36 protein-coding genes and 1 pseudogene are annotated in these 50931 nt (G+C 71.4%); 13 read left to right on the top strand and 24 right to left on the bottom strand.

What is annotated here, in order from left to right; all coding sequences use genetic code 11:
• Positions 1-86: 86 nt before the first annotated feature.
• From ACFYXE_RS09860 to ACFYXE_RS09850, 3 genes are read right to left on the bottom strand one after another with little or no spacing between them, the layout of a single operon-like run.
• The gene (locus ACFYXE_RS09860; protein ID WP_389310778.1) at positions 87-1223 is read right to left on the bottom strand and encodes a bifunctional 2-methylcitrate synthase/citrate synthase; all 1137 of its coding nucleotides are present in this window, start codon (positions 1221-1223) and stop codon (positions 87-89) included.
• A gap of 16 nt (positions 1224-1239) precedes the next feature.
• Positions 1240-2145 carry a methylisocitrate lyase gene (gene prpB, locus ACFYXE_RS09855; protein ID WP_389310776.1) on the bottom strand — a complete coding sequence of 302 codons (906 nt, stop codon included), beginning with the start codon at positions 2143-2145 and terminating at the stop codon, positions 1240-1242.
• A complete protein-coding gene (locus ACFYXE_RS09850; protein WP_389310774.1) occupies positions 2145-3653 on the bottom strand; it encodes an MmgE/PrpD family protein in 1509 nt (502 codons plus the stop codon). The genes prpB and ACFYXE_RS09850 overlap by 1 nt, the downstream gene beginning before the upstream one ends.
• 236 nt (positions 3654-3889) lie before the next feature.
• Here ACFYXE_RS09850 and ACFYXE_RS09845 point away from each other — a divergent pair, with 236 nt between their 5' ends.
• Positions 3890-5335, top strand: a complete 1446-nt coding sequence (locus ACFYXE_RS09845; protein WP_389310772.1) for a short-chain fatty acyl-CoA regulator family protein — start codon at positions 3890-3892, stop codon at positions 5333-5335.
• A 162-nt stretch (positions 5336-5497) separates the two neighbouring features.
• Positions 5498-5908 carry a hypothetical protein gene (locus ACFYXE_RS09840; RefSeq protein WP_389310770.1) on the top strand — a complete coding sequence of 137 codons (411 nt, stop codon included), beginning with the start codon at positions 5498-5500 and terminating at the stop codon, positions 5906-5908.
• A 51-nt stretch (positions 5909-5959) separates the two neighbouring features.
• Here ACFYXE_RS09840 and ACFYXE_RS09835 read toward each other — a convergent pair whose 3' ends face one another.
• The 3 genes and pseudogenes from ACFYXE_RS09835 to ACFYXE_RS09825 form a co-directional block, all read right to left on the bottom strand.
• Positions 5960-6364 (bottom strand): VOC family protein, encoded by a 405-nt coding sequence (locus tag ACFYXE_RS09835; protein WP_389310768.1) that lies wholly within the window; start codon positions 6362-6364, stop codon positions 5960-5962.
• A gap of 30 nt (positions 6365-6394) precedes the next feature.
• Positions 6395-6640: a DUF6332 family protein gene (locus tag ACFYXE_RS09830; RefSeq protein WP_361180165.1), complete on the bottom strand. Its 246-nt coding sequence runs from the start codon at positions 6638-6640 to the stop codon at positions 6395-6397.
• A 107-nt stretch (positions 6641-6747) separates the two neighbouring features.
• Positions 6748-7146: pseudogene (locus tag ACFYXE_RS09825) on the bottom strand (winged helix-turn-helix transcriptional regulator); the annotation flags it as partial.
• A 103-nt stretch (positions 7147-7249) separates the two neighbouring features.
• On the opposite strand from ACFYXE_RS09825, the gene ACFYXE_RS09820 reads away from it, so the two are divergent.
• Positions 7250-8101 carry an alpha/beta fold hydrolase gene (locus ACFYXE_RS09820; RefSeq protein WP_389310766.1) on the top strand — a complete coding sequence of 284 codons (852 nt, stop codon included), beginning with the start codon at positions 7250-7252 and terminating at the stop codon, positions 8099-8101.
• A gap of 30 nt (positions 8102-8131) precedes the next feature.
• On the opposite strand, the gene ACFYXE_RS09815 is transcribed toward ACFYXE_RS09820, so the two are convergent.
• The 7 genes from ACFYXE_RS09815 to ACFYXE_RS09785 form a co-directional block, all read right to left on the bottom strand.
• Positions 8132-10861 carry a discoidin domain-containing protein gene (locus ACFYXE_RS09815; protein ID WP_389310764.1) on the bottom strand — a complete coding sequence of 910 codons (2730 nt, stop codon included), beginning with the start codon at positions 10859-10861 and terminating at the stop codon, positions 8132-8134.
• Positions 10862-11102: 241 nt separating this feature from the next.
• Positions 11103-11423: a FeoC-like transcriptional regulator gene (locus ACFYXE_RS09810; RefSeq protein WP_389310762.1), complete on the bottom strand. Its 321-nt coding sequence runs from the start codon at positions 11421-11423 to the stop codon at positions 11103-11105.
• Positions 11420-13399, bottom strand: a complete 1980-nt coding sequence (gene feoB / locus ACFYXE_RS09805; protein WP_389310760.1) for a ferrous iron transport protein B — start codon at positions 13397-13399, stop codon at positions 11420-11422. The genes ACFYXE_RS09810 and feoB overlap by 4 nt, the downstream gene beginning before the upstream one ends.
• Complete coding sequence (locus tag ACFYXE_RS09800; protein ID WP_389310758.1) at positions 13392-13619, bottom strand: ferrous iron transport protein A; 228 nt, start codon at positions 13617-13619, stop codon at positions 13392-13394. The genes feoB and ACFYXE_RS09800 overlap by 8 nt, the downstream gene beginning before the upstream one ends.
• A gap of 209 nt (positions 13620-13828) precedes the next feature.
• Positions 13829-14314: a hypothetical protein gene (locus ACFYXE_RS09795; RefSeq protein ID WP_389310756.1), complete on the bottom strand. Its 486-nt coding sequence runs from the start codon at positions 14312-14314 to the stop codon at positions 13829-13831.
• Positions 14315-14484: 170 nt separating this feature from the next.
• Positions 14485-16326: an RICIN domain-containing protein gene (locus ACFYXE_RS09790; protein WP_389310754.1), complete on the bottom strand. Its 1842-nt coding sequence runs from the start codon at positions 16324-16326 to the stop codon at positions 14485-14487.
• Between the two features lie 56 nt (positions 16327-16382).
• Complete coding sequence (locus tag ACFYXE_RS09785) at positions 16383-18437, bottom strand: hypothetical protein (protein ID WP_389310752.1); 2055 nt, start codon at positions 18435-18437, stop codon at positions 16383-16385.
• A gap of 318 nt (positions 18438-18755) precedes the next feature.
• Here ACFYXE_RS09785 and ACFYXE_RS09780 point away from each other — a divergent pair, with 318 nt between their 5' ends.
• Positions 18756-20057, top strand: a complete 1302-nt coding sequence (locus ACFYXE_RS09780) for an ROK family protein (RefSeq protein WP_389310750.1) — start codon at positions 18756-18758, stop codon at positions 20055-20057.
• A gap of 299 nt (positions 20058-20356) precedes the next feature.
• On the opposite strand, the gene ACFYXE_RS09775 is transcribed toward ACFYXE_RS09780, so the two are convergent.
• The 7 genes from ACFYXE_RS09775 to ACFYXE_RS09745 form a co-directional block, all read right to left on the bottom strand.
• Positions 20357-20608: a hypothetical protein gene (locus ACFYXE_RS09775; RefSeq protein WP_389310748.1), complete on the bottom strand. Its 252-nt coding sequence runs from the start codon at positions 20606-20608 to the stop codon at positions 20357-20359.
• Between the two features lie 331 nt (positions 20609-20939).
• Complete coding sequence (locus tag ACFYXE_RS09770) at positions 20940-21470, bottom strand: VOC family protein (protein ID WP_389310746.1); 531 nt, start codon at positions 21468-21470, stop codon at positions 20940-20942.
• A 1759-nt stretch (positions 21471-23229) separates the two neighbouring features.
• Entirely contained in the window at positions 23230-30201 is a 6972-nt protein-coding gene (locus ACFYXE_RS09765) for a polymorphic toxin-type HINT domain-containing protein (RefSeq protein ID WP_389310744.1), read from the bottom strand.
• A gap of 268 nt (positions 30202-30469) precedes the next feature.
• Positions 30470-30823, bottom strand: coding sequence for a hypothetical protein (locus ACFYXE_RS09760; RefSeq protein WP_389310742.1), 354 nt, complete (start codon positions 30821-30823; stop codon positions 30470-30472).
• A 634-nt stretch (positions 30824-31457) separates the two neighbouring features.
• Positions 31458-32213, bottom strand: a complete 756-nt coding sequence (locus ACFYXE_RS09755; RefSeq protein WP_389310740.1) for a thioesterase II family protein — start codon at positions 32211-32213, stop codon at positions 31458-31460.
• Positions 32210-35611, bottom strand: a complete 3402-nt coding sequence (locus tag ACFYXE_RS09750) for an amino acid adenylation domain-containing protein (RefSeq protein WP_389310738.1) — start codon at positions 35609-35611, stop codon at positions 32210-32212. Before ACFYXE_RS09750 ends, ACFYXE_RS09755 begins: the two co-directional genes overlap by 4 nt.
• A 219-nt stretch (positions 35612-35830) precedes the next feature.
• On the bottom strand, positions 35831-37138 hold the full coding sequence (locus ACFYXE_RS09745; protein ID WP_389311407.1) for an aspartate aminotransferase family protein: 1308 nt from the start codon (positions 37136-37138) through the stop codon (positions 35831-35833).
• Positions 37139-37453: 315 nt separating this feature from the next.
• On the opposite strand from ACFYXE_RS09745, the gene ACFYXE_RS09740 reads away from it, so the two are divergent.
• The 3 genes from ACFYXE_RS09740 (at position 37454) to ACFYXE_RS09730 (ending at position 39296) form a co-directional block, all read left to right on the top strand.
• Positions 37454-37933, top strand: coding sequence for a nuclear transport factor 2 family protein (locus ACFYXE_RS09740; RefSeq protein WP_389310736.1), 480 nt, complete (start codon positions 37454-37456; stop codon positions 37931-37933).
• Between the two features lie 149 nt (positions 37934-38082).
• Positions 38083-38613: a hypothetical protein gene (locus ACFYXE_RS09735; RefSeq protein WP_389310734.1), complete on the top strand. Its 531-nt coding sequence runs from the start codon at positions 38083-38085 to the stop codon at positions 38611-38613.
• Positions 38610-39296 carry an AMP-binding protein gene (locus tag ACFYXE_RS09730; protein ID WP_389310732.1) on the top strand — a complete coding sequence of 229 codons (687 nt, stop codon included), beginning with the start codon at positions 38610-38612 and terminating at the stop codon, positions 39294-39296. The genes ACFYXE_RS09735 and ACFYXE_RS09730 overlap by 4 nt, the downstream gene beginning before the upstream one ends.
• A 78-nt stretch (positions 39297-39374) precedes the next feature.
• Here the strand turns inward: ACFYXE_RS09730 and ACFYXE_RS09725 are convergent, their stop codons facing one another.
• The gene (locus ACFYXE_RS09725) at positions 39375-40094 is read right to left on the bottom strand and encodes a helix-turn-helix domain-containing protein (RefSeq protein WP_389310730.1); all 720 of its coding nucleotides are present in this window, start codon (positions 40092-40094) and stop codon (positions 39375-39377) included.
• 127 nt (positions 40095-40221) lie between these two features.
• Here ACFYXE_RS09725 and ACFYXE_RS09720 point away from each other — a divergent pair, with 127 nt between their 5' ends.
• Positions 40222-41298 carry a 4,5-dihydroxyphthalate decarboxylase gene (locus tag ACFYXE_RS09720; protein ID WP_389310728.1) on the top strand — a complete coding sequence of 359 codons (1077 nt, stop codon included), beginning with the start codon at positions 40222-40224 and terminating at the stop codon, positions 41296-41298.
• Between the two features lie 69 nt (positions 41299-41367).
• On the opposite strand, the gene ACFYXE_RS09715 is transcribed toward ACFYXE_RS09720, so the two are convergent.
• On the bottom strand, positions 41368-41931 hold the full coding sequence (locus ACFYXE_RS09715) for a dihydrofolate reductase family protein (RefSeq protein ID WP_389310726.1): 564 nt from the start codon (positions 41929-41931) through the stop codon (positions 41368-41370).
• 212 nt (positions 41932-42143) lie between these two features.
• Between ACFYXE_RS09715 and ACFYXE_RS09710 the strand changes: the two genes are divergently transcribed.
• From ACFYXE_RS09710 to ACFYXE_RS09700, 3 genes are all read left to right on the top strand, one after another.
• On the top strand, positions 42144-42896 hold the full coding sequence (locus tag ACFYXE_RS09710; protein WP_361164676.1) for a GntR family transcriptional regulator: 753 nt from the start codon (positions 42144-42146) through the stop codon (positions 42894-42896).
• 63 nt (positions 42897-42959) lie between these two features.
• Positions 42960-44072, top strand: a complete 1113-nt coding sequence (gene trpS, locus ACFYXE_RS09705; RefSeq protein WP_389310724.1) for a tryptophan--tRNA ligase — start codon at positions 42960-42962, stop codon at positions 44070-44072.
• Positions 44069-45907: an FUSC family protein gene (locus ACFYXE_RS09700; protein WP_389310722.1), complete on the top strand. Its 1839-nt coding sequence runs from the start codon at positions 44069-44071 to the stop codon at positions 45905-45907. The genes trpS and ACFYXE_RS09700 overlap by 4 nt, the downstream gene beginning before the upstream one ends.
• Before the next feature lie 155 nt (positions 45908-46062).
• Here the strand turns inward: ACFYXE_RS09700 and ACFYXE_RS09695 are convergent, their stop codons facing one another.
• A complete protein-coding gene (locus ACFYXE_RS09695; protein ID WP_389310720.1) occupies positions 46063-47655 on the bottom strand; it encodes a hypothetical protein in 1593 nt (530 codons plus the stop codon).
• 222 nt (positions 47656-47877) lie between these two features.
• On the opposite strand from ACFYXE_RS09695, the gene ACFYXE_RS09690 reads away from it, so the two are divergent.
• Both ACFYXE_RS09690 and ACFYXE_RS09685 read left to right on the top strand, forming a co-directional pair.
• Complete coding sequence (locus ACFYXE_RS09690) at positions 47878-48387, top strand: nucleoside deaminase (RefSeq protein ID WP_389310718.1); 510 nt, start codon at positions 47878-47880, stop codon at positions 48385-48387.
• 171 nt (positions 48388-48558) lie between these two features.
• Positions 48559-49131 carry an EF-hand domain-containing protein gene (locus ACFYXE_RS09685; RefSeq protein ID WP_389310716.1) on the top strand — a complete coding sequence of 191 codons (573 nt, stop codon included), beginning with the start codon at positions 48559-48561 and terminating at the stop codon, positions 49129-49131.
• Here ACFYXE_RS09685 and ACFYXE_RS09680 read toward each other — a convergent pair.
• The gene (locus ACFYXE_RS09680; RefSeq protein ID WP_389310714.1) at positions 49121-50860 is read right to left on the bottom strand and encodes an ankyrin repeat domain-containing protein; all 1740 of its coding nucleotides are present in this window, start codon (positions 50858-50860) and stop codon (positions 49121-49123) included. The two genes, ACFYXE_RS09685 and ACFYXE_RS09680, sit on opposite strands and share 11 nt — an antisense overlap.
• Positions 50861-50931: the final 71 nt, after the last annotated feature.

The following is a 50931-nucleotide window of genomic DNA, read 5'->3' as shown; positions in this document are numbered from 1 at the left end:
CCCCGCGCGCCGCTCACCCCCCCCCCGCCCCCCCCCCCCCGGCGGGGGGCGGGGGCCCCCCCCGGGGGGCCCCCCCCCGGCCGCCGTCACGCCGGGGAGGGCACGGCCCGCTGGTCCGGTCCCGCGTACGAGGCGAGGGGCCGGATCAGCGCGTTGTGCGCGAGCTGCTCGGTGATGTGGGCCGTCCAGCCGGTGATGCGGCTCATCACGAAGATCGGTGTGAACACCGGGATGTCGAAGCCCATCAGGTGGTAGGCGAGCCCGGCCGGATAGTCCAGGTTGGGGTGGATGCCGGTGCGGTCGGCCATGGCGTGCCGCAGCGCCTCGTGCAGCGTGGCGAGACGGGTCACGTCGGGCGCGCCGGCCCGGGCGACCAGCCGGTCCAGGGCGTCCTGCATGACGGGCACCCGCGAGTCGCCGTTCCGGTAGACGCGGTGGCCGAAGCCCATGATCCTGCGCCGGGCGGCCAGTGCCTCGTCCAGCCACCGCCCGGCCGCCGCCGGGTCGCCGATCTCGTCCAGCATGTGCATCACGGCCTCGTTGGCCCCGCCGTGCAGGGGACCCTTCAGGGCGCCGATCGCCGCGGTGACCGCGCTGTAGAGGTCGGAGAGCGTGGAGGTGACCACGCGGGCGGTGAACGTCGAGGCGTTGAAGCTGTGTTCGGCGTACAGCACGAGGGAGGTCTCGAAGCAGCGCACGACGGCCGGGTCCGGCACCTCCCCGAAGCACATGGCGAAGAAGTTCTCCGCGTACCCGAGGCCGGGGTCGGGCGGGACGGGCGCGAGGCCGCGCCGGCGGCGCTGGTCGGCGGCCACGACGGTGGGCAGTCTGGCCAGCAGCGTCAGGGACTTGGTGCGGTTCGCGGCCGGGCTTGCGTCGTGCTCGACGGGGTCCTCGGCGCCGAAGAAGCTGACGGCGGTGCGCAGCACGTCCATCGGGTGGCAGGTCCGCGGGAGCCGGGCCAGGAGCTCGGACGTGGTGCGGTCCAGCGGGCGCAGCGCGCGCTCGCGGGCCCGGAACTCGCGCAGTTGTCCGGGGTCGGGCAGTTCCCCGTACCAGAGGAGGTACGCGACCTCCTCGAAGGAGCGGCGGGCGGCGAGGTCCTGCACGGGGTAGCCGCGGTAGGTCAGGGAGTTGGACTCCTCGATGACGGTGGAGATCTCGGTGGTGTCGACGACGACACCGGCGAGACCGCGGTGGATCTGGGGCTCTCTGCGGGACATGGGGGTCTCCGGTGGGTCAGGTGCCGGGCGGCAGGGTGAAGTCGAGGACGGCCGAGTCGAAGGCCGCGTACCCCTCGTAGCGGAGGAGTTCGTACAGGCGGGAGCGGGTCTGCATGCGGGGCAGCAGGGAGTGCTGGGTGCCCTCGGCGGCCAGCGTGCGCAGCCCGTCCTCGACGGCGCCCAGCGCGAGGCGCTGCAGCGTGACGGGGTACAGGACGATGTTGTAGCCGAGGTCCCGCAGGGTGTGGGTGGTCAGCAGCGGCCCCTTGCCGAACTCGGTCATGTTGGCGAGCAGGGGGACGTCGACGGCCTCGCGGAACGCCGCGAACTCCCGCTCGTCCGCGAGGGCTTCGGGGAAGATCGCGTCGGCGCCCGCGTCGACGTAGGCCCTGGCCCGGTCGACGGCGGCGGCGAGTCCCTCGACGGCACGGGCGTCGGTGCGGGCCATGAGCAGGAAGTGGGGGTCCCTGCGGGCGTCGACGGCGGCCCGCAGGCGCCGGGTCATCTCGTCGCGGGGCACGACCGTCTTGCCGTCCAGGTGGCCGCAGCGTTTGGGGTTGACCTGGTCCTCCAGGTGGAGACCGGCCAGGCCCGCGTCCTCCAGGAGCTGGACGGTGCGGGCGGCGTTCATGGGCTCGCCGAAGCCGGTGTCGGCGTCGATGAGGACCGGCAGGTCGGTGACCCGGGTGGTCTGCTGGGCGCGGGCGGCGATCTCGGTGGACGTGGTCAGGCCGATGTCGGGGAGGCCGAGGTCGGCGGCGAGCACCGCCCCGGAGAGGTAGGCGGCCTCGAATCCCGCCTCCTGGACGAGTCGCGCGGAGAGCGGGTTGAGCACGCCGGGCATGCGCAACAGGCTTCCCGCGGCCAGCTGTTCACGGAAGAGCCGACGGCGCTCGGCGGGCGTGGTGCGGGTGTGCAGCATCAGAAGAGGCCCTTCGGCAGCCGCGCGTCGTGCGCGGCGACGGCCGCCGTGTCGACCGCGGGGAACAGGCCGTCGAGGTCGGTGGCGGAGAGCTCTGCCAGGTGCTCGGCGGCGGCCAGGAAGCGGTCCTGGGCGGCCGGGGTGACGACGCCCTCGGCCAGCGTGCGGAACTTGCGGGTGTAGGCCGGCCGGTCGAAGGGGCGGGCGCCGGCCGGGTGCGCGTCGGCGAGGGCCAGTTCGTCCTCGACGACCGAGCCGTCCGCCAGCGTGAGCACCGCGCGGCCGCCGAAGGCCCGGCGGGCCGGGTCCGGGTCGTGGTAGCGGCGGGTCCACGCCGGGTCCTCGACGGTCGTGATCTTCCGCCACAGTTCGACGGTCGCAGTCCGGCGGGCGCGCTCGGGGGCGTAGGAGCGTTCGTGGTGCCAGGTGCCGTCCTCCAGGGCGACCGCGAAGATGTACGGCACCGAGTGGTCCAGGGTCTCGCGGCTGGCGGTGGGGTCGTACTTCTGCGGGTCGTTGGCGCCGGAGCCGATGACGTGGTGGGTGTGGTGGCTGGTGTGCAGGACGATGGAGCGCACCCGCTCCAGCGGTCCCGCCCTGTCGCGCAGCCGCCGTGCCAGGTCGATGACCGCCTGGGCCTGGTACTCGGCCGAGTGCTCCTTGGTGTACGTGTCGAGGATCGCGCGGCGCGGCTCGCCGGGCTCGGGGAGCGTGACCGTGTAGGCGCTGTCCAGGCCGTCGAGCAGCCGGGCCAGGAAGCCGTCCTCGCCCTCGTAGATCGGGGACGGCGAGGTCTCGCCGCGCAGCGCGCGGTCGACCGCCTCGATCGCGGCCTTCCCGGCGAACGCGGGTGCGTACGCCTTCCAGCTGGAGATCTCGCCCTTGCGGGACTGCCGGGTCGCGGTGGTGGTGTGCACGGCCTGCTGGACCGCCTGGTACACCGTCGGGGTCGGCAGCCGCAGCAGCGCGCCGAGTCCGCAGGCGGTGGCGGCGCTCAGGTGCGCCACGTGGTCGATGCGGTGCTCGTGCAGGCAGATGCCCTTGACCAGGGCGACGTGCGTCTCGTAGGCGGCGATGATGCCGCGCAGCAGGTCGGCGCCGGTGCGGCCGGTGTGCTGGGCGACGGCGAGCAGGGGCGGGATGTTGTCGCCGGGGTGGGAGTAGTCGGCGGCCAGGTAGGTGTCGTGGAAGTCGAGTTCGCGCACGGCGGTGCCGTTGGCCCAGGCCGCCCACTCCGGCGAGATCCGGGTCGTGGTGCCGAAGACGGCGGCGCCGCGCGTGGCCGCCGGGTGGGCGCGCGCCTGGGCCCGGGCGACCGCGACCGGGCGGCGCAGCAGGGACGCCGTGGCGACGGAGGCGTTGTCGATGACGCGATTGACGGCCATGGCAGAGCTGTCGACGTCCAGTTCGTCGGTGCCGGTGGCCACCGACGCGAGTTTCCAGGCGAGTTGCTCCTCGCGGGGCAGGCGGTCGGCGCTGGGGTGCACGCGGACGTGGTGTTCTTTCACGGGGCTCCTCACCGGGTCGGCGCGGCGGGGGTAGCGCTGCCGCGCCTGCGGCGTGATCGGGGTCGGTGGGGTCGAGCCTCTCGCCGCGCGGCCCGGTCGGCCACCCGTCCCGGGAGCGGATTCCGTACACGTACCGGCTGCGGATCTGCGGATTCTGCGGACCGTGCGGATGCTAGATTCGCAGGCCAGGACCCACTGTGCGGGGCAGTGGGAGCGGGAGGAACGGAGGTGCGGACATGCCGCGCCGGCCTGCCGACCGGAAGATCTACGCCCACGCCAAGCTGCGCAGGCTCCGCCGCGACCGGGGCATGAACCAGGTGGAGATGGCTCGGGCCCTCGGGATCTCCACCAGCTACGCCCATCAGCTCGAACAGGGCCAGCGCCCGCTGACGGCGCCCGTGCTGCTGCGGATCGCCGAAGTGTTCGGCGTGGACGCCGAGTTCTTCTCCGAGGCGGCGGAGGACCGGCTCGCCGCCGATCTGCGGACGGCACTCGCCGACGAGGCGTGCGGGGCGCCGCCGCCCGGCGCCGAGGACATCGCCGAGGCGGCCCGCGACCACCCGGAGGTGGCGCGCGCCCTGGTCGCCCTGCACCGGCGCTACCGCTCCGTCGCCGAACAGGCGGCCGCCCTCGCCTCCCCCGGCTCAGCCGCCGCCGCGCTGCTGCCCGCCGAACCGCACGACGAGGTACGGGACTTCTTCTACGCCCACCACAACCACTTCGACGTGCTGGACGCCGAGGCCGAGAAGCTGGCGGCGGACATCGGGCTGCGTCCGGGCCGGGCCGCCGAGCCGCTCGCCGCCCACCTCGCCGAACGGTACGGCGTGAAGGTGGTGCGCGCGGCGGGTGCGCCGGGCCGCACGGCCGACGCCCGGCACTACGACCCGGACGCGGGCCTGCTCTTCCTCTCCCCCACGCTCACCGACGGCCGGCGGGCCTTCCAGGTGGGCACCCAACTCGCCCTGCTGGCACACGGTTCACTGCTCGACACGCTCGCCCACGGCTCCGCCGAGCTGACCTCGCCGCAGGCGCGTGCCCTGGCCCGGATCGGTCTCGCGAACTACTTCGCGGGCGCGCTGCTCCTGCCGTACGCCGCCTTCCACGCGGCGGCGGAGGAGGTGCGCTACGACGTCGAGCTGCTCTCGGCCCGCTTCGGCGTCGGCTTCGAGACGGTCTGCCACCGCCTGAGCACCCTGCAGCGCGCCGGGCGGCGGGGCGTGCCGTTCTCCTTCCTGCGGGTCGACCGGGCGGGCAACATCTCCAAACGGCAGTCGGCCACCGACTTCCACTTCTCCCGGCTGGGCGGCACCTGCCCGCTGTGGACGGTGTACGAGGCGTTCTCCGCGCCCGGCAGGACCCTGACCCAGGTGGCCGAGATGCCGGACGGCAAGCGGTACTTCTGGGTGGCCCGGACCGTGACGCGCGGCGCCCTCGGGCACCACGCGCCGCGCGCCGAGTTCGCCGTGGCGCTCGGCTGCGAGCTGCGGCACGCCCACCGTCTGGTGTACGCCGAAGGGGTGCTTCTCGACCGGCCCGGGGCGGCCACGCCCATCGGTCTGGGCTGCCGCATCTGCGAGCGCAGGGACTGCGCGCAGCGGGCCCGGCCACCGGCCGGCGGGCGGCTGGCCGTCGACCCCGACCGCCGCACCCACGTGCCCTATCCGGTGCTCGACGAGGCCTGACCCGGGCGTTCTGCCTGCTTCGCGACCACTCCATGACCGGTCCGTGCCCAAGCGTGCCCACCCGTGTCCCTTCGGACCTCGCACCCCGTTGCACTGTGCAAGGATGCGTGCGACCGACCGCCGCTCACCGCCTTCCGCGTCTCCTCTCGAAGGCCCACCGCCATGAGACAAGTGCCCTCACTCCTCTTCGTCCTGTACGTGGCCTGCACCCTGTGCAAGACCCGCATCGCCCACCTCGAATTCACCCCGCCCGGCTCGGACCCCGTGAGCATGGCGCGCCGGGACGCGCACAGCCGCTCCGCCTATGCCGCGTCGAGGGATCCCCTGCTCTGGTGGTTCATCGTCGAGAGCGAGGCCTATACGAATCGCGCGGGCGAGAACGTCTCGGCCGACGACGCGGAGCGCTACCGGCGGGCCTTCCGCTATCCGCGCACCTTCGCGCGTGTCCACACGGCGGGGCTCAAGGGCGACGCGGGGTTCTGCGCGGAGTGCGACGTCCCGTACTGCACCCAGCACTGGCGGCGCGACGAGGACGGCGAGGGCGAGCTCTGCCCGCTGGGCCATTGCCGCTGAGCGCTGCGCCGACACCGTCCGGCAGCCGGGGAGTGTCTCGGCGATCTCCCCCTAGGTGAGGGGGCCGGGCCCCAGGGCCAGTCGCGGTACCCGGGCGCGCAGGAGGCAGAACACGTTGCCCTCCGGGTCCGCGAGGACCTCCCAGTCCTCCTCGCCGGTCTGCCCGACGTCGGCCCGGACGGCACCGAGCGCCAACAGCCGCTCCAGCTCGGCCCCTTGGTCGCGGTCGCTGGCGTTGACGTCGAAGTGCAGCCGGTGCGGGCCGGTGCGCGGCGCGCTGTTCGGGCTCAGGACGAGGGTGGGGTGCGCGCCGCCGAAGCCGGTTGCGGGGCCGATCTGGATGCTGCCGTCGTCCTCGCGGTCGAGCTCCACATAGTCGAGGACCTCGCACCAGAAGGCGGCGAGCCGCCCGGGATCGGCGGCTTCCACGACCAGTTCGGTGATGCGGCATGCCATGTCCGGAAGTGTACTGAGGCCGGTGGGCCGTCAGTCGCGCCGTGCCGCGTACCGCCACAGGACGTGGACGACCCGGAGGACGCCGAGGAGTCCGCCGAGCCATGCGCCCGCCATCAGCATCAGCGTGTCGGCGGCGGAGGGCAGGTCCCAGACCCAGGTGGGCCCGGCGATCGCCCCGAACACCAAGGCGCCGAGCACACAGGCACTGACCAGTGCGTAGCCGATCTCCACCGTGATCGCGTCGCGCTCCGGCTGACTTCGTCTCCCCGTTGTCATGGCCCAAGTATGAGCCCGGACGGGCCTCGTGAACACGGCGGTTTCCTGCCGGGCCGGGCAGCCCGGTCGCCCCCGCCGAGGTTCAAGGGGTCGAGCCGGGGGGGCGCCTCGTCGGCGAGCTGGTTGTTGCGGTCGATCTCCGGCATGTGGGTCTCGGCCCAGGTCCGCAGGGCGGAGAGGGGTGCTTCGAGGGACAGGCCGAGCCCGGTGAGCCGGTAGTGGACGGCGGGCGGCACGGTGGCTTCGACCCTGCGCGCGACCAGGCCGTCGCGGACCAGGCTCCGCAGGGTGACGGACAGCATCTTCTGGGAGATGCCAGGGATACGGCGCCGCAGTTCCGCGAAGCGGAGCTCGGCCGGAGCCTCCTCGGCCAGCACCTTGACCACCATCGACGTCCACTTGGTGCCGACGCGGTCGAGCAACTGGCGGGCCGGGCAGCGCGGATCCAGCACGTCACCCCGCTCACCGGGCCGTGGGCCGGGGGCGCCGGTCCTCGATGTGGTCACTCGGAGCTCACCACCTGAAGGGAAAGTGCCGTCTTGGACGGACCAGGTTAGTTCCCTAGCGTGACCTGGTCACCTTTCCTCACCACACTCCTGGAGCTTCGCCATGCCCGAACTGCGGCGCGTCCCCGTCAACGGTGTCGAACTGAACGTCGCTCTCGACGGATCGGGCCCGGCCGTACTGCTGCTGCACGGGTTCCCGCACACCTGGGAGCTGTGGACGGACGTGATGGCCGACCTGTCCGGCCACTATCGCGTCATCGCCCCGGACCTGCGCGGGATGGGCGCGAGCAGCCACGCCGCCGCCGGGTACGACGCGGGCACCCTGGCCGAGGACGCCGCGGCGCTGCTCACCGCCCTCGACGTGTCGTCGGCCGCGGTGGTGGGCATCGACGCGGGTGCCGCGCCGGCCTTCCTCCTCGCCCTGCGGCGCCCCGGTCTTGTCCGGCGCCTGGTGGTCATGGAGTCCCTTCTGGGCACGCTGCCCGGTGCGGAGGACTTCCTCGCCGCCGGGCCGCCGTGGTGGTTCGGCTTCCACTCCGCCGCGCCCGGCCTCGCCGAGACCGTCCTGGAGGGCCACGAGGCCGCCTACGTCGACTGGTTCCTGCGGGCCGGAACGCTCGGCGACGGGGTGCGCCCCGCCCTGCGGGACGCCTTCGTCCGCGCCTACACCGGCCGCCAGGCGCTGAGCCGCGCGTTCTCCTACTACCGGGCGCTGCCCGAGAGCGCGGCGCAGATCGAACGGGCCGTCGCCACCGCCCGCCTGACGGTGCCGACGATGGCGCTGGGCGCCCGGCCCGTCGGTGCCGCGCTGGAGCGCCAGCTCCGCCCGGTCACCGACGATCTCACCGGCCACGTCATCGAGGACTGCGGGCACATCATTCCGCTGCACCGCCCGCGCGCCCTGCTCGGGCTGCTGCGTCCGTTCCTGGCCGGTGCGGGCGCGGGAGCGGCCTGACCGGGGCGGGCCGGGCTTCCGGCACCCGCCCTAGTCCACCCGCAACTCCCTGATGCCCGGGTGCTTCTCGGCGTCCGCCTCGCCGCGCACGGTGACGCGCACATAGCGTGCGGGCCGCTCCTCGTCGGGCCGGGCGCGGTGCCAGGTGCGGCCGTCGCGGGAGAGCTCGACGCGGTGGGCGACGGGCTCGGTGGCGGTCCAGACGGGGGTGACCTCGTGGACGCGCACGGACCTGCCGAGGTCCGCCGTCAGGTGCCCGCGCGGCCCTTCGGGGACCCAGGCCGTCGCCGTATTGCCGTCGAGGGCGGCACCCGCGTACTGGCCGGGCTGTTCGGACGAGGCGGTGGCGGCGGTGCAGCGGGCCGCGTTGGTGGTCGGGGTGAGGTCGGGGCGCCGGGTCTTGAGGACGGCCGGGGAGTCCTTGCCGACGGTCCGTTCGCCCCGGGGCGTGTCGAGCGTCATCGGGGCGCCGTGGGTGAGGCGCACGGTGGTCCGGTGGGCGCCGATCCCGATGTCGAACGTGCGCCCCTGCCAGGCCAGTCCGCGCAAGGTGACGCCGCGGTCGAACTGCGGGGGCAGCATCGGGTCGAGGCGGACCCGGTCCTCGCGCATCCGCAGGCCGGTCAGGCCGTGCGTGAAGGTCTGCAGGAAGCCGCCCTTGCCGGTGAGGAAGTCGTGCGCGGGCGAACCCGACAGGGGGTCCTCGGCCCCCGCCTTGTCGCCGCGCGCCTCCGAGAACTGCGCGAAGGGGCCACGGACGAACGGCCTGATGGAACGCTCCAGATAGGTGTACGTGGAGCAGCCCGCCTCGCCGATGCCCGCGGCGTCGACGGCGTGCACGGAGTCCGTCATGGCGGGACCGTCCGGGTCGGTGCGCTCGGCGTAGTGGTCGAGGGTCGCCGCCGCGGCGCCCCGGGGCATCGGCCACTCCAGCGGGTACATGAGCAGCACCGTGTCGGCCTGCTTGATGGTGCCGCCCTTGTACCCGTCGTACTGCTGGAAGACCTTGCGCTTCGCGTCGTACGGGATGCGGATGCGGTCGGCGATCGACGTCCACGCGGCGGGTGCGCGCTCGCCGAGGAGGGCGGCGGCACGGGTGGCGTGGCGCAGGGCGGTGGCGGCGCCGGCGTTGGTGAAGACGGCGTCGTCGACGCCGTTGCTGTACTCGTCGGGGCCTGCCGTGTCGTTGATCGAGTAGCTGCCGTCCTTGTTCCGGTCGACCCGGCTCGCCCAGTATGCGGCGATGCCCTTCAGCACGGGCCAGCCGCGCTCGCGCAGCCATGTGGTGTCCTTGGTGGCCTGGTAGTACTGCCAGGTGGCCAGGGAGATGTCCGACTGGAGGTGGACCTGGGTGCGGCAGTGCGGCGGGTCGACGCTGTGGCACTCCTTGGCGAGGTCGCCCGAACTTCCGCTGTTCCAGGGGTAGAAGAGGCCCTTGCGGCCGAGCTTGCGGGCGTTCTCGCGGGCGCCCTCACGGGTGCGGTAGCGGTAGTCGACGACGGACCTGGCGAGCTCGGGGCGGGTGGCGAGCAGGCCCGGGTACATCCAGGTCTCGGCGTCCCAGAAGATCAGGCCCGCGTAGTCGTCGCTGGTCAGACCGGCGGGGGCGATGCTGTCGGACGCGCCGGAGCGGGTGTTGGCGAGCAGGCCGTACTGGGCGGATCGCAGCCACGTCTGCATGTCACGCTGTCCGGGCACCTCGATGTCGCTGCGCCACAGCCGCGCCCAGGCGGCGGTGTGGGAGCGCAGCAGGGTCCGCCAGCCGCGGTCGGCGGCGCGCCGGGAGGTGGCGGTGGCGTCGCGGCGGGGCGCGCGCGAGGTCAGGGCCGTGTCGACGCCGACGTACTTGGTCACGTCGTAGGACCGCCCGCTTCGGACGCGCAGGCCGAGGGACTGCCGTGCCGTCAGTTTTTTTGCGGGTGCCGCCTGTTGGAATGCCGCTCCGGCCGGTCCGGACTCGGTGCGCAAGGTGGAGGCGACGGCCCCGTCGACCTTCGTGCCGTCCGTGCGGAAGGCGACGTCCATGGTCGGCGCGGTGCCCGCACGGCCGACGCCGGTCCTGTCGCCCCCGCCGGTCTGCCGGATGCGGCGCGCGCCCCGCCCGTCCAGCAGGTCGGTGACCTTCGCCCGGCCGTTCCAGTGCGGCGTCATGCGCAGGCGGACGGCGCCCGCGTGCGGGTCGGTGCGGTCGGCGAGCACCTCGTACACGAGGTCGGTGCGGCGCCCGTCGGCGGCGGTCCACGTCAGCGCCGTACGGACGATCCCGCAGTGCAGGAGGAGCGACTGCCGGTAGTGGGAGATGCGGCCCGTCGGCGTCGAAGAGTTGAAGGTGTCGCCGTGCGCCCCTCCGGTGCTGACGGTGAGCGCGGTCCAGGTGGGCAGGGCGGCGACCGCCTGGCGGTTCCCGGCGGTCCGCTCGTTGTGGGCGTACAGGCCGGCGACGAAGGAGCCGTCGTAGCGCGGGGTGAACAGCGGCCAGCCCGTCTTGGCCCCGCCGCCGGTGTATCCGGCGCCGTTGGGCGGCACGCGCTGGCCCAGGTAGCCGTTGCCGACGTAGGCGTGGTGGGTGTCCCCCGCGTCGGGGCGGGTGGTGCCGGGCGCCCAGCCCTCACCTGTGCGGCAGTTCGCGTCCGTACGTCCGGCGGTGGCGTCCGGGGCCGAGTGCGAGGACGCGGGCGGCACCCAGGCGACGAGTGCTCCGGCCACCAGGACCGCGGTCAGCCGGACGGCACGCGGCCGCGCACCGAGGGAGTACGTCATTGTTCTCCGTCACTCTGGTTCACTCAGGCTTCGCCTGCGAGGTCCAGGGACCATAAATTTCCTGAACGATCCACGTCAAGAGATGCGCGTTTACGGTCAAGTGTCGAACTCATATGGGCTCTGGTCGGCCGCCCGGGGCACGGCCATCCGGGCACGCGGCGCCGACCCGGCGGGAGCGGATGCCCGGCCCCTCCCCCGGAGAGCTCCGGCGTGCCGCCGTCGGCGGGGCATCGGCGGGCGTTCAGGCGTTCCGTGCCGCCGGGTCGGGCGGCGGCTGCGGCGGTCGCACCGCTCGGATCGTGAACAGCAGGGGTTCGGGGCGCGAGGCCGGGCCGCCTGCCCGCGCGACGCCGCAGGCGCGCGCCAGTGCGCAGCCCCCGCAGCCGGCCGGCGGGCAGCCCCCCGCTACCTCCTCGCGGGCCAGTTCGCCGCGCGCCACCCAGTAGTCGACCAGGGCGACCGCCTCGTCGCGGGCGACGCCCACGCGCCGGGCGATGTCGTCGAGGCGTACGCCGCCCCGCGCGTCGCGGACCTCCGCGAGGAGCTGTCGCAGGGGGCTCACCACAGCAGGCTCCCGACCTGGAAGACCGCGACCGCCAGCAGCCAGGCGACGGCCAGTTGGAGCGCGGTCGACAGCAGGGTCATCCGGGGTCCCATCTCCCGCCACTGCGTGGCGACGGTGGCCATGCAGGGGGTGTAGGCCAGCAGGAACACCATGAAGGCGAGGACGGCGGGCAGCGGATGGCCCCCGGAGGTCTCGTCGAAGGTGGCGCGCAGGCGTGTGCCGAGCGAACCCGCGTGGTGCGGGTCGTCGGGTGCGTCGGCGCTGTAGGTCTGCGCGATGGTCGCCACCACCGCCTCCTTGGCCACGAACCCGGTGCCGAGCGCGGCCGCCGCGTGCCAGTCGTCGAAGCCCGCGGGCGCGAATGCCGGTGCGACGGACCTGGACGCCGCCCCGAAGACGCTGTGCTCGATGGGCGCCTTGCCGAACTCCGTGCCGGCGGCCGCGCCGAAGGGGATGGCCGACAGGAGCCACACGGCCGTGACGGTCGCGACGATGATGCCGCTCGCGGTCCTGAGGAACCCGGCGAGTTTGCCCCAGGTCTGCGCCCCCACCACGCGGAACGTCGGCAGGCGGTAGGGCGGCAGCTCCAGGACGAGCGCCTCGGCCGCCAGGTCGCGGAAGAGGGTGCGGCGCAGCAGCAGGCCTACGCTGACGACCAGCAGCACGGACAGGACGTACAGGGCGAAGACCACGGTTCCGGCGGAGCTGCCGAAGAAGACGCTCGCGAGCAGGACGTACACCGTCAGACGCGCGCTGCACGAGACGTAGGGGACGATCATGCCGACGAGCAGCCGCTGGCGGGCGTTGCCGAGGATGCGCAGGCCCGCGAGGGCGGGGACGTTGCAGCCGAAGCCTACGATGATCGGCAGGAACGCGCGTCCCGGCAGGCCGAGGCGGCGCATCAGGCTGTCGACGACGAACGCGGCGCGCGCCATGTAGCCGGAGTCCTCCAGGACGGCGAGCAGCACGAACATGATGACCATCAGGGGGACGAAGGACAGCAACTGCCCCACTCCGGCGATCAGTCCGTCCACGACGAGGCCGGACAGCCAGTCCGGTGCGTGCGCCGCGTCGAGCCCGTGCCCCGCCGCCGTGGCGACCGGGCCGTCGAAGAATCCGCCGAGGCCGTCCTGGAGCGGCTTGGCCAGGGTGGTGGTGGCGGTGAACACCAGCCACATCACGGCGAGGAAGCAGGGGATGCCGAACAGGCGCGAGGTCAGGACCCGGTCCGCCCGGTCGGAGAACGTCGGGCGGTCGGCGGGCGGGTCGGTGCGCACCGCGGCCAGGATGTCGTGCGCCCAGGCGTAGCGGGCCTCGGCGAGGAGCAGGTCCGGGTCGTCGTCCGGTCCGCCGCGCGCCGGGGTGAGGAGCAGGGCCGGGCGGGACCGGTGCGCGGAGAGTTCGTCGCGTACGGCGTCGGCGAGCGCGGCCAGGCCCTGGCGTCTGCGCGGCACGACGGGGACCACGGGGACGCCCAGGCGGGCGGCGAGGGCCGGGACGTCGATGCCGATGCCGCGCGCGGCGGCGATGTCGGTCATGGTGAGGGCGACGACGCAGGGCAGGCCGGTGGCGAGGATCTCGGCGAGGAGGTAGAGGTTGCGGGCGAGGTTGGCCGCGTCGGCGATGACGACCACGAGGTCGGGGCGGCCCGGCTCGTCGGGGTCGGTGAGCAGGTCGCGGGTGAGCTCCTCGTCCGGGGAGCGGGGCACCAGACTGTAGGTGCCGGGCAGGTCGGTGAGCTCCCAGCGGTCCGCCGTGCCGCCGGGGTGCCAGCTGCCGCGGGCGACGTGGACGGTCTTGCCGGGCCAGTTGCCGACGTGCTGGCGGGCGCCGGTCAGGGCGTTGAAGAGTGTCGACTTGCCGACGTTGGGGTTGCCGGCGAGCACCACCCGGGGTGTGCCCGCAGCCGCCCCGTGCCGCCGTTCCGCGGGATGCGCGTCGGCGCAGCACGACTTCACGGAGAGCTCAGGCATGGCACGCGGCCACTTCGATCCGCAGCGCGGTGGCGTCGTCCAGCGCGATCCGTGCGTCCCCGAGGGCGACCAGGATCCCCCCGGTGGCGCCGCGGCCCACCACGCGCATCCGTGCCCCGCGGACGAATCCGAGCTCGGCGAGGCGCAGTCGGTCCCCGGGCGGAACGGCCAGCCGGTCCACCCGCACGGGACGACCCGATCGACAACCGTGCAAGGTCATGGGAAGAGCCTCCTCGGGAAGGGTCGGTGGACCGCTTCGAGCCACCACGAGGAGCCTAAGTTAGGCAAACCTTCCTTTGCTTCGATTCACCCTCGTGAATCGTCAAATGCCGGTAATGCCTGGGTCGCCCACCCCGAAAAGGGGACCTAGGTCCCTCCTTCGCGAGGGCCTACGCCTCTTCGTGTGCCGGTGCGAACGGCCGTCCGCGGTCAGTCCGGCGGGTCCACGCGCCGACGCCCGTACGATGCCCAGTCCTCCGGCGGGTACGTGGCCCGGGGCGCGGCGAACGCCACTTCGACGGCGAGGGCGACGTCCCCGGCGAAGAAGTCGCCGAGGTCACGGACCAGCTCCATCGCCCGCACGGTGTCCGCGCCGAGCGGGCGCGCCATGCGGTCGAGGCCGGAGGGGACGCCGACGGGCCTCATGCGCGCCATCCTCACCGCGTGGTCGGCCCGCTCGTCCAGGCCGAGCGACACGTAACCGACGCCCAGGGCCACGTACCGCAGCGCGTCGCCGACGCCCCGGGACAGGTCCCTGATCCCGAGCAGGGTCTGGCGGGCGCCGCCCGCCTCGCAGTCCCCGTACGGCGTCTCCCCGTAGTGCCGCTCCAGGCGTGCGCGCTCGCTCTCCAGGAGGGCCAGCGCCGCGCTCAGCGCACGGCCGACGCGGCCGAGTTCACCCAGGTCATGCAGCATCCGCCCGTTTCCCTCCCGCCGGCCCTACCGGCCCACCGGCCCAGAGGCTTCCCGCTCCGCCCCGCGCGAACCGGTGCGGCGCGCACGGGGCGGAAAAGGACCGCAAAGGGGCGAGTCCGCTCACCTCACCGGCTTGTCACCGGCTTGTCAGGGGAGCTTTCACCGGCTTGTCAACGGCTCGTCACCGGCTTGAGGGTGAGCGTCTGCTCGGCCGCGGTCCGCGCGCCGCCGACGCCGCCGCCCGTGGTGTCGGTCCAGGCGCGGGTCGGCGTGGTCTCGGCCGCCCGCCCGGTCACGCCGGACAGGGCGACGACCAGTCCGCTGTAGCGGTTGACCAGGCGCACGGTGCCCGTGGCCCGGCCCCGGGTGTCCTTGCCGGGCACGACGAACCACTGCTGGCCGACGGTGGGACCGGCCCGGCGGGCCGTCGTCACGGTCGGCTTGGCGGCCCAGGCCCGGCCCGCGTCTGCGGTGGAGTCGACGCCGAGAAGTCCGCCGGTGGCGGCGTTCGCGATGCGGTACGAGCCGTCGGCGTTGGAGGTGAACACCCAGCGCCCGCGCGGGGAGTTCTCGCCCGCGGGCCGCGAGGTCGTGCCGCTGCCGCCGTCCGCTTGGACGAGGACGCGCCGCGCGCCGCTGCTGATTGTGTAGGCGGTGCCGGACGCGACGGGGGCGGCGGGGCTGCCGGTCTCGATGGTGGTGTCGTAGTACTCGCCGTCGGCGCCGCCCGAGCAGGAGAACGAGCAGTAGCTGCGGAACTTCTTGCCGACGATGGTGGAGCCGGTCTTGTTCACCGAGTCCAGCATCCAGCGGTACCAGGATCCGGAGCGGTAGTTCCCGGTGTCGCCGATCAGCTCCCACTTCTGGGTGGAGAGGTCGTCGGCGGCGTAGAAGCGCTGCGGCTGGGTGCTGTCCTGGACCAGGGCCTCGGGCTGGCCGATGTACTTGCCCAGGTAGGCGTCGTAGGAGATGTTCATGGTCAACAGGTCCGACTTGGCGGGCAGTTCACCGGCGGCCTGCTGTTCCTGCACGGAGCCGTCGTTGGCCGGGTCGTAGTCGTGCTCCACGGGGGTGTAGCCGGTGGAGTTGTCGGCGTCGACCGGTTCCATGTTGCTCTCCAGGCCGCCGATGCCGGGCTGCGACCAGGCGCCGTCGTACCACTTCTTCCAGGAGCCGGGCGCCAGCTTGCCGGACATGGGGGCGCGGGCCACATGGGCCCTGCTGCCGTCCGTCCATGCGCCGGGGACACCGCCCTTGGGGATGACGCGGGAGTTGTAGTAGACGTAGAAGTACCCGGACGCGGTGTCCACGAACAGGCGGGCGTCGCCGTTGCCGTAGTGGTAGGTGTCGTGCGGGAACGCCTTGTCGTCGCCCCGCTCCGTGCTGTACGGCGAGGTGAGGACGTGGTCCTTGATGTCCCAGGTCCTGCCCTGGTCCTTGGAGACGGCGTAGTCGATCGCGTCGTAGTGCAGCCCGTCACCGAAGGGCTGCGGGGTGAACTCGTTGTGGACCAGGCCGTACCAGTGCCCGGTGTCGGGGTCGACCCATACGCCCATCAGGTCGCAGTAGTTCTTCTGCGCGTAGTGCGAGGTGTCCGCGGCCGGGGTGGCCTCACGGCCGGTGGGGCTGTTGTTGCACCGCCACGTGGTGTCGTTGTTGCGGTCCTTGGAGTTGGCCGGGTTCACCGCATCGCTCAGCTTGGCGTCACGGGTGGCGCCGTCGAAGTCCTTGCCCGTGTAGAACGTCCACTTCCGCGGGTCCGCGGCCCCGTACAGCGCGTGCGCCGACTGGTAGTGGAACGAGCCGTCCTTGTCGATGTAGGTCGCGGCGGGCGTGTCGTCGGGGTGGGTCCACGCGCCCTTCTGGCCCACGACGACCTGGTACGCGGAGGCGTCGGGGGCCGCGGGTGCGGGGGCCGCCGCGCCGAACAGGACGGCGGCGCCCGCCGTGAGTGCGGCGAGCGTGCGCGCTCGGGGACGGCGTGCGGTACGTGCTCTGGAACGGAGTGGCACAGGTACTCCTCTCGGGTCCGGACACCCCGCGGGCGGCGCGCCCGCGCGGCGGTGGTTCACCATGCGAAGACCGCCCAGCCGCGGTGCGGCAACGGCGTCTCGAGCTCCAGGACGGTTCCGTCCCTGCCGGGAACCGGCGCGGCGGGCGCGACGGTGGCGCGCGTCGGCTCCGCGAGCGGCGCGAGCAGCGTGGCCCGTACGTCGTGACCGGTTCCCGGCAGGTGGATACGGGGGTGCGCGGGGTCGGCGCTGCCGTTGGCCACCGCGAGCCGGTGGCCGTGCGCGGTGCGTGTGGCGTACGGGATCAGGTGCGGGTCGCCGTCGACCAGCGGGAGCCGGGGACGCTCGCCCTCCAGGAAGCGGACCGTGCGGTGGACCAGGTCGCGGCCGTCGTCGCTGCGGGCCAGGTCGGCCGGTGCCGTCGCGGGCAGCACCGCGACACGCCCGCCCAGGGCGTTGGCGAAGTGGGTGCGGCCCGCGCCCCAGGGGCGGCCGTCGGGCGTCCGGATCCGGCTGAGGACGTGCGCGCCGGCCAGCGGTACGACCCGGGCCAGGGCCGGTTGCACGTCGACGCTCAGGAGGGCGCCGTCCTCCGCCCCGTCCGCGCCCGTGACCTCCTCGACCGCGTACGGGCCGGGGAGCGCGGGGTCCTCGCGGCCGACCACCTCGTCCACCCGGGCGCCGACGAGGGCGGCGAACCCGCGTCGGGTCAGCGCGTGCGCGGCCACACCGTCCAGGAGCAGACCGCCCCGCAGCAGGGCGCGGACCGCCGCGTCGTCGAAGGCGTGCACCAGATCGCCGAACAGGGCCTGGACGGGGGCCTGTCGCGCGGTCACCGGAACACCGTGGCCGAGCAGGAAGTCCGCGGTCCGCGCGGGGTCGGCCACCAGGTCCCGCAGGCTTCCGTCGGCCGGCAGGCGCGCGGCGGTGTCCTGCCGCCAGGGCAGTCCGACGCCCAGCGGCACCTCGTCGTCATCGCGGTGCGCGGCGACCCAGTCGAGCGCGGGCCGGGAGCGCCGGAGCAGCCGGTCGACGCGCGGGAAGCGTCCGGCGTGCTCGGCGTGGGTGGGGTGGAGGTTCAGGAGGAGCGCGTCGGCACCCGAGAGCTGGGCGGTGACCATCTCCGACCAGGTCTGGGTGTCCGACTTGGACCAGGTGGTGTGCGGCCAGTTCTCGATCTCCGGCTCGCAGGCCACGTGGTCCGGGCGGAGCGGACGCTGCGCCTCCAGGGACCAGAGCGCCGAGGCGAGACCGCGGGCCGGGGTGTCGGAGTACGGCGCGAAGTGCGGCCGGTGCGTCACCCGGCGCCCCACGGTCAGCGCGCCGAACAGGTCGCCCCAGGCGCGCCCCTCCACGGAGTGCATCGCGGGCAGTGAACTCATCAGTCCCAGCTGGGAACGGCCGCCGGAACGCCGGCCCACGACCTCGGCCAGGCCTTCCGCGACCTCGAACTGGGCCGTGCGCCACACCTGTTGCAGCAGCGCCCGCCAGGGGTGCGGCGGCCCGGGGGCGGTGACGGCCCTGACCACCTCCTCCCGGCCGACCGGCTCACCGGCGAGCGCGGCAAGCCGGTCCAGCATGAGCGGTTCGAAGCCGCCGCCCCAGTCGAGCGGGACGTGGTTGTGGAAGCGGAAGTCGTCCTCCACCCACAGCACCCGGAAGCCGAGTTCGGCGAAGAGTCCGTAGTGCGCGTACAGCCAGCGCCGCCACACCGGGCAGGCGAACGACGCCTGGGCGGCGGCGTGCTGCCCGGTGGGCGAGACCATGGGCGCGAAGCCGAGCGTGCCGATACGCCCCCGGTCCGCGTGGCCGACGGTGACCCAGGGGTTGAGGCTGACGCCCACCCCGGCGGCGTCCAGCACCTCCTTGGCCTGGCTCACGGCCTCCCACCAGCGTGCCTCGTCCGCGCCCGCGAGGTGACCGGTGTACAGCTGCTCCGCCCCGACGAGCAGCACCACTTCCTCGACGCCGTTCTCACCGCACGCCTTGGCCAGCGCACGCGCACGGTCGGCGAGGTCGGGGCCGGGGCGGAGCTGGAACCGCAGGTGGTAGCGCGCCCGTCGGGCGGGCGGCCTTGCCGCCGTCGGGGCGTGTCCCGTACTGCTGTCCATCGGTCTGCGGCCCCCTCGCCGAACGTATGACGTTCCCTCATCCGGAATTAGTTCGGCTAGGATCCAAAATAAAGAGGGACCCGTCAACAGGTGCACGACAAGTGATTCCGGAACGGGGGTCCGCCCGCCCCTCCCCCGGCCCCCCGTCACCGCGTACTTTGGCGGGCACGCCGACGACAGATGATCGGTCGGCGCGCGAGGCATAGACGGATGACCAGTCGGCGCGCGACGCACAGACGGACGATCGGTCGGCGCACAACGCAAAGACAGACGATCAGTCGGCGCACAACGCACGGCACGGACCAAGGAGTGGCCCCGGTGAAGGCAGACCTACGCGGCGCAGGCGTACGCGACTTGGGCCGGGCCGGGCCGCCGCGGGCCGGCGACCGCGCCTCGCTGCGCCGCTCCAACCTCAGCCTGGTGCTGCGGCTGCTGCGCGACGCCGGACCGCGGCCCCGCACACAGATCGCCGCCGAGACCGGCCTGCCCAAGGCCACCATCACCAACCTGGTCGCGGAGCTGATGGAGAGCGGCCTGGTGCGCGAGGGCGAGACCGAACGGCACGGCTCCGTCGGCCGGCCCGGCCGTACCGTGGAGATCGACGGCCGTTCCGTGTGCGGCATCGGCGTCGAGATCAACGTCGCCTACCTGAGCCTGGTCGCCCTCGACCTGCGCGGCGAGGTCGTCACCCGGCACCGCACCCCGCTGGACACCCGCGGCAGCGACCCGGCCGCCGTCCTCGACCGGATGGCGCGGGCCATCGGTGAGACGCGGACCGCCCTGCGGGACCGGGGCGTGATCCCGGTGGCGGTGACCGTCGCCGCCCCCGGCGTGATCAAGGCCGGTACCGGCGTGGTGTCGTACGCGCCCAACATCGGCTGGCAGGACGTCGCCGTCACCGAGGGCCTGCGCACCCGGCTCGGTCCCGGGGCACCGCCGATCGACCTGGAGAACGACGCGAAGCTCGGCGCCATCGCCGAGTATCTCGTCGCCGCGTCGGCCGACATCCACGATCTGGTCTACGTGACCGGCGAGACCGGAGTCGGCGGCGGCATCATCTCCGACGGGCGGCTGCTGCAGGGCTCGGCCGGATTCGCCGGGGAGATCGGCCACATGCCCCTGGACCCGCAAGGGTCGCCGTGCGTCTGCGGCCGGGTGGGCTGCTGGGAGACCATGGTCGGCCTCACCGCCCTGCTCCGCGGGGCCGCAGGGCCGGACGACCCCGTCCGCGACCCCACCGTCGACCTGGAGCAGCGGCTGACGGAGCTGCGCCGCCGTGCCGACGCGGGCGACGCCCCGACCCTCGCCGCGCTGGCCCGGATCGCCGACGGCCTGGCCCTGGGGGTGGCCCTGCTGGCCGACGTGCTCAACCCTCGGGCGGTGGTCCTCGGCGGCTACTTCACGCACTTCGGCGACCATCTGATCGACCGGGTCCGTGCCGGGTTCGCCGCCCGGGTCATGGCGCCCGAGGCCGGCGGCTGCGAGGTCGTGCTGTCGTCCCTCGGCTTCAGCGCGGCGGCCCGCGGCGGCGCGTGCCTGGCCCTCGACCGGGTCTACCAGGACCCGATCGGGACGGCCGCCCGCACGGCGGCTGCCGTGGAGGGGGGCTGGGGGGCGTAGCGGAGAGCGGGCGTGCGTCACGGAGGGCGGGCGTGCGTCGCGGAGGGCGGGCGTGCGTCGCGGAGGGCGGAAAGAACTGACGATCCGTCCGGGAAGGAGGGCGACTCCCGCACAACACGGCGGGGCGCTCGCCGGGGCATACCCCCCTGTGAGCCGAGCTTCCGCCCCGACTCCCGGCCGCCACGGCCCTGGGCTCCGGACGGCGACCAAGCGGGCGGGCGAGGGAGCCTTACCCGGACCACGAAACCCGGACCGCGACGTCTTGCGCCGTGCGCGGGCACCTTGGGCACGCCGATCTGTCACTGACCTCGGCGCGGCACGGTGTGCGCATCCGCCCAGGGATGAACATCATCCGGTTCCACCAGCCCTGGTGCCGCCCTTCGAGTGGACCAGCACTGGTGCCGCCCTTCGAGCGGATCGGTCAGCAGGCGCGGCGCATCGGTGAAGTGCCGCTTGCCAGCGTTGTCCTCCCCCACTATGACCGTGACGCCCGGGCCAAGCGGAACAGCCATGTTCCCATCCGCCTGCTGCTCCGCGGTCTCTTCGTCCATGACATGCACTCGTTGACCCAGTTGGGGCACTTGCTCGCGCCCTATCAGTGGGCCTGACTTGCCGTTGATGGCGCCGTCTACCACCTTGCACTTCTTGATATTGCGCTTGCCCAAAAAGTGCCGCCAGCCCAGTTCACTGACGTGCCGCCGCGCGCGGGCACTTGCTGTATCTCCTCGCTACTTCGGCTTCCTGCGCAACGTGGGCGATCGAGGAGTGCGTGAAGCTCCGGCGAGAGGGCCACGGCGGGCCATCGATTGTTCGGAGCCGTGGAGCAGCGGGTCCGCGACGTTTCCGTGGCGACTGCGGGGCGGGCCTGTCCGGCGGCGAGGGTCAGCGCCAGTGGTTGTTGCTGGTGTGGTCGCCGGCGAGCCAGCGCGCGAGGTCGGTGTGTGCCGTGGCGCGCCGTTCGGCGTCGATCTTTTCCACCTCGGGGTGGTCGACGGCGAATTCCAGGATGAGCCCGTTGGGGTCCGTGACGTACAGCGAGACACAGAAGCCGTGGTCGAGTACGTGAGCGTTCGCATCGGCGTAGCCGGCCGAGTCGACGCGCTTGATTATGGCTTCCTGGGTCTCTGCCTCGACCTTGAAGGCGATGTGCCGCAGAGGTGTGACATTGAGGTCCGTCTTGAATTCCTCCTGGTCCTTGGGATCGGCGAACTGGAAGAAGGCGAGTGCGCTGCCGTCGGCCATGCCGTAGAGGGCGTGGCTGTAGGCGCGTTCGACCCCGGAGAGCACCTCGCGTTCGGTCCAGGTGGCCACCAGGGGCAGGCCGATGACGTCCTCGTAGAAGTGCCGGTTGGCCTCCTGGTCGTCGGTGATCCATGCGTGGTGGTGCAGGCGGAGCGGCAGGGTCTGGCTCATGTGGGGTCATCTCCGTTGATCGGCTGGGGTGTTGAACCGGAGACCGGGGCGGTCTCCTTCGCTCCAATCAGCATGCCCCTTGCATCAATTGAGCGTTAAATCACAATGAGTCATTGTTCGCACGCTGACGTGTCGGCCTCCTGGCGACTGGACCGGGCTGGAGGGTGGGCGGCGCTAGCGCCGGTCAGGGCGGCACGCCGGGGGCACGGTGGCGCCGGGGCGGGTCCTCCATGCGGTGCGGTCAGGGATCCAGGGCACGAGGGCTTCGGTCGGGGGTGATACGGCCCTGCCCTACGCCGATTGCACGGCTCGGACTCGAGCGTGGCCGGCGCCGGCCCGTTGCGCGGGTGGCGGCTGAAAATAGTTGAACGTTAATCAATATGAGGCGTCATTCTGCCGGAAGGCCTGGGGTCGCCCTCCTGCCGGGCGGTCAGACCTCCAGAGCGGAGGCAGGGGCTCCAGACTGCGACGGGCGGTCGCTGCTGTAGCCATGCCTCTCATCGACGTGGTGCTGGCGGAGGATCCTGCAGCCGGCCATATCGCGGTGCCCTGCCTCCGGGCGCGGCCGTCCAGCAGCCAGTTGACCGCCTCCGCGCGCGGGTGACCCGGACCGCGCCTTGTTGGGTGACCTCCAGCTGCCGGTCGGCACCCAGCATTTCTGTCACGGTCGTCGCCGCCACAGAGGTTGCCGGACAGCGTTGCCTGCTTTTCGCACCCTCGTGTCACATTTCCAGCTGGTGCAGGCGGCCCGCCCTGCTGACCGTGCGCTCTCCGCACGAGCGGAGGCGGACCGTAGCGCCAATGGTCCACCGGGTCGACGATCCGCGGGGCCGACATGCGCGGAGAGCACAGAACACCGACCGTCGCCCGCGGGCACCGGCTCCACGCCCTGTTCGAAGTGACGCTCCACCCCGACTCCGCAAAGGCGAACTCCTCAGCCTCCGCGGAAGACCCCGAGGTCGACTGGGATACGACCTCCGTCCGCCGCACCTTGCAGCGCACGAGGTTAGGCGAACTCACCCCGCTGGCCGCGAAAACGCACGCCCCCGAGCGCCGCATCGCCCTCCCCGCCCGCTGCCTCCAGTCGCGGAAGCCCCACAGCGAGCAGCAGCGAACGTGAGACCGCAGGCACGGCGCGGTAGGACGGCGAGCACGTGTTCACCACTACGCAGGGCGGTGCGATCAACCCGACCCACCTCACCCGCACCACCCACCGCAGCCGTCGTCCGCTGACGTTGCCGTCACCGTTGCCGTCAAACGACTCAAGTGCCCCACTGATGTGAATCAGCGGGGCACTTGTTGTCGAATTCAGCGAACTACCGAAACGCCTCTTGCTCGTGCTGGCGAATACGAATCATATTCGCCACGAATCACCCATCGAGAGACTTTGACGAGTCATCAAATTCCTGACTCCAAGACCTCTCTAGACTCGCCTTCGCCACTCTCGCTGCAGCCCGAAGCTCTCGCCATTCGACCGCTTCTTCGAGCGCAACCTCAGTCCAAATCGACTCGGACCCCGCACTTACAGAATCTGCGCGTCCATCGACCGACTGAAGCAGGAGATATTCCTCACGACTCAGCGAACGATCGCCCACTCTGGCGCGAGCCACATGCAGCACGTCGTCGAACTGAAGCAAGATCTCATCTGCTCCCACCCCTGACGCCTGCAAATATGCAACTTGACGATCGGGTTCTGCACTGAGCAGGTCCAACACAGCGAGACTCCACCGCCGAAAGTCGGTCAACTTTCGCTGCTCGGTCATCGGATGATCCCTCCTAGGTCTCCTTCAGGACCCACGACTCTCCAGTAGGCACCATCACCATGATGGCCACCGCCGGGATTCCATCTGAGCATCCGCCCTGTCGGATCTCCTCGACCCGTGTATTCGCGAATCACCCATCCACCTCCAGCATTCTTGCCGCGCCCCAACCCTTCTTCACGCCATCCCGACTTACCCGCAAAGAACGGCTTAACCTGATCGGGTGTTACGCCACCCCTGAGGCCAGACGGCGTATCGAAGATGTCATCTGCAGAGCGAATACCGGGAAGTTGACCTGCCTCCTCCGCGAGCTGCCTACGAAGTTTTTCTCCATTCGCAGCACTCGTAGGGCAATTACTGTTGTGAACGAGGACTGGCGTCTGCCCCGCCAGCACATAGTACGTGTGCAGGCCCGTGACCGTGAGGTTGTAGGTCCGCGCGTGCTTGGTGAAGGGGTGGTTGCCTGTGACGATGACGGTGTCTCCGTCATCGGTGAGCAGTGTCATGCCCTGCTTCAAGGCGCGAGCTTCGACCCAGTCGTCTTCGGAAGGCGACCAGAACGGGTGCTCGTGTGTGGCGGTCAGCTTCTCGATGCCATCGTCTGTGGCAATGGAGAGCGTGTTGAAGTGTTTATCGTTTTCCGTGACGATGAGGCGTGTTACTTCGCGCGGCCCTGTTTTCCCGGTCGTCGGGTCGGTGGCCGTCACCTTGTCGCCGAGTTCGACATCCTCGATGTTCTTCGTGGTGTCGTCGGCCATGAGGACTTCGGTGCCTGCGAGGAAGCACTTGTTGCAGTCTGCGGGGATCCCCTTCTTCGCCTTGGCTGCCCCTTCCCCTGCCTCGTCACCGTGTTTCAGGGCTTTCCGGGCCAGCTTCAGCCCCTTGAGGACCTTCCCCCAGGGCAAGTCCATTGCCGCACTTCCGCAATCGGCGCTACGCCCCTTGTGGCCCCAACAGCTCTTCCACGCCTTGAAGTCGGGAAGAATCAGATCGAACAAGACCACTTCCGAGACATTGCCCAACCAGCTGTTCCTGTCCGATGGCCCCGAGTACGGCTGGTACTGCCGGGCACATACGTTTCCGGAGACCGGGAGGCACTGCGGCCTGATGCTGGGCTGCGCGGTGTGACCGGAGCTGCTGGTATGTGCCGTGCCCCCGCCTTTACCTCTGCCTCCGCCGCCTGAATACCCGTTGCCACCATTTGGCTTGTGGCCGTCGTTACCGTCCTTGGGGCAGTCCGGGTCGATCCCTCCGCAGTTCAGTCCGAGGCCGCTGGGGTCGGAGTTGCTCAACGGGTTTTGGGCTGCGTAACTGTATCCGTTGAGGGACTGGGGGATCTCGGTTTGCAGGAGGGGGTCGACGCTGATGAACTGCCCGATGCCCGGATCGTATTCGCGGGCACCTATGTGAGTCAGGCCTGTGACGGTGTCCGCAGGCTTTCCGAGAAACGATTTGTCGTCGGGCCAGTTGGTGCCCTTCTGGCCACGGGGGGCGCCGAAGGGGGTGGTGTGGCGCTTTGTGCCGGCGTAGGTCGTGGCGTCCATGGCAAGGCTTGCGGTGCCATGGTGATCGGCGGCCAGGAAGTTGAGCTTTGTTCCTGAGGTTCCGACTGTCGTCGTGCGGACGGCGATGGTCTGGCCGTTGGCCGTGTAGTAGCGGGTGCCGGAGAGGGACCTGGCCGTGCCCTTCGCCGTGAGGCGGACCTCTGTGGCGCCGAGGTAGAGGACGGTGTCGCCGTCGCCCTTCGCCCGGCGGATGAGGAGTTCACCGCCGGCGTCGTAGAGGTAGTCCGTCTGGGCCGGACCCTCGGTGGTGCGGGCGAGCTTTCCTTCCGCATTCCAGGTGAGGGTCTGCTGGGCTGTTCCGTTGGGGCGGGAAGTGGTGTTGCCCGTCTTGTCGTAAGTGTAGTTCTGGGTTTTGCCGTTGGTCTCGGTCTTGGCCAGGGGGTGGGGCTGGTTTATGGGGGTTCGGTAGGTGTAGTCGGTGGTCTTGTCCCCGGCCCCGGCGTGCTGAGTTTCGGTTTTGCGCTGGCCGGACCGGTTGTAGGTGTAGCTGGTCCAGTACGGGGCCGCGCCGTCGATGTTGCTGGTTGTGCGACCTGTGGCCGCGCAGTCGGCGGACTTAGGCGTCCAGGCCTCGGTCAGGCGACGGTGACCGTCATAGGCGAAGCACTGGTAGTCGGGCTTGGCGGTGCCGCCCTGGGTGGTGGCGTCGAAGATCGAGGTGACGTTACCGGCATCATCCTGGGTGAACTTCAGCTCCTGCGGCATGTAGCCGTGGACGTCGTCGGTGACGTAGGAGCGGGTCAGGCGGCGAGTGCCGGGCTCGTAGTCGTAGTTGTGGTAGGCCTTCTTGTCGGAGCTGGCGTCGCTCATGCCCAGGGTGTGCTGTCGCAGGTCACCCTGCGGGGAGAACACGGCGTTGAGGAGGTAGCCGTTGGTGCCGACCGATTTGGTCTGCTGGCCGGTGGCGTTATAGGTGTAGCCGACCGTTTCGGAGGCCAGACCCGCCACCGCGGGCTGGGAGGCCTGGCTGATGGTGCCGTCGAGGCGGTAACCGGTCGTGAAGGAGAAGGACTTGGGCACGCCTGCCTTCACCAGCGGATCGTCGTCGGGCAGTGTCAGCCGGCTGCCCATGACCTGGTACAGGCTGTCGTGCTTGGTGACCTCTTGGGTGTAGGCCTTGCCCGTGGTGCCGCCGTCGTAGCGCACGGCCGTGTCCTGCTGGCCCTTGGCGAGGGAGTCGAAGGTCCAGGCGGCGAGCTTGTTGGCGTTGGTCTTGTCGGTCTGCCACAGCCCGGTCTTGCGGTTCAGGTCGTCGTAGCCGCTGAGGAGCTTGTTCTTCTCCTCATCCGTGGTGGTGACGGGCCGGTCGAGGCTGTCGTAGGTGGTGCTGCTCGTGCCCTTGTCCGGGTCGGCGGCGGCGACCTGGCGGCCGAAGAGGTCGTAGGTGTAGGACCACTTCGCCTCGTCGGGGCCCGTGATGGTCTTCTGCTGGCCGGCCGGGGTGTAGGTGTAGTCGGTGGTGGTGAAGTCGGTGCCGGTCGGCTGTGGACCACCGTACTCTCGACGCTGCGTCACCTGACCGAGGGCGTTCGTGACCTCTGCGGTGGCCTGCCCTCCAGAGGGGGCACTGGTCGCGACCGTTTCACCGGTATAGGTGGTGTTGGTCGTCCAGCGGGTGACGCCATAGTTCTTGGTCACCGCCTTCGTAGCGCGTCCCGCGCCGTCGTAGGTGGTGTCGGTCTGCAAGGGGGCCTGGCTGCCCTCGGTCTCCACGGCTTCGGAGGAAGGGGCCGACTCTTCGTCCCAGATGTCGCCCTGGGCACTGACCGCCAGACCGCGGTCGTCGTAGAGAGTCAGCGAGACCAGTCGCCCGCCGACCGGAGTCGGTGTCTGGGTCTGCCGCGCCCGCAGAAGGGAGTCGTAGAACTCGTAGGCCGTGTCGTAGCCGGAGCCGTCGCCTTTGAGGGTGCCCGTGGACACCCAGGAGAGGTCCTTACCGGTGACCTTGTAGTCGTAGACGTAGTTGGGCGTCTTCTCCAGCACTCTGAGGCGGTTCGGCAGCCAGACCTTGGTGACGCGGCCCAGGCTGTCGTATTCGGTCTCGGTGATCTTTTCGTTGGGGTCGGTGACCTTCACCGGTGCCCCGGTGGCGAAGTCGACTTCCGTGGTGGCTTTGTGCCCCTTGGTGTTGGTGACACTGCTGGAGGTGAGCGGACCCGCGGCGGTGGGCGTGTAGGTCGTGGTCGAGACCGTGAGGTCGTTGGCGTCCTTCACCACCAGGGGGCGGCCCAGGCCGTCGTAGGTGGTGGTGGCCGTCTTCTGCCAGGTGGGGTTGTAGCTGGCCGTATAGCCCTTGGCGCGACCGGTCCAGGTGGCGTCGCCCTTGGTCGGCTTTTGGGAGGGTGACCAGGTGGTGGCCTGCGGGTTGTCGTACACGGTGGACGTGTCGGCGATCACGTCGCCGGGTTTGTCGGAGTCGGCCGGCAGGTCCATGTTCGCGCCGGTGACACCGCATGTCTTGGCGACGGTACGGGTCCGGGAGACCAGCGAGTTGATGCTGACATCTTTGTCGTCGTTGCGGGCGTACCAGGTGCGGGTGCAGGTCTCATCGCCCGTGTGGGCGTCATCACCGCGATCCTCGACGGCTTCGGCCATACCGTAGTCGTCGTAGGTAGTTGTGGTGGTGCGGGTGCGGTCACGGGGTGTCGCTGTCGTGGTGACATTGGTGCGTGTGTGGTCGGCGGCGGTGCGGACGTAGTAGGCCTCAGTTTCGGCGTACGACTTGTGCTGGGTCGCCGTCTTCTTGGACCAGGGGTCGTAGATGGTGCCGGAGACCTCGGCGTCGCCGTTGTAGGTGACGCTCTCACGGGTGAACCCCGCGTACTGGTCGGAGTCGGTGATCTCGTCGGCCTTGATGCCGGTCACCTTGACGCTCTTGCGCTTGTCCCGGTCGACGGTCTTGCCGTCCGGATCCAGGACGCGGTCACCGTGCATTCCGCGCAGATAGACGCTGGTCTCCTTGAGCTGCGCGCTGTCCTTGTCGCCGGTGAGGTGGGTGACTTTGCCGTAGCCGCGCCAGATCGACCAAGTCCGCTCCTTGTCGGGCGTCATGGGGTCGTCGTTGTAGTGCCAGGCTCCGCCGCCGGAGTACTGGTAGGAGTGTTGGACGGCTTCCGACCCTCCGCGCGGGTCGGTGGTGGACACCGCGGTGACCGGGTACTTCTGGAACCAGTCCAGGGACGGGGTCTTCTCGCCGTTGGGCGACCAGTAAACCGGGTAGCAGCGCTTGGTGTTGGTGTCCGGTTTGGGCATGGTCTGCCCATAGACGCAGTCGGCCTCGGCATAGGAGACCAGCGTCTGCGCGCCGGCTTCGGAGGTGATGGAGCGCAGGCGGGGCTTGTCGAGCGAGATGATGTCGTCGGACGGGCCGTCGACCCGGTTGGGCAGGGAGACGTGGCCGAACTGCACAGGGTCGAGCGCAAGGTCGGTGCCGTGCTTGCCCGTGTGCTGGAGCTCCTCCAGCCATAGGGACTGGTCATGTGAGTCGCCGGTGTCGCCCGGGTCCAGGTATCGCTGCTTGAGGGACCAGGTGTCCACGTAGTAATAGGCGGGCGTCGCGGCGGCGGCGTTGTAGGCGTAGGTGGTGATGCCGGTCATGCGCTTGCGGGAGAAGAAGGCCGGGCCGACATTGCCGGTGCATTTGTCGCCGTCCTTGCAGACGGCGTCGAAGGGTACGTCGGGCCAGTTGTTCTGGGTGTCCTCGGTCAGGGAGTCGCAGCCGGTACCGGCTGCTTCGCAGCGTTCGGCGTAGGTGAAGCTGACCTTGTTGGAATAGGCAGGCTTGGCCGAGAACAGGGAATCGGCGCGCTGGCCGTAGCGGATCTGCTTGAGGTATCCGCCGCGGGTGTAGTCGGTGCCTGTGGTGTCGTCGCCGAGTTTGTCGTAGTTGTTGTGCTCGGCTTCGTACCAGTAGGTCATGGCGTTGGAGTGGGTGTCCTCGACCAGGTCGAGGTTCCAGCGCCAGGCCTGCTTCTGGTCACGGCCCGAGAAGCTGGTGCCACCCTCGTAGCCGGGCTCGCCCTTGTCGTCACCGAAGACCGGGACGGTCCACACCGATTCGGTGCGCTCGTCGGCGCCCGCGCCTTCCAGTTTGTTCAGCCCGAAGGTGTACGTGGTGCCGTCACCGGTGGTGAGAGTCCAGTACTCGCCCTCGTACGCGCCGTTGTCGGCGCCCTCGTGACGGGTGACGGTGGAGGCGTCGTCGTTCTTCAGACGCCACGTGCCACTGACGTCGTCCTTGACCAGTTCGGTGGTCTTGCCGTTGAGGACGAGGGAGGCGTTGTCGTACTTCCAGCACAGGTCGTACTTGTCGTCCTGGCCGTCATCGTCGCAGGAGCCGTACTTGCGCTCGATGTAGGACGACGTGAGGTCGAAGCCTTCGCCGATCGCGGTGCCTTGGTTGTTGGTGTTGGCGGTGCGGCCGTCGACGCTGCCGGAGTCGTAGGAGATCGCCAGGTCCGGGCCGGGGCCCGCCGCGGCGGGCGGTGTGCGCAGGGGGTAGGACCAGGTGAAGGAGCCCGAGGAGCCGCCTGCCTCCCACGTGGAGGAGGCCGCCAGTGGGGTGGCCTTGTAGTCGCCGGAGCCGGATTGCGTGCCGGCGGCCAGGGCGAGCACCATCGTGTTGCCCTTGCCCACCGAGCTCTTGCCTGCGGCGGGGAATGCCAGATCTGCGGTGAGCTTCTGGTCCTTGCGGTGGTTGGTGGAGGGCAGTGGCGTGCGGATGCGGCAGTCGGCCTTGGCCGGCTCGGCGAGAGCGCAGGAGGGCAGCCGCTGGAGCTCCAGACGGCCCGCCCAGTCACCGCCGTACGCGGCGGCGAAGGCCTTGTAGCTGAGCCCCAGCTCGGCCGTTGCCCCGCCCTCGGGCCCGGTGACGGTGAGCGCGACGCCCTTGACGCCGAGCTTCTTGGTCTCCTTCTGGTTCAGGACTGTGACGTGGAACGTGCCCGCGGCGGCTGTCGCCTTCTTCTTGCGCTTCTCGCGCTTGTCATGCGGTTTCTGCGGTATCGCAAGAGTCAGGGGCAGCGAGCCGGGGTGTGCGTGCTTCTCGCCGCTTGCGGGCAAGGACAGCGTCGTCTGTCCGCTGCTGGGCCAGGTGACGGTGCGGCGTTGGTCGGCGCGGGCGCGTCGGGCCGCTGCCCGGTCCGCTGCGGCGGCCTTTTCCACGGCCGCTGCGGTCTTCTTGTTGACCTCGGCCGTGAACGGGGTGACCTCGGCCGCGCGGGGTGCGTCCAGCCTCGGCCTGCCCAACGGGTCGGTGTCCCCGGCGAACGCGACGGGAGTGAGCAGGCCCGGCAGCAGAGCGAACCCGGTCAGTGAAGCGATTCGCCGTCTTCGGACGCGTGTGCGGCTTGGCGAGGGTCTCTCCATACGACCCGTCCGAAGCAGGCCGAAGGCAGGCAGGTTCATTACACATCTCCTTGCGTGTGGCCATCCGGAAGCGGGTGACCACACGGCGTCACAGGCAGGTCAGCTGGGGAAGAAGGAAGAAGAGGCACAGCAGGCGTCGTCGGGCGCTAGGGGGAGAGTTCCGCGATCTGGCTGCCTACCTGGTCCTGGGTCATGGCCCCGGTCCACACACGCAGTTTGGCCAGGTCACCCGGCAGGTAGTGCCCGGTCGTGCCGTTCGCCGAGCCGCGTCCGACGGTGAGGGCGCCGTCGCCCTGCTGAGGTGTGTTCAGGCCAGCATGCCGGAACCATCGCCGCCGCCGGAGAACGACAGGTCCACCACCGCCGACTTCGGGCCGACCGTCCCGTCCGAGCGCTTTTCGAGGGTGACGTCGATGTCCTGCCATTCCCCGCCCCCGGTCCGGGCGCGCTGCGGCTCGGTGGCCTGCGTGATGACGAAGGTGCCATCGGGGTTGGCCATCGTGGTGGTGTACTCGGAGCGCTCGGCGGTCACCTCGACCGGCTCCCCCGATGCCACTGCCCGTTCAGAGGCGGTTTGTTCGGTGACTGCGGCCGTCTGCGGGTTGGCCGGGGTCACCTCGGTCACCGCATGCGCCACCGACGGCAGCAACGAAAGCAGCATTGCAGCTGCAGCCGTGCATCCGATCACCCGACGCGATCCCGATCTTCGGCTACCGGCATAGCGGTGCCCCCGACCCAACCCCATAGTCCCCACCCCAGAGTCACAAGTTCTTCACAGGATGGGTGAGTTAACGCTTCGCCGCATTCTTGCGTCAAGGTGAACTGGATCACAAATTGCGCCTACGGCCAGGGGGCGAGCAGGGGAAATGGCAGTGAGTGACCGAAGTGTGACGACCACTCAAGCTGGGCCTTTGACTACGTAGCGTGTTGCTGCCGGATCGTCCGGTGCAGGAAACACGCCAATCGCCGGCGCTCGACATGCGGCCACAGGAATCGCTGTGATGCTCTCAAACTTTGCGTTGTTGCACAGGATTTGCCCACTCCACTGCTCACGCGAACCGTTACATACACCAACACAAACCAGACAGAGGCAGAGTGGCCGCAGAGCCCATAGTCCAGTTCGGTGACTTTCCGTAAGACGCACCGGGCCCCGCACAACGCTGTCGCCCCGACCGCATCCAAATACAGGACGGGCTTCTTCCTGTATTAGCCGCTGCGCCGCGGTCAGGCCGGGCCGCCCGCTCAGAGGGTGGGCGGGCGGCGGCACAGACTGGACCTCCTTCAGCCGCCCCCGGTCACGGGCGCGTGTCGCGGAGTGCGGACAGGATGCGGTTCGCCTGTCCGTAGCAGGCGAAGTGGTCGCCCGGCAGGCTGACGTGCCGCATCTCGGCCTCGGTGAACCGCCCCCAGTCCATGACGGCGTCCTCGTCCATGTCGGGGTCGTCCTTGTTGGACAGGACCGTGATGGGGACGTCCAGAGGTTGGGGACCTCGCGCGTACGACGTCAGCAGGGCGAGGTCGTCCTCCAGCGTGCGGACCGCCGCGCGGTGCAGCTCCGGGTCGGGGCTCTCACCGTCCTCCCGCAGCCACCGCACGTCGGGGCCCTGGTCCTCCTGGGCGGCTTGCGCTGCCGCGCCGTCCGGGGGCGGGCTGCCGGACGCGATGAGGCGGGTGGGGGCGGGGAGCCCGAGGCGGACGACCTGACGGGCCGTCTCGTAGGCGACGACGGCGCCCATGCTGTGGCCGAACAGCGTGTACGGCTTGTCCGCCATCCACTGCAGGGCGAGGGCAATGTGCTGGGCCAGTTCCGGCAGGGTGCCGGGGAGTTCGTCGTCGGTGCGGTCCTCCCGGCCCGGGTACTGGACGGCCCAGAGTTCGGGGCCGTCGTCCCAGTCGGCGAGCCAGGCCCGGAAGACGCTGGCGCTGCCGCCGGCATGGGGCAGGCAGATCAGGCGGGTGTCGGCGTCGGGCCGGTCGTCGAGCCGTCGCAGCCAGGCCGCGTAGGGGGCGTTGACGGTCGGGGAGCCGGGATTCGGGGCGGCGGCGGTCATCGCGCTTCCTTCGGGGTGTGTCCGTCGCTGGAGTCGCGGCGGTCGGCGGTGTCGCCGTCGGCAGCTTCCGTCGAGGAGGACGGTGAACTCTTCTTCTCCATCCGGTCGATGTGCTCGGCCATGCCGGTCAGCGTCGGGGAGCGCAGGACCGCCCGCAGCTTGAAGCCGCTGCCGAAACGCCGCCGGACCTCGCTGGTCAGCTTGGCCGCTAGCAGGCTGTTCCCGCCGATGTCGAAGAAGTTGTCGTGCCGTGAGGCGACCTGCGAGGAGAGGACGTCGCCCCACACCTTCGCCAGTTCCTGCTCGGTGCCTTCCGCGGGCGGCTCCTGCGGGGTCCCGGCGCGTTCGGGCAGGGCCCACGAGGCGAGGGCCTTGCGGTCCACCTTTCCGTTGCTGCCCAGCGGGAGGTCGGTGAGCAGGAAGTAGTCGGCGGGCCGCGCGTACTCCGCGAGGCGCTCGGCGGCCGCGCTCTTCACCTCGTCCAGGTCCGGCTCGGTGCCCTCGGGCACGACGTAGGCGACGAGGCGGCGCTGTGCGCCCTCCCCGGCGACGACGGCGATGCAGCGGGCGACGGAGTCGTGGGCGGCGACGGCCGACTCGATCTCGCCGAGTTCGATCCGGTACCCGTTGATCTTCACCTGGTGGTCGGTGCGGCCCAGGAACTCCAGGACGCCGTCGTCCCGGTAGCGCCCCAGATCGCCGGTGCGGTACCAGCGCTCGCCCTCGTGCTCGACGAAGTGCTCGGCGGTGCGCTCCGGGTCGTTGACGTACCCGTCGGCGACGCCCGCGCCGCCGATCCACAGCTCGCCCGCGACCCACTCGGGACAGTCGTGCCACCCGGGGTCGGCGACGCGGTAGGTCTGGTTGCCGAGCGGGCGTCCGTACGGGATCGACACCCAGGCGGGATCGACGTCGTCGACCTCGAAGTAGTTGGAGTAGACGGCGCCTTCGGTCGCTCCCCCGCAGGCCACGAACCTGCACTCGGGCAGCAGGGCGTGCAGGCGGCCGGGCAAGTCGAGGCCGATCCAGTCGCCGCCGGTCATCGCGACCCGCAGCGTCCGCGGCGGGGTGTCGTTCTCCGCGGTGCTGATCAGCATGTCGAGGAGGACGGGGACGGAATCCCACACGGTGACGCCGTGCCGGTCCATCAGGCTCAGCCACTGGTGGGGGTCGCGGCGGTCGTCGGCCTCGGGCACGGCGACGGCGCCGCCGGCGGTGAGGGGACCGAAGATCTCGTAGACGGAGAGGTCGAAGTCCAGTGAGGAGATGAGGATGCCGCGGTCTTCGGGGCCGACGTCCCAGCGGGCGTTGATGTCCTCGATCGTGTTGACCACGGACCGGTGGGAGACCTGGACGCCCTTGGGCGTGCCCGTGGACCCCGAGGTGAAGATGATGTAGGCGGGGGTGTCCATGGGCACCTGGACCGGGGCGTCCAGGGGGTCCGTGTCCCGGGCGTCGGCGAGCGTCAGCACGAGCGGCTGTCCGTCGGACCGACCGTCGGCGCTCCCGTCGGGGGTCCCGCCGGGGCTCCCCTCTGGATTCTCCTCGGTGGGCTCGCCGGTACCTGCGGACGCTTCGGAGGTCCCGCCGGGGTCCTCTCCGGTGGGCTCGCCGGTACCGGCGGACGCCTCGGCGGGGTCGTCCTGGATCACGTACCGGATGCGGGCCGTTTCGTGGATGCTGTCGCGGCGGGTCCCCGGCTGCTCGGGGCTGACCGGCACGTAACAGCCGCCCGCGGCCAGGACGCCGAGGACCGCGCGGATCTGGTCCATGCCCGAGGTGAGGGTGACGGCCACCGGCTCGCCGTCGCGCAGGCCCCGGGCGCGGAGGAGCCCGGCAAGGCGCAGGGCGCTGTCGGCCACCTCTTCGCGGGACAGCTCGCCGTCCAGGCCGAGGAGCGCCGGTGCCGCCGGGTCCGCGTCGGCGTGCGCGAAGAACGGCTGGTGCAGCAGGTGTTCGGGGGTCTGAACGCGCGTGTCGTTCGCGTCGTCGCGGGTGGCGCGCTGAGCGGTCGTGAGCCCCAGCGGGACGTCCGCCGACCAGTCCTGTCCGGCGAGGGCGGCCAGCAGCTCGTCGCAGTAGTCCGTCATGCCCTCGTGCAGGCCCGGCGGGAAGAGGTCCGTCACGACGTCCCAGGCGAGCCGCCGCCCACCGCGGTACTCGTACGCGATGCAGTCCAGCCACACCTGGGGCGTCTGCGACTGCATCCAGCCCACCGTGCCCAGCGCGGACTCGAACACCTCGTCGACCCACGGCTCGCCCGTCAGCGAGGTGTACACGACCCCGAGGGACGGAAGCCGCTCGCCGTTCTCCTTGGCCAGTGCCTGCACGTCGGGCAGCGAAGGCGCCCGCGCCCCCCGCTCCAGGGCGGCCCACCGGTCCTCCACCCGTCCGACCAGGTCCGCCAGCGTGGTGGGGCCCGCGAGGTCGAGCGGAAGGATGGTCAGCCGGGTGAAGTCGCCTACGGTCTCCCGCAGTCCGGAGTTCCCGAGGCGGTCGAACACGGGCAGGTTGAGCAGGAAGCCGGAGTTCTCGCTCCACCGGGCCAGGGTCTGCGCGAAGGCGGCGAGGAGTACGGAGTCGGGGTCGATGTCGTGCGCCGCGGCCCGCCGGGTGATGTGCTCCCAGCGCTCGGCGCTCACTGTGACGTTGCGCCGCTCGAAGGCGGGGGCGTCGATGGTCTGCGGGTCCGCGGTGAGCGGCAGCCGGGGGGAGCTGAACTCGACTTCGTCGAACAGCTCTCGGCCGGGCACCTGGCGTTCGGCGCCGTGTTCGTCCTGGCCGTTCTGGCCGTTCTGGCCGTCTTGGTCGTCCCGGTCGTCCCGGTCGTCCCCGGACCGTGCCGCGTCGCGCCGGTGGTCCGCGTAGCGCCCGGTGGGGGCACGGCCGGCGGTGCCGGTGTACAGGGCGGCGAGGTCGGCGAGCAGGAGCCGGATGCTGGGCGGGTCGGCGGCCAGCAGGTCGACGTCGACGTGCAGCCGGGTGGCGCCCTCGGGCAGGAGGGACAACCGGAGGTCGAGCACCTCGCCCCGGGCGACGTCCAGTTTCTGCGTCGACATCTCCGTGCGGATGTCGGCCAGCGAGGCGTCCCGGGCCTCCGGAGCGCTCTCCGTACAGTCGTTGGTCACCAGGCGACACGTCGGCGGACTTCCCTCGTGCGCGCCCTGCGCGTCGTCGGGGAAACGGGCCGACAGCATCGGGTGACGGTCCTGCAGCTCTTCTAACGCCGCGGCGAGCGCGGGCGCGTCGACCCCGGAGCCGTCGAACTCGAAGTACATGTGGCAGGCGGTGTCGCCCAACGGCTGCTCGTCCTGGCGTCCGATGCGGTACGAGGTCTGCACGGAACTCAGGGGGAACGAGGCGGCCGTGGCGGGCGGGGTGGGGGTGTCGATCGACATGGCGGATCCTTTCTTCGCGTCTTGTCTGCGCGCCTTGTGGGCGCGCCTTGTGTGCGTGCCTTGTCTCGGCGCCTTGTCTGGGCGCCTTGTATGCGCGTCTTATGTGCGTGCCTTCGCAGTGGTGCTGCTGCGGTGCGGTGGTCAGGTGAAGCGGTCGACTGAAGCGGTCAGGTGAAGCGAACAGGTGAAGCGGTCGGCTGAGGTGGGCAGTTGAGGCGATCAGTTAAGAGAGGGCGTGGGGAGCGCCGGGGCGCCCTCACCGCCCGGTACGTCGTCGACCGCGGCGGCGATGATGTCGGCCGCCTGCCGTACCTCGGCAGCGGTGACGGTGAGCGGCGGCATGATCCGCAGGCAGTTCTTGAACGCTCCGCCGAGCCCCACCAGAAGGCCGCGGTGACGGCACCGCTCCTGGACGCGCAGGGCGCGTGACACGTCCGGTTCCCGGCTCAGCGGGTCGACGAACTCGACCGCCATCAGCAGTCCCGTGCCGCGCACGTGGCCGACACCGGGGTCCTTCAGCTTCATGTCGAGCGTCTCGCGCAGCAGCCGGCCCATGGTCAGGGCGTGTGCGGGCAGGTCGTGGGCGTCGACGTAGTCCAGGGTGGCGAGCGCGGCCGCGCAGGCCAGCGGATTGCCGCCGAAGGTGGAGACGGACGCGCCGGGCAGGCTCGTCATCACCTCGCGCCGCCCCACGACCCCGCCCAGCGGGAAGCCGCTGCCGACCCCCTTGGCGAAGACCAGCAGGTCGGGCGTCACGTCGTGCCACTGGTAGCCCCAGTAGCGCCCGGTGCGTCCCCACCCGGTCTGGACCTCGTCGGCGATCAGCAGGATGTCGTGCTGTTCGAGGACGTCCGCGTACGCGCGCAACTGCCCCGGGACCAGTGGGACGGCGCCGGCCACCCCCTGGACCGGCTCGACCAGCATGGCCGCGGTCCGTTCGGGGGTCCCGGTGGCGATGATCTCCTGCAGGTCCTCCGCGCAGGCCTCGGCGTACGCCGCGTCGTCCAGGCCAGCCAGCCCGCCGTTCCGCTTGTCGCCGCTGCGGGCGTAGGCGACGCGGAGCGGGGTGAATCCCTGGGCCTGCCAGGCGCGGTCGCCGGTGACCGACAGGGCCCCGAACGACCGCCCGTGGTAGGCGTACCGCAGGGCGATGACCTGCTGGCTCCGTCGGAACTGGGTGGCCAGCAGCAGCGCCGTCTCGACCGCGTCGGAACCGGAGGTCGTGAAGAACACGACGGGATCGTCGATGCCGGAGGCGGCGGCGATCCGCTCCGCCAAGTCGATCTGCTCACGCACCAGATAGAACGTCGACGAATGCACGATGCCGGTCCGCATTTTCCGCTCGACTGCCTCGCGAATTTCCGGCACGTCGTAGCCAAGGGTATTCACGGCGACGCCTGCGTAAAAATCAAGGTAATCCCGTCCGTCGGCCCCGCGGACCGTACGGCCCGAGCCCGATTCGATCTCCAACGGCTCGTCATAGAAGAGGGGGACCCACGGCGGCAAAACGGCGCGGTGACGGTCCATGAGGTCGGAGATTTCCATCCCAAAAAGCTATCGATGCCAACTGTGCAGGTCAACCGGGCGCATAGGGGCGCACGTTGCATCACGCACCGAGTCGTCGACTGCTTCGAATACGCCGCGTGCGCCGGTACTTGAACGGGTATCCGAAACGATTCGACCGACCCATAAGTGCAGTACGAATATGTCACCGGCGAAAATTTACACTGCGCCACGTTCTGGTCAATGCCACATGCATCCAGAATCGGAAATTGGATTGCCGCGGGGTTTCATCGGTCGACTCCGGGTAACCGCAGAACGACAACCCTCAGAAAGGTCGCCATGACTCGCACATGCGAAATCCGCAGGCCGCTGTTCCAGCTGCTCGGCGAACTGGACACGGTGGACAAGTTCTTCGAGCAGGTATCCGACGACGTCAAGTGGACGATGGTGGGCCGGCATCCGCTGGCCGGCGCGTACCAGAACAAGCGGGACTTCCTCGACGGGACGCTGGAGCAGATCCGGGCCCGCTCCGGCGGCCTCCGCTTCGACCTCAAGCAGATGTACGGCACCGACTCCGAGGTCATCGTGGTCATGGAGGGCATCGCCACCGCCACGGACGGCGAGCCCTACGACCCGTTCTACGTGTGGCTGTGCCGCTTCGAGGGCGACACCATCGTGGAGGTGCAGGCCTACGTGGACACGCGGGTGGTGACCGGAATCATCGACCGCGTACCGGTGGCGGGCGAATCCCCCACCTCGGCCGCCGCACAGGCCGAGGCGCGCAGGACCCGGGTGCCCGGGCCGCTGCACCGCTCCTGAGACGACCAGGGCCAGGGGCTGTCCGCCGCACCGGTCCACACCGGTCCGCACCGATGGGTGCGGGTCCGCGTCGACGCACGCCGACCGGTCCCCGCCCCCGGATGCCAGGACAGCCCCGGCCGCCGACCCGGATCCGGAGCGACGAGCCCATGCAGACCACCTCCCTTGCGGACCACCCCCACACGGCCGCGGCACCCGACCGACTCGCCCGGCGCCTCCGCAGACTCCAGGGTCTCGACCCGCACGGCATCGGGCTCATCGCCTACCGCCTCTGTCTGGAACGGGACGATCCCGCGTCCCTGCGCACCCTCGGCGATGTCCTCATCCACCTGCGCCGGTTCGGCCTGGAAACCTTCGACCCGTCGGCGTACCAGGCCCATCGGCGCCTGTGCGCGGAGGAGGAGGCCGCGCGGCCACACCCCCCGTACCCCACCGGCCTCGGGCTGTTCCGGGTCGGCGAGCCCGTCGTCGTGACGGGCGAGCCGCACCGCGCCTTCGTCGTCCACCGGGTCTTCGCCGCAGGCCACGAGGACCTGCACCCCGCCCCGTGGTACGTCACCGTCGCGCACCGGCCCGCGCTCTGCCGGGCCCACGGCGCCGACGAGTTGGAGCCTCCGCCGGACGGCCCCCGTCCGGCCCGCCGCCCGCCGGGCCCGCGCGAACCCGTATGCCCGGCATGACCGCCCGCCTGCCCCACCGCGCCTTCCTCGCGCTGGCCGGCGCCCAGCCCAACCGCTCGGCGCTGCACGGCACGTACATCCGACTGTCGGCGGGCGAGCTGGCCCATCAGGCGCTCCAGACGGCCACGGTGCTCGCGGAGCGGGGCATCAGCCTCGGGGACGCCGTCGGCGTCAGCATCCACGATCCCGCCCGGTGCATCCCCGCCGTCCTCGGCGTCCTGGTCGCCGGGGCCTGCTGCATCCCCCTGACGGAGGGCCTGCCCGCACGACGCCGCCAGAGTCTGCTCTGCAACCACGGCGCCCGCGTGCTGCTGACCGATCGCCCCCAGCCCCGGACCTCCACCACGACCGACCCCACGCCCCTGCACGGGGACGATCCCTACGACGTCGCGCCCACGTGGAGCGTCGCCCAACTCCCGCTCGTGCTCTGCCGCGGCGCCGAACCCCTGCGCCTCACGCCCGCCCGCCGACCGGGCCGCATCGCCTGGATCTACCCGCCGGAGAGGCGGCCCGCCGACCCCGCGCAGATCCTCACGCACCGGGACGTGGCGAGGGCGGCCGAACGCCTCACGGCGCGGCGGGACCGCCCCCGTCAGGTGCGGCTGCTCATCCCCAACTCCTCGCCCCTGTGGCCGTATGCCGTGCTACCCGCCCTCGCGAACGGCATCCCGCTGCTGACCTGACGTCCGGTCACGACCGCGGCCGACGGGACGGACCCGCGTGGTGCCCGAGCCGGGCCTCGGCGGCGGGCGACAGCAGGGTCAGCGCGGGGACAGCAGCACCCGGACCGCCTGCGTGAACGCCGTCGTGTCGACGGGGCCGAAGGCGATGCGCTGCAGCAAGTAGCCGTGCAGCAGCGCCATCACGACGCGGGCGGCGCCGGCGGCGTCGAGGTCGGCGGGCACCGTGCCGCTCCGCTGCCCGCGCCGGAGGATCGCGGCGAGGTCGTCCAGCGCGCCCGCCACACCCTCGGCGGCCCGGTCCGCGATGTCGCCGCCGCGCAGGATCTCCCCCCAGGTCTGCACCGCGCAGCGCAGGAGTTCGTCGAGGGGCACCTCGTTTCCGGCGGCGTCGACCGGCCGGGTCCGGTCGAGGTTGTCGACGGTGGCGGCGATCAGGTCGGCCACGGAGGCGGCTGCGCCTCGGCCGCCCTGGTCGTCCTGGTCGTCCTGGTCTTCGTGGTCTTCTCGGTCTTCTCGGTGGCCCTGGTGGTTCCGGCCGTTCCGGCCGTTCCGGTCGTCCTCATCGTGCAGGCGCTGCACGGGGCTGAAGATGACGGCGAAGGCGTCCTGGGCTACGGCGACGATCAGGTCGTCCTTGCCCGAGAAGTACCGGTAGGCGGCCCCGACCGCGACCTGCGCCTCGGCCGCGATGGCGGGCATGGACGTCTGGTGGAAACCGTCACGGGAGAAGCAGCGGCGAGCGGCGGCGACGATCACCGCCCGGTTCGCGGACCGTCGTTCCGGCGTGATGCGCGGCATGCGTCCTCCTGGTCGGCCCGATCGGCGGGCACTCAAAGTGAATGATGATTCGCCTTGACGGCCCGCGTCAAACGGTCGACTCTTAAGTGAATGGTCATTCGCTGTAGACCGACCGAGGAGGCAAGCCATGCAAGCCGCACGAGCCGGACAGAGCACACGGGCCGGACAGAGCGCACGATCCGAACAGGCCGCACGAGCCGGGCAGGCCGCGAGCGGACGCGCGATACGCGTCGGCGTCTTCCCGTACGAGCACACCCAGCCGCTGCTCACCGGCGAGGTCACCGTCGAAGGCGTGACGGCCACGGTGGAGGGGGCACCGATCGTCTCGGACGTCTTTCAGCGGGCGGTGCGGGGCGACTTCGACGTCGCCGAGCTGGGGTTGACCTACTTCCTGCGGACCTGGGACACGGAACAGCGGCCGTTCACCGCACTCCCGGTGTTCCCCAACCGCAACTTCCGCCACTCGGCCATCTTCGTCAACACCGACAGCGGCATCGAGCGGCCCGAGGACCTCACGGGTAAGCGCATCGGGGAGTTCGCCCTGTACGGGAGCGACCCCGGCGTGTGGGACAAGGGCATCCTCGCCGACGAGTTCGGGGTGCGCTGGGAGGAGTGCTCGTGGGTCGTCGGAGGCACCAACTCCCCGCTGCCGGCGTTCGATTGGATCCCCTCGCCGACGCCCGCCGGGCTCGACGTCCGCCACCTCGACGACGGCCGGACCCTGGGCGCGCTCCTGGAGGAGGGCGAGATCGACGCGCTGATCTCCGTCGACGTACCGCGGGCCGTGCGCGACGGGTCACCGCGGGTCGCGCGCCTCTTCCCCGACTACGAGAGCACCGAGCGGGACTACTACCGGCGCACCGGCATCTTCCCGCCGATGCACCTGGTGGCCGTCGACCGGGAACTCGCCACTGACGACGCCCTGACGACGGCGGTGTACGAAGCGTTCCGCACCGCCAAGGCGCAGGTGGAACAGCGCTACGTGGACGGCGCGGTCAAGCAGCACATGGGACTGATCACCCCGTGGTTCAGCAGCCTCTTCGAGCGCAACCGCCGCCTCCTGGGCGACGACTGGTGGCCGTACGGCGTGCGCCGCAACCGCGAGGCCGTCGACACGTTCCTGCGCTACCACTACGAGCAGGGGCTGTCGAAGACGCTGCTCACCATCGACGACATCGTCGCCCCGGCGCTGCTCGACACGTGACCGCCGTCCGACCGCCGCCTGACCGGCAGCGGACCGGCGTCGGACCGGCGCCGGACCCGCGGGGATCCGCTAGCGCACCACCCGGTACCGGAGGTGGACGACATCGGACCCGAAGGTGCGGCTCTCGACGAGTTCGAGGTTCACCCGGCGCTCGGCCCGGGGGAAGAACGGGATGCCGCCGCCCACCAGGACCGGAAGGACGCGCACCCGGTACTCGTCGATGAGGTCCAGCTCGGCCGCCTCGGCGGCCAGCGTCGCCCCGCCGATCGCGATGCCTCCCTCCCCCGGCCCGGCCCGCAGCCTCGCGACCTCCTCGGCCAGTCCGCCGGACGCCAGACGGGCGGTGCCCCGCACCTCCGACAGCGTGGTGGAGAACACCACCTTGGGGAGCGCGTTCCAGAGGGCGGCCCACTCCCGTTGGTCGGCGTCGACCGACGCGTCCTCGCCGACCGTCTCCCAGTACAGCATCGTCTCGTACAGCCGACGCCCCAGCAGGTGGACGCCGGCCTCGCGGGTCTCCTCGATCCAGGACCGGAAGACCTCCTCGTCGGGATCCGTCCAGTCGAAGGTGCCGTCCGGGCCGACGATGTAGCCGTCGAGAGAGACGTTCATCGAGTAGGTCACGTCGCGCATCGGGAGTCCTCTCCGGCGATGGGCTCCAGCCCCGGGCGCCGCACTCGCGTCGAGTGATACGGGTGGTGAGTTATGACAATTATGTCCAGTTTGGTACTTTTTGATGTGTACCAGATGTGGACCAGATGGTACCGCCGCCGGGTCTGCCCGAGCGTGCGTATGGGCGCGCCCCCCGGCGGGCCCGTGCGGTCACCCGAGGAAGGAGCGCGCCCATGCCCGGTCCGCCGCGGCTCGACCCCGTGGCCGCCGACGGCGCCCAGCCGCCGTACGTGCTGGCCCAGCAGTCCCTGGCGCACGCCATCGCCACCGGCTCGCTCGCACCCGGGCAGCGGCTGCCGTCGGAGCGGTATCTGTGCGAGCAGCTCGGCATCAGCCGCGGGACCCTGCGCCGGACCCTGACGGGCCTGCGGCAGCAGGGTCTGGTCGAGTCCTCGCCGCGCCGGGGCTGGGAGGTGACGCAGGTCGGCTTCACGCACTCCGCGGACTCCGCCGCGCTGATCAGCTTCACCGACGTCAACCGCCGCCTGGGCCGGACCGTCGCCTCGCGGGTGCTGCGCGCCCGCACGCGCCGGGCGACCTCGGCGGAGGCGGAGTCCCTCGGGCTCGACACGGGGGCGCCGCTCTTCGAGCTGCGCAGGGTGCGCTTCCTGGACGGACTGCCGATCTGCCTCTCCCACGACCTGATCCCCGCCTCCCTCGCGCCCGGCATCGACCGGCAGGACTTCACCACCGCGTCGCTCCTCGGCTTCCTCGCCGGAAGCGGTCATGCACCGACCCGCGCCCGCTACACCGCGCGCGCCGCGTTCGCCGACGACGAGGAGGCGGCCCACCTGGACCTGACCGCACCGGCCCCGGTCCTGCGCACCACCCGCCTGTCCTACGACGCCGCGGGCACCGCCTGCGCCGACAACCGCGAGACCTACCGCGCCGACCGCCACGAGCTGCGGCTCACGCTCGGCCACTGACCCCCGCCCCCGCACACCCCGGACCGCACCCCGGCCCCGGCAGCACGACACACGGAGTCCCCCATGACCACCGAGAACAGCTCCCCCGACGTCCAGGAGGGAGCCGCCGTGCCGGGCCCCGGCATCGACACCACGCTGGCGCGGCGCCGCAGCGCGGAGCTGGAGCAGCGGCTGCGGGACGATCCGGGCCGTTTCCGCGTGCTGACCGGCGACCGGCCCACCGGGCGGCTGCACCTCGGCCACTACTTCGGCACGCTGCAGAACCGGGTGCGGCTCCAGGACCTCGGCGTGGAGACCTTCGTGCTGGTCGCCGACTACCAGGTCCTCACCGACCGGGACGTGGCCGAGCACCTGGCCGAGCACGTCGAGGACCTCGTCCTGGACTATCTGGCGTGCGGCATCGACCCCGAGCGCTCCACGATCTTCACGCACAGTGCCCTGCCCGCCCTGAACCAGCTCCTGCTGCCCTTCCTCTCCCTGGTCTCGGTCGCCGAACTGCGCCGCAATCCGACGGTCAAGGACGAGATCGCACACTCGCGGCAGGCGGCGGTGAGCGGCCTGATGTTCACGTACCCCGTGCACCAGGCGGCGGACATCCTGTTCTGCAAGGCCGACCTCGTCCCGGTGGGCCAGGACCAGTTGCCGCACCTGGAGGTCACCCGCACGGTGGCGCGCCGCTTCAACGACCGCTACGCCGCCGGGAATCCGGTCTTCCCCGAACCGGATGCCCTGCTCTCCGAAGCACCCCTGCTGCTCGGCACCGACGGCACCAAGATGAGCAAGTCCCGCGCGAACGCCGTCGCCCTGGCCGCCACCGCGGACGAGACCGCCGCCCTGATCAGGCGGGCGAAGACCGACGCGACGCGGCGCATCACCTACGACCCGGCCGCCCGCCCCGAGGTGTCCAGCCTGGTCCTGCTCGCCGCGCTCTGCCAGGGCCGGGACCCGCACGCGGTCGCCGAGGAGATCGGTGACGCGGGCGCGGCGGCACTGAAGCGGACGGCCACCGAAGCGGTCAACGACCACTTCGCCCCGCTGCGCGCCCGCCGCCAGGAGTACGCGCGGGACCGGACGTACCTGCGCAAGGTGCTGCAGGCCGGCAACGAACGGGCCGCGGTGATCGCCGAGTCCACGCTCGACGAGGTCAGGGCCGCCATGGGCACCCGGTACCGGTGAGCGGCCTGCCGGGCTGGGTGCGGCACACCGCCCGGGTACGGCCGGTGCCGGTGGACCGTGCGCTGGTCGCCCGGGGTGCGCTGGGCATGCTGGTGCCCCTCGCGCTCGGCCAGGCGGCCGGGCGGCCCGACCTCGGTGCGGCCGCGGCGCTCGGTGCGTACGGCGCCGCCGTCGACGACAGCGCCGCACCCTGGCGCACCCGTGCCCTGGTCCTGGTGCTGCCCCAGTTCGGCGGGGCGCTCGGCCTCGCGCTCGGCGGGCTGACCGGCGGCCGGGCCTGGGCGCAGATCCTGCTGGTCGCCGCGGTCGCCCTGGTCTCCGGCCTGCTTTCGGCCGTCGGCCGGGTGAGCGACGTGGCCGCGCTGGTGCTCCTCCTCGCCACCGTCATGGGTCTGGGCCTGCCCACCGGGCCGCCCTGGTGGCAGGTCCCTGCGCTGTTCCTCGTCGGCGGCCTGCCCCTCGTGCTGCTCTCGCTCGCCGACGCGCTGCGCCGCCCGGGCAGGGCCGAGCGGTACGCGGTCGCCGAGGCGGTGCGGGCCGTCGCGGACCTCGTGGACGCCGACGACGCCACCTGGGCGGAGCGGCGGCACGCCGTCACGCGGGCCATGGACACGGCCCACGAGGCGGTCGTGGCCCGCCGTGTCACGCCGCCGCGTGCGGGCACGGGACCGGCCCGGCTGGCCGGTCACCTCGACGCCCTGGTCGCGGTGATCGCCGCGACACCCGCACCGGGCATGGGCCTGCCCGCGCGGCCCGGCACGGGCCCGCGCGCGAACGAGGCGCAGGTGCTGCGGCGCATCGCCGACGCCGTCGAGACGGGCACCGCCCCGTCCGTCGCGCCCGAGCAGGCGCCTCGGGACACCGACGTCCTGCAGCGCGCCGTCACCGTCCTCGCGGGGACCCTCACCGCACCGCCGGGCGGCCCCCTACCCCGCATTGCACTCCCGCCCGCTCCTCTGCGGCGCCTGACCGGCGCGACGACCGCCGTGCTCCGCAATCCGGTCGCGTGGGGCTCCGCGCTGCGCCTGGCGACCTGCATGGCCGTCGCGCAGGCCGTCGCCTGGTGGAGCGGCCTGCCCCACTCGGGCTGGCTGGCGCTCACCGTCGCCCTCGTGGTGCGGCCCACGCTCGGCACCGTGCCGGCCCGTCTGCTGCTGCGCGCCCTCGGCACCACCGCGGGAGTCCTCATCGGCCTCGCCGCGATCACCGTGCTCCCCGCGGGCTGGTGGCGCATCGCCGCCCTGGTCGTCCTGACGGGCCTGCTCCAGGCGTACGCCCGCCGCTCCTACGCCCTGCAGACCCTCTTCCTCACCCCGGTCATGGTCCTGCTCGCCGACCCGCTGGGGCAGGTCGGCTCCGCCGTCCCCGAGGCGCGTCTGCTGGACACCGCCGTCGGCTGCGCGCTCGCCTTCGTCCTCGGCCATCTGCTGTGGCCCGAGAACACCCGCGCCCGGGTGCCGCACCGGCTGGCCACCGCGCACGACACCGTCGCCGCCTACGCCGAACAGTTCCTCCGCCACCCCGACGACCGCCACGCACTCGACACCCTGCGCCGCCACGTCCATCGCGACCTGGACGCCGTCGACACGGAACTGGCCCGCCTGCGCACGGACCCGCGCCACGCGAAGTCCCTGTCCGCCTGGCGCGCCGAACTCGCCTACGCGCAGGATGCGATGCGGCGCCTGGGCACCGCCGCGGCCCTGTCCGACGACCGGCCCGACCCCCGCGCGGCCGGGGAGACCCGCGACCTCGCCGTCACCCTCCGCCGAAGGGCGACGAACCTGCGGTCCGCAGGACCCAAGGGTGACGCGTCGCCCTCAACGGAGGCCCGTTGAAGGGCTGACGGGCCGTCGGGCTCCTGGCCGCGTACGGCAAAGGCGGCCCCGTCCGTCCGGGGGGGCCGCCTCGTCCGCGTGCCGGGCACGCGGGTGCGGGGGTTCAGTACGCGGAGCTCAGGACGCGCGGCCCGGTGCTCGGAGCACCGCCTCCGCTAGCGGACGTCGACGTAGTCCTCGGTCCCGTAGTCCGCGTAGTGGGTGGAGACCGTGTCGGTGTAGCGCATCTGCCACGTGCCGTCCCGCTCCGCGGTGAACTTCTTGCTGAACGAGCCGTCGCTCAGCGTCTTGGTGCTGCCGAGCTCCTTCCACGCGGAACCGGCGGTCGCGGCCTTGAACCAGACGCGGACCTTCTGGCCGGCGTACGGCCGCCAGGTCGAGCCCGGCTTGCGCATGAGGCCGCCCTTGGCGGTGAGCGTGGTGCCCTTGCGGACGCCCTCGGGCGAGACGCCGTCGTTCCAGATCTTCGTGTACGTGCGGCCGAGCTTGGACGTCGCGCCGTTCACACCCGGGCCGACCAGGCGGAGCCGCCATTCGGCGCCGGAGTCGGCCTTCTTCGGCGAGGACGCCGAGAAGGAGGCGCCGTAGGTGGCCTCGAACGTGCCGGTGCTCGCCCAGGAACCGCCCGTCGGACGACGGTCGATGGACACCGTCGCCTTGGTGCCCGCCGGGTACGAGCCCTGCGTGACGCCGAGCTTGCCGGTGAAGGTGACCTCGCGGTACTTGCTCACCTTGGCCTGCACGTCCGACAGCTTGCTCGTGCGCGGCGGCGTGGCCAGCGTGAAGGTGTGCGGGGCCGGCGCCGTGAACCAGTTTGAATCGGTCGTCCGGACGCTCACCTCGCCGCCCTGCTTGACGGCGTACCCCCGGGAGAAGGTGCCGTTCGCGCCGCTGACCACGGTGTCCGAGGCCCCGATCCGCAGCTCGGTGGCGAACGGCTTCTCGGTGCCGTCGTCGGCGATCCGGGTCACCTTGCCCCGGACGGGGATCTCGCTGCCGTACGGCGCGGTGACCGTGCCGGTCGGGGCGTCGACCTCGAGCTTCAGCGCCTGCTTGCGGAACGGCAGGCTGAGCGACTCGTACTGCTGGTCGAACATGTACTCAAAGGTGGTGGCGGTGCTGTACTCGTCGAAGTACTCGGACGACGTGAAGCGACCCGCCTCGTCCGTCCACACCCATCCCTCGCCGTGGCTCTCCCGGGCCCGGTGGTACATGCCCACCCCGGCGAACGGCTTCACCTCGTGGGTCTTGGGGTCCTCGGCCACCAAGGATCCGGAGACCTTGATGTTCGCGTTGTCGTAGGAGATCCACGGGCGGTTGCTGCTGAGGGTCAGCTTGGGGTTCAGACCGTAGTTGAGGTATCCGGTCCCGCGCTGGACGACCTCGTTCGGCTGTCCCTCCCGCGCCACGACGTCGATCACGTAGGCGCCCATGGCCGGCAGGGTGACCGGGCCGGACCGGAAGGTGTCCTCGTAGCAGTCGCTCGTCCCGGGGCACGCGTCGGTGCCGTCGAGGCGCAGGCTGGCGAGGACCTCGCTGTCCCCCCGCGCGTGGATCTTCAGAGTGACGTCCTCCGGACGGAAGTGCGAGGACATGTGCTCGTAGCCGGCGTAGACCTTGTCCCCCTCGAGCACGGTCTCCGTACGACTGCGGGCGCCGCCGTCGCCCGCGTGCGCCCCGGGCGCGACAGTCAGTGTGGCGGCGCAGGTCACCAGGCCTGTGGCCAGCACCGCCGTGAACTTCTTCAAGACTCCCCCATCGGGCTCTTACCGTTCATGTCGCGCATATGACCCGCGGGGTTGGCGAATGGTTGTGCGATTCTCGGCACATGTCGATCACCCGGCCGCAGGTGTCGGAATAGATGTCATCTATGACAGTTATGTTCACTGCATATTGGACACTATAGATGCAGCTCATCCACCCTGGAGGAGTCAAAGGCACCGACCCATCGACACCACCGGAGGCATCTCATGGACTTCGCGCAGCGCACCGTCGACCTGGCCCGCCAGAACGTGCTGGACGGCGGCCGCCCCTTCGCCACGGTCATCGTCAAGGACGGCGAGATCATCGCCGAGGCCGCCAACCAGGTCGCCCAGACCCACGACCCGACGGCCCACGCGGAGGTGCTCGCCATCCGTGACGCGTGCACCCGGCTCGGCACCGAGCACCTGACGGGCACCACGATCTACGTACTCGCCCAGCCGTGCCCGATGTGCCTGGGAGCCCTCTACTACTGCTCGCCCGACGAGGTCGTCTTCGTCACGACCCGCGACGCCTACGAGCCGCACTACGTCGACGACCGCAAGTACTTCGAACTGGGCACCTTCTACGAGGAGTTCGCCAAGCCGTGGCAGGAGCGCCGGATGCCGATGCGGCACGACCCGCGCGAGGGGGCCGTCGACGTCTACCGCCTGTGGCAGGACCGCAACGGCGGGGACCGCCGGGTGCCGGGCGCGCCCGCTTCCGACAGCGAGCACTGAGCACGGCACGCCCTTCCCCCGGCAGAGGTCGATCAATGCACCCGATCGTGTCGTTCTGAACCACCCCCGCGCGGACAGACATCGGCCAGCGGCACGCACACCACGCCGCTGCGCCGGTACGACACCCGCCGGTGCGAGACCACCGGTACGACACCAAGGGGGGACCCAGCTGTGGCCAGCCAGTTCCAGCAGGACAAGCTTCAGGCGATGTTCGCCGCATTCGACGCCGACTCCGACGGCTACCTGCGGGAGGACGACTTCGACGCCCTCGCGGCCCGGTGGGGCCAATTGCCCGGCGTGGAGCCGGGCACCGAACTGCGGGCCCGCGTCGAGGAGATCTGCATGGGCTGGTGGGCCGCGCTGCTCGCGGCCGCCGACGCCGACCGCGACGGCAAGGTCGACTGGAACGAACTCCTCTCCGTCGTCGACCAGTTGCCCACCATGCGCGACAAGGTCACCGCCACCGCCGACACCCTTTTCGACGCCGTGGACGCGGATGGCGACGGCCGCATCTCCCCCGCCGAACACCAGCGGCTCGTCGAGACGTGGCACGGGCGGGCCCTCGACACGGGCGATGTCTTCCCCCTGCTCGACCTCGACGGGGACGGCTACCTCACCCGCCCCGAGTTCGCCACGCTGTGGACCCAGTTCTGGATCAGCGACGATCCGGCCGAGCCGGGCAACCTGGTCTGCGGACGCATCCCCGGGCAGAGCTCGGGGAGCCCGGAGCGGCTCAGCGTCTGAGCTCCGGGGGCAGTTCCACCCAGCGGCGGGGCAGGTTCGCGTCGGCGGCCACGCTGCCGTCGGTGACCCGCAGCCCGGCCGCCGCGCACGCGTAGGCGAGGTCGCGCGTCGTGAAGCGGGCCCGGGGGCCGGTCTGCCAGAACCGGAAGTGCCAGGCGGCGGGCGGATCCGTGGCATCGAGACAGAGGCCGACCTCCTCGTGGTCCACGCAGCGGCCGTCCCTGGCCAGGGTCCCGTGGGTGCCGCCCTTGGGGTTGAAGTACATCCCGTAGGCCGTGGTGTGCGCAGATATCGCGCGCAGCAGGGCGTCGTCGCCCGGCATGTACCCGTTCTGTACGAGGACACAGCCTCCGGGGCGGCCGGGCAGGCCCGCCACCCCCACGTGGCGCAGGGCGGCGTCGAAGTCGTCCTCGTCGAAGGGGGCGCCTTCCGGGGTGGTCCTCGGGCAGTGCGCCGGATCGGCGCCCAGCCGCCGGACGACCTCGTCCTCGTCGAGGTCACGGACGAACGCGATGCCGAGCCCCTCGACCCACGGCACGTCGTCCCCGAAGGCCTCGACGAGCGCGTCCGCGGCGCGGAACGCGTCCCGCTCCTCGTCCGGCAACGGGACGGCCCCCGGCAGATCCGCGACCAAGGGCGCCAGCTCCGTCGTCAGCAGCAGCCGGCCCGGCGACCACGGTCCGGTCTGCGGGGTCCACACGTCCGCCCCGGCCCGCACGAGGGCACGGACACTGCCCCCGTCGCCCCGGCAGGCGGCGTGCCACAACGCGGTGTGTCCCTCGTCGTCGGCGACGTCGACCCGGGTCACGTGCGGGAGCAGCGCGGCCACGCACTCCCCGTCCCCCCGCTCCGCCGCCAGGTGCAGCGGGGTCGTGCCCGACCCGATCAGGGCGTCGGCCGGTGCGCCGCCGTCCAGCCGGGCCCGGATCAGTGCCGCGTCGCCCCAGTCCCCGTAACCGACCCCCGCCCAGTCGGCACGGGGGTCGTAGCGCGTGCGGGCCGCTTCCTGCTCGCGCTGGATCCGGCGCTCGTGGCGCGACACCGGCCGGGCGAGCAGGTTCGGCGGACCGCTGATCCGGAGCACGCCGAACGAGCTCGGCATCGTGTCGGGTTCCACCGGCGGCAGCCCCGGCCACACCTCGACGGCCCGTGCGGCAGCGGCGCGCAGGGCGTCGGCATCGACGGGGGTGCTGGTCTCCGGGACGTCCTCGTCCGGCCACTCGACGACCAGGCGTGTCGCACCGGGGGGCGGCAGCTCGGGCAGGTAGAGGTCGACGTCGGTCTTGAACAGCGTGCGGCGGAGGTCGCTCAGCCCGGTGTCGAGCGGGATCAGCCCGTCGCTCCCGGACGCCCGCACGGCATAGGACTGTGCCGGTCCGAGCACCCTGTCCTCCGCCGGGTCGAGCGTGGTCACCCGGCGGCCGTCCCCGAGCGAGAGCCCCACCCGGAGCCCGGACGACCGGCCGCCCCGCTCCGCGTTCCAGTAGATCGGCTGATGCACCGCGAGGTGCAGTGTCACCGAGCCCGGCCACACCGACCAGCCGGTGAGCATCACCTTGACGACCGGCCCGGCACCGGCCACCGCCGGTTGCGGCACCAGCGCCGGGGCGTACCAGTCGACCGGTGGCCTGCGCGCGGCCGCGTCCTCCCCCGGCGGGCCGAGCCGGACCAGCGCGTCACGCGGTGCTGCCGCGTCCTCGGGGAGCACCAAGTCGTCGAAGAATCCCATGCCTTCATGCTGGCAGGAGGGTCTGACAACGCAGGTCCGCGCAGGCCCGTACGCAGGTCCGCCCAGGCCCG

Origin of the sequence: Streptomyces sp. NPDC002564 (genome assembly GCF_042889645.1) — a bacterium.
Lineage (GTDB): Bacteria > Actinomycetota > Actinomycetes > Streptomycetales > Streptomycetaceae > Streptomyces.
The sequence above is the reverse complement of the archived record's forward strand: the minus strand, read 5'-3'. Positions and strand labels throughout refer to the sequence as shown.

Bases quoted from the DNA above. Each gene is read 5' to 3' on its own strand.
- ACFYXE_RS09765 (WP_389310744.1), bottom strand. From the start codon at position 30,201: ATGAACCTGCCTGCCTTCGGCCTGCTTCGGACGGGTCGTATGGAGAGA.
- ACFYXE_RS09800 (WP_389310758.1), bottom strand. From the start codon at position 13,619: ATGACCTTGCACGGTTGTCGATCGGGTCGTCCCGTGCGGGTGGACCGG.
- ACFYXE_RS09730 (WP_389310732.1), top strand. From the start codon at position 38,610: ATGACCGCCCGCCTGCCCCACCGCGCCTTCCTCGCGCTGGCCGGCGCC.
- ACFYXE_RS09840 (WP_389310770.1), top strand. From the start codon at position 5,498: ATGAGACAAGTGCCCTCACTCCTCTTCGTCCTGTACGTGGCCTGCACC.
- ACFYXE_RS09830 (WP_361180165.1), bottom strand. From the start codon at position 6,640: ATGACAACGGGGAGACGAAGTCAGCCGGAGCGCGACGCGATCACGGTG.
- ACFYXE_RS09740 (WP_389310736.1), top strand. From the start codon at position 37,454: ATGACTCGCACATGCGAAATCCGCAGGCCGCTGTTCCAGCTGCTCGGC.
- ACFYXE_RS09715 (WP_389310726.1), bottom strand. From the start codon at position 41,931: ATGCGCGACGTGACCTACTCGATGAACGTCTCTCTCGACGGCTACATC.
- ACFYXE_RS09690 (WP_389310718.1), top strand. From the start codon at position 47,878: ATGGACTTCGCGCAGCGCACCGTCGACCTGGCCCGCCAGAACGTGCTG.
- feoB (WP_389310760.1), bottom strand. From the start codon at position 13,399: ATGCCTGAGCTCTCCGTGAAGTCGTGCTGCGCCGACGCGCATCCCGCG.
- ACFYXE_RS09720 (WP_389310728.1), top strand. From the start codon at position 40,222: ATGCAAGCCGCACGAGCCGGACAGAGCACACGGGCCGGACAGAGCGCA.
- ACFYXE_RS09775 (WP_389310748.1), bottom strand. From the start codon at position 20,608: ATGGACGAAGAGACCGCGGAGCAGCAGGCGGATGGGAACATGGCTGTT.
- ACFYXE_RS09680 (WP_389310714.1), bottom strand. From the start codon at position 50,860: ATGGGATTCTTCGACGACTTGGTGCTCCCCGAGGACGCGGCAGCACCG.
- ACFYXE_RS09755 (WP_389310740.1), bottom strand. From the start codon at position 32,213: ATGACCGCCGCCGCCCCGAATCCCGGCTCCCCGACCGTCAACGCCCCC.
- ACFYXE_RS09845 (WP_389310772.1), top strand. From the start codon at position 3,890: ATGCCGCGCCGGCCTGCCGACCGGAAGATCTACGCCCACGCCAAGCTG.
- ACFYXE_RS09835 (WP_389310768.1), bottom strand. From the start codon at position 6,364: ATGGCATGCCGCATCACCGAACTGGTCGTGGAAGCCGCCGATCCCGGG.
- ACFYXE_RS09785 (WP_389310752.1), bottom strand. From the start codon at position 18,437: ATGGACAGCAGTACGGGACACGCCCCGACGGCGGCAAGGCCGCCCGCC.
- ACFYXE_RS09725 (WP_389310730.1), bottom strand. From the start codon at position 40,094: ATGCCGCGCATCACGCCGGAACGACGGTCCGCGAACCGGGCGGTGATC.
- ACFYXE_RS09745 (WP_389311407.1), bottom strand. From the start codon at position 37,138: ATGGACCGTCACCGCGCCGTTTTGCCGCCGTGGGTCCCCCTCTTCTAT.
- ACFYXE_RS09710 (WP_361164676.1), top strand. From the start codon at position 42,144: ATGCCCGGTCCGCCGCGGCTCGACCCCGTGGCCGCCGACGGCGCCCAG.
- ACFYXE_RS09770 (WP_389310746.1), bottom strand. From the start codon at position 21,470: ATGAGCCAGACCCTGCCGCTCCGCCTGCACCACCACGCATGGATCACC.
- prpB (WP_389310776.1), bottom strand. From the start codon at position 2,145: ATGCTGCACACCCGCACCACGCCCGCCGAGCGCCGTCGGCTCTTCCGT.
- ACFYXE_RS09750 (WP_389310738.1), bottom strand. From the start codon at position 35,611: ATGTCGATCGACACCCCCACCCCGCCCGCCACGGCCGCCTCGTTCCCC.
- ACFYXE_RS09795 (WP_389310756.1), bottom strand. From the start codon at position 14,314: ATGCTGCATGACCTGGGTGAACTCGGCCGCGTCGGCCGTGCGCTGAGC.
- ACFYXE_RS09820 (WP_389310766.1), top strand. From the start codon at position 7,250: ATGCCCGAACTGCGGCGCGTCCCCGTCAACGGTGTCGAACTGAACGTC.
- ACFYXE_RS09815 (WP_389310764.1), bottom strand. From the start codon at position 10,861: ATGACGTACTCCCTCGGTGCGCGGCCGCGTGCCGTCCGGCTGACCGCG.
- ACFYXE_RS09735 (WP_389310734.1), top strand. From the start codon at position 38,083: ATGCAGACCACCTCCCTTGCGGACCACCCCCACACGGCCGCGGCACCC.
- ACFYXE_RS09860 (WP_389310778.1), bottom strand. From the start codon at position 1,223: ATGTCCCGCAGAGAGCCCCAGATCCACCGCGGTCTCGCCGGTGTCGTC.
- ACFYXE_RS09760 (WP_389310742.1), bottom strand. From the start codon at position 30,823: ATGCTGCTTTCGTTGCTGCCGTCGGTGGCGCATGCGGTGACCGAGGTG.
- trpS (WP_389310724.1), top strand. From the start codon at position 42,960: ATGACCACCGAGAACAGCTCCCCCGACGTCCAGGAGGGAGCCGCCGTG.